The organism is Streptomonospora nanhaiensis (genome assembly GCF_026642255.1).
Classification (GTDB): Bacteria; Actinomycetota; Actinomycetes; order Streptosporangiales; family Streptosporangiaceae; genus Nocardiopsis; species Nocardiopsis tropica.
This window is the reverse complement of sequence record NZ_CP113264.1, coordinates 3,489,693-3,544,045: the sequence shown is the minus strand read 5'-3', so window position 1 is coordinate 3,544,045 and position 54,353 is coordinate 3,489,693. Positions and strand designations below refer to the sequence as shown.

Here is a 54,353-nt window from a genome sequence, read left to right as displayed (position 1 = left end):
TGTCGCGGTGCCAGCGGCGGAAGTAGTCGGCGCCGTGGCGCAGGTCCAGCAGCCACTCGAAGTGCACCGAGCCCACCTCGCCGATGACCCCGGAGGCGATGAGGTCGCGCAGCTGGCGGTGGACGGGGTTGTAGCGGTAGTTGAAGCCGACGGTCACCCGGCCCCCGGTGCGGGCCTGGGCCTCGTTGATGCGCCGCAGACCTTCCAGGTCCGCGGTCATGGGCTTCTCGGTGATGGCGTCGAGGCCGGCGTCCAGCGCGGCGACGACGTAGTCGGCGTGGGTGCGGTCGACGGTGCACACGATGACCTCGTCGACCCGCTCCTCCTTCAGCATGCGGGTGAAGTCGGAGGGGGAGTAGGTCGGCACGGGGTCGAGACCGGCCTCGGTCACGATGCTGTTGTGCACGGCCATCCGGGTGGCGTTGGTGTCGCAGAGGGCGACCAGTCGTCCCTGGTCCCGGTGGGTGCCGGTCAGCGCCCGTGTGTACATCCGGGCCCGGGAACCGGTGCCGACGATCGCGTACCTGCGTGGAGTGGTGTCGTTCACATGCTGCATGGTAAACGCTTTCCAGAAAAAACGACAGGGGTGTCCTGCGACGAACTGGTCAAATCCGCGTCCCAAACCGATCACACTCACACGTGTTCGCGTGGCTACCTGGAGTGGCGTTTGGCGCGCGAAGATCCCGGGAAGCGCGTTCACCGGCTCGTTCCCGCGCCGTGAGGGGGGCGCGAACGGTAACGATCTGGGGTGTGGATCACACTTGTGGGGAAACGAATCGTTGACACCCATGTAACCCGGTGCTAGAAACTGAACATCCTAATACTTGGATAGCGCTTACCAGGGCTACTCAGCCCGGTTCTCCCCGTGTTCTCGCACACACAGCGCCCGTGCCCTCCGAGTGAGATTGGCTCCCCATGAACCCAGGACCGAACGCCACCGGTCGCCGCCTTCCGTCGGCCCTCCGGGACGGCGGCGCGCCGTGAGCGCCCTGCTCCAGCGGGGGAGGGCGGCGGCTCAGGACCAGGCCGCGCCCGCGTCGCGCCCCCGCAGCGGAAAGAGCGCGGCCCCCCGCGCCAAGCGCGAGAACCTCGCCGCCTACGGCTTCCTGGCCCCGTGGTTCATCGGCCTGGTGTTCATCACCGCGGGTCCCCTCCTGGCCTCCCTGTACTTCTCCTTCACCGACTACAACCTCATCGGTGACCACGAGTGGGTCGGCGCCGAGAACTACGAGCGGATGTTCACCGACGCCCGGCTGCACAGCGCGCTGAGGGTCACGTTCGTCTACGTGTTCGTGTCGGTGCCGCTCCAGCTCGCGCTCGCCCTCGCCCTGGCGATGGTCCTGGACCGCGGTGTGCGGGGGCTGCCCCTGTACCGGTCGGTCTACTACCTGCCCTCCCTGCTGGGCGGCAGCGTCGCCATCGCCATCCTGTGGCGCCAGGTGTTCGGCGCCGAGGGCCTGATCAACCAGGTCCTGGGGTTCTTCGGGATCCAGGGCGAGGGGTGGGTCTCCCATCCCGACTACGCGCTGGGCACGCTGATCGTGCTCAACGTGTGGACGTTCGGCGCGCCCATGGTGATCTTCCTGGCCGGCCTGCGGCAGATCCCCGCCATGTACTACGAGGCGGCCTCCGTGGACGGGGCGGGACCGGTGAGCCGGTTCTGGAACATCACCGTTCCCATGCTCACGCCGATCATCTTCTTCAACCTGGTGCTCCAGATCATCAACGCCTTCCAGACCTTCACCCAGGCGTTCATCGTCAGCGGCGGCACCGGGGGCCCCTCGGACTCCACCCTCTTCTTCACGCTCTACCTCTACCAGCGCGGCTTCGGCGCCTTCGACATGGGCTACGCCTCGGCGATGGCCTGGCTGCTGCTGATGATCATCGGAGGGTTCACCGCGGTGAACTTCCTGGCCTCCAAGTACTGGGTCTTCTATGGCGACTGAGACAACGGCCCCCGCGACCTCCACCAGGCGCCTCGGGGCCCGACGCACACGACGGCTGCTCGTCCACATCGGGCTCATCGGGTTCGGGCTGATCATGCTCTACCCGCTGCTGTGGATGCTCTCCAGCTCCTTCAAGCCGACCGCGGAGATCTTCCGCGCCCCCGGGCTCATCCCGGAGACCTTCACCCCGGGCAACTACACCGAGGGGTGGACGGCGCTCCAGTTCCCGTTCCACCACTACCTGCTCAACTCTGCGGTCGTGGTGGCCGGATCCATCATCGGCAACCTCGTCGGCTGCTCGATGGCGGCCTACGCCTTCGCCCGCCTGGAGTTCCGCGGCAAGCGGCTCTTCTTCGCGGTCATGCTCGCCACGATCATGCTGCCGATCCACGTCGTGATCGTGCCGCAGTACATCCTGTTCGCCGAGCTGGGCTGGATCAACACGTTCCTTCCGCTGATCGTGCCCAAGCTCCTGGCGACGGACGGCTTCTTCATCTTCCTGATGGTGCAGTTCATCCGCGGACTGCCCAAGGACCTGGACGAGGCGGCGCGCATCGACGGCTGCGGTCACGTGAGGATCTTCTTCCAGATCATCATGCCGCTGTCGCTGCCGGCGCTGGCCACCACCGCGATCTTCACGTTCATCTGGACCTGGAACGACTTCTTCAGCCAGCTGATCTTCCTCACCAGCCCGGACATGTACACCGTCCCGGTCGCCCTTCGCACCTTCGTCGACTCCAGCTCCCAGACGTCCTGGGGGCCGCTGTTCGCGATGTCCGTCGTGGCACTCGGCCCGGTCTTCGGATTCTTCCTGGCCGGCCAGCGATACCTGGTCAAGGGCATCGCCACCACCGGAATCAAGTAGTCGAAAGGAAATCGACCCATGTACACACCCCCTGGCGTCGGGCGCCCCCGGGCCCGCCGTCGCAGTACCCTCCTCCCCCTGGCGGCCGCGGCGACCGCGCTCGTGATGGCCGTCACGGCCTGCGGAGGAGACTCCGGCTCCGGGGACGGCGTCGTCGAACTCCGCTTCTCCTGGTGGGGCGCCGACGACCGCCACTCCACGATGCAGCAGGTCATCGACGTCTTCGAGGCCGAGAACCCCGACATCCGGATCGTCGGGGACTACACCGACTGGAGCTCCTACTGGGACCGGCTGGCCACGAGCACCGCGGCCAACGACGCTCCCGACATCCTCATGCAGGAGGAGCGGTACCTGCGCGAGTACGGTGACCGGGGTGCGCTGGCCGACCTCACCGAGTTCAGCGATGTGCTGGACCTGTCGAAGATCGACCCGCTGGTGGCCGAGAGCGGCGACCTGGACGGCCAGACCTTCGGCGCCGCCAGCGGCGTGAACGCATACGCGATCCTCGCCGACCCGCAGGCGTTCGAGGACGCGGGCGTGGAGATGCCCGACGACGAGACGTGGACGTGGGACGACTACGTCGAGATCTCGGCGCAGATCAGCGAGGCGACCGACGGCGAGACCGTGGGCACGCAGAGCATGTCCTACAACGAGTCCGGGTTCCAGATCTTCGCCCGTCAGCGGGGCGAGAACCTGTACGCCGAGGACGGCTCGCTCGGTTTCTCCCAGGAGACCATGGCGGAGTGGTTCAGCATCACCGAGCAGCTGCTGGAGAACGGCGGCCAGCCGGGGGCGGCCGAGAGCGTGGAGATCGAGGGCGGCGGTCCCGACCAGTCGGTCCTGTCCACGAACCAGGGCGCGATGGCGCACTTCTGGACCAACCAGCTCGGCGGCATCAGCGAGTCCTCCGGCCGGGAGATCGAGCTGCTGCGCTACCCGGGCGAGTCCGAGGGGGAGCGCACGGGGATGTACTTCAAGCCCGCGATGTTCTACTCCGTCGCGGCGTCCTCCGAGCACCCGGAGGAGGCGGCCCGGTTCGTGGACTTCATGCTCAACGAGAACGCGGCGGCCGAGCTGATCCTGGCCGACCTGGGCCTGCCCGCGAACGTGGACGTGCGCGCGCACATCCTCAACTCGCTGCCGGAGGCGGACGCGCGCAGTGCCGTGTTCCTGTCCGACATCGAGGGCACGATCGTGGACGGCAACCCGCCGCCCCCGATCGGCGCCGGCCAGGTCGTGGAGATCACCAAGCGGGTCACCGACGACCTGGCGTTCGGGAACCTGACGCCCGAGGAGGCCGCGGAGCAGTTCATGTCCGAGGTGGAGGCGGCGACCGGGGGCGCCTGACCCGGATCGGTGCGAGTGGTGGCCGGGCCCGGCGGGAGATCTCTCTCCCGCCGGGCCCGGCGCCGTGTGCGGTCCTGCACGGCCCCGCAGACCGGTGCGGGCGGGGTCTCAGGGGGAGGCGGTGGCGTCGGCGCGCCGGACGTCCGACGGGGGCGCCGGTGCGCCGGGGACGGCGGTCTGGGCGATGAACGCGCCGGTGACGATGACCGCGGCGCCCAGGATCTGGACCGGGGTCAGCGCCTCGCCGAGGAGCACCCACGCCAGCACGATCGCGGTCACGACCTCCAGGTAGGCGACGGCCCCGGCGACCTGCGGGGACAGGCGCCGGATCGCGGAGACGCCGGCGAAGTAGGCGACGGCGGTGCACACCAGCCCCAGCCACAGGGCCGGGGCCCAGCCGGGCACGTGGAGACCGCCCAGGGGGACCGGGTCGGCGAGCAGGCCCCACGGGATCGTCCACGGGCGGGCGAGGGCCCCCAGGAGGACCGTGGCGACCAGGGAGCCGAAGGCGATGACGGCGAGCGGGTCGGTGTCCTCCCCCATGCTGTCGCCCAGGAGGAAGAACGTCGCCTGCGCGGCGGCGGCGCCCAGGGCCAGGGCCACGCCGATCGCGTCCAGGCGCATGCCGGCCCAGACCTCCAGCAGCAGTCCGAGCCCGGCCACGGCCAGGACGACCCCGACGACGGCGGCGGGGGAGACCCGGGTGCGGCGCACCACCCTCAGCCACAGCAGGACCAGGACCGGGCCGAGGAACTCGGTGAGCAGGGCGATGCCGACGGGGATGCGGGCGACCGCGGCGAAGTACAGGGCCTGGACCCCCGCCATGGGGAAGACGCCGTAGGCCAGCACGAGCAGGGGCCGGCGGCGGGCGACCCGCCAGTGGGCGGCGGCGACGGGAAGGAGGAGGAGCGCCGCTCCGGCGACCCGCAGCCACGTGACGTGCAGGGAGTCCATCCCCGCGTCGAGGAGGGGGCGGGCGAACACGCCCGAGCCGCCGAAGGCGAGCGCTGAGCCGAGCGCGAACGCCAGCCCGGAGGGGCGGTGGCGTGCGGAGGGGGCGGACACGTGGCTGCTCCAGGGGATTCATGGGGAGATGGGACCTGGGCAGAGCATACGGTCGGCGCGTCGGCCCCGGCGGGAGGGGGCGGCGGCGCGAGGGTTTGCCGGTCCCGGCGGGAGCATGCGGGTCCCCGCCGGGCGGGCGCTGCGCGAGGGGCGTCGTCCCCCGCTGTGGCGGGGCCGACGCGCCGGGTCTCCCGCCCCCGGTGCTCCGGACGGGTCGGCGGGCCTGCGGGAGACGGATGGCGGGCTCGGGCCGGCTCGAAGGTCGAGGGCCCTCGGGGAAGCCGCCGCGCCTCCTCGCGGTCAGTGCCGGGGGGCGAGGGCGGTCAGGTCGAGTTGGGCCCAGGCCACGTCGTGCCAGGCGTCGTGCTTCCAGCCCACGCGCGACATGACGCCGACGTCCTCGAAACCCAGGGCGCGGTGCAGTCCGAGGCTCGCGTCGTTGGGCAGGGTCATGCAGGCGACCGCGACCCGCATGCCGCGCTCGGCCAGGCGGGGCAGGAGGGCGCCGTACAGGGCCCGGCCCGCTCCGGTGCGGCGGCGGCCCTGCTCGAGGTAGACGCTGACCTCGCACGTGCGCCGGTAGGCGGCGCGGGTGCGGAACGTGCCGCCGTAGGCGTAGCCGAGGACACCGTCGGCGTCCTCCATGACGATCCAGGCGTGCTCGCGCTGGGCGGCGGCGATCCGCGCCGCCATCTCCTGCGCACCGGGAGGGTCGAGCTCGAAGGTGATCGCGGTGTCGGTGACGTAGGGCGCGTAGATCGCGGCGCAGACCTCGGCGTCCGCGGGGGTCGCGTCGCGGACGGTGAGGGTGGGCATCGAAGTCATGTTCATTATAGTAATCCGGGGCTGTCACTATAGTGAACACATGAGCGACGAACTGGGTTCTGCCCTCGCCCTGACCCTCAAGGAACTCCGAGGCTCCCGCGGTTTGAGCGCCTCGGCGCTGTCCGAACTCTCCGGCGTCTCACGCACCATGGTCAGCCGTATCGAGAACGGCGACGTCCAGCCCACGGCCTCCCTCCTCGGGCGCCTGTCCGCGGCGCTCGGCATCACCCTCTCCGAGCTGATCTCCCGTGCCGAACAGGGCGACAGGCGCCTGGCCCGCTCCCACGAGCAGCCCACCTGGACCGACCCCGACACCGGCTACGTGCGCCGGGCGGTCTCCCCGACCTCCGGCGGCCCGATCGAGCTGGTCGAGGTGGAGCTCCCGGCGGGCGCGAGGGTCGCCTTCCCCGTGGAGGCCTATGTCTTCACGCACCACCAGATCTGGGTCCTGGACGGCACGCTCGCCTTCCGCGAGGGCTCCGTCGGGCACCTCCTGGAGGCGGGGGACTGCCTCCAGCTGGGTCCGCCCGAGCCGTGCGAGTTCCACAATCCGGGCCGGTCCCCCTGCCGCTACCTGGTGGTCATCGCCCGGCGCGGCGCCTGAGGGACCGCCCGGGGGCACGGGCCGTGCGGTGACGGCCCCCGTCCCTTCGACCGGTCGGCGCCGATCGGGGTCTTCGGGCGTGGCGCGGCACGGAGGGCGCGGGCCCGGTGCGTAGGGTGCGAGACGGCCTGGTGAGCCTCCGGGCCGAGTCGTGCTCCCGCCGCCCCCGGGGCCGGACACCCAGATCCGAAGGAAGAACCATGCGTGCTGTGAGCTTCTCCGACTACGGCGACCCGTCCGTCCTGACCGTCGTGGAGTCCGAGGTCCCCGAACCCGGCCCCGGTCAGGTGAGGGTGGCCGTCCGCGCCGCGGGCGTCAACCCGTTCGACGTCAAGGCGCGTTCGGGGCTGATGGCGCAGGGCAGGCCGCTGCCCGCACCGCGCGTGCCGGGCCTGGAGGCCGCCGGGGTGGTGGACGCGGTCGGTGAGGGCGTCACGGGCACGGCCGTCGGCGACGCCGTCGCCGGATGGACCGCAGGCGGCGGCGGATACGCCGAGTACGCCGTGCTGTCCACCTTCGCGGCCAAGCCGGAGGCGCTGACCTGGCAGGAGGCGGCGGCTCTCCCGGTGGCGGGGGAGGCCGCGGTCCGCGCGCTGCGCGTCCTGGACCCCCGGCGCGGGGAGACGCTGCTGGTCAACGGCGCCTCGGGCAGTGTCGGAGGGATCGCCGTCCAGCTCATGGTCGAGGTCGGGATCACGGTGATCGGGACGGCAGGCGGCGCGAACCTGGACCGGGTGCGCGCGCTCGGAGCGCTCGCCATCCCCTACGGGGAGGGGCTCGCCCAGCGCGTGCGGGCGCTGGCACCCCGGGGCGTGGACGCCGTCCTGGACGCGGCCGGGCACGGAGCGCTCCCCGACGCGATCGCCCTGCGCGGCGGTACGGACCGGATCGTCACCCTCGCCGACCCGGCCGCCTTCGACCTGGGCGTCCTCTTCCTCTCCAAGCCGGAGGACCAGACCGCGCAGACCCTGGAAACGCTGCTGGGGGCCGCGGCCGAGGGGCGGATCACCCCGCCCGCGTCCCGCGCGATGGGGCTGGAGGAGGCCGCGCAGGCCCACCGGGAGTGGGAGCGGAAGTCCTCCGGCAAGATCGTCCTGGTTCCCTGACGCGTCCGCTCAGGGGCGTGTCCGCCCACCTGTGACAGGGCTCCGACCCGGTGACGCACCGGGCCACGCGGCGTCGTCGATCGCGAGCCACGGAGCGACGGCCACGGCCGTGGGAGTGCACCCGGTGAAGGACTTGACCTCGCGGTGCAGGTGGGACTGGTCGACGTAGCCGCTCTCGGCGGCGACACCGGCGGCGGAGTGGCCCGCGGCGAGAAGGCGGGCGGCGTGGTCGAACCGCACCAGTCGGGCGGCGCGTTTGGGCGTGATGCCGAGCTGGGCCCGGAAGCGGGCCGACAGGCGCTTGCGGCTCCAGCCGACCTCGTCCGCGAGGCCGTCGACCCGCGCCCGCCCCCGGCTGGAGCGCACCTGCCGCCAGGCGAAGGCGACCTCCGGGTCGACCGCTGGGCGGGCGTGCAGCCGCCGGCCGAGGATCTCCCCCGCGATCGTGAACCGTTCGTCCCACGACGCGGCGGCGCGCAGCCTGTCCTCTGCCCGTCCGGCGTCGCGGCCCCAGACGTCCGCGAGGGACACCACGGACCCGGTGAGCCCGGTCGCCGTGCCGAGCACCGCACCCGCTGCGGCCGGATCCAGCCGGATCTGGAGGCACTCGCCCCTCAAGCCACCGGTCCGGAGGTCGCCGGGGACGAGTCCGACCACGACACTGCCGCGCCTGGATCGTCCACGGGTGCGGTAGACGGGGCCCTCCCCCTCGCTCAGGTCGATGAACAGGCTGACGGAGGGGTGCGCGACCATGGCGACGTCCGTGAACACGGAGGCACGGTAGCGGAACCCGGCCATGCTGCTGCCCGGCAGCCGATCCGACGGGAGCGGGACGGCGATGTCCGCGAGCCCCCAGCCGGGTGGCGCCCCTGTCTGCGGCATGGGAAGATCCTAGGCCTCGTCGGGGACGGCGTGCCGGCGCTCTGCCGCGGTGAACTCGAGGAGCAGCTCGCCGGTCGCCTCGGGCGCTTCGAGCACGGGCATGTGTCCGACGCCGGACAACCGCTCGACCCTTGCGTTCGGCACCGCGTCGTACCGGTGCGCCGACAACGGCTCCCAACGGGGATCGGCGGCGCCGAAGACCACCAGCACTGGAACGCCGAGGGCAGCCAGGCGCTCGGGCACGCTCCGCTCGGCGATGTACTCCGTGTTCCGGCGCAGCACCGTCCTGAACGTGCGGTACGCGGTCCCCCGCGCCTCGGCGACCATGTCGTCCGGGACATCCACCGGACGGACAGCGGTCGCCCTGATCCCCTTGCGGATCATCGCGTCCGAGCGCCTCGACCACAGGAGCGGACCGAGAGGCGGGCCCAGCAGGGCCCGGAGGAGGAGCGGCTGCGGAAGGAGCGCGTCGACGCTCGGACCGCAGCTGATCAGGGCGATCGAGCCGACCAGGTCGGGACGCCGTTCGGCGAGCGCGGTGGCGACATAGCCGCCGCTGGAGTGTCCGGCCACGGTGACGGAACGGAGGCCGAGGCCGTCGAGGAGCTCCGCCACCCGGCCTGCCTGCACGGACACGTCATAGGACGCCGCAGGCGGTGATTGGCCGCAGCCCGGGAGGTCGATCCGGAGGACGTGGTGGTGTTCGGCGAGGGCCGGGACCATCCTGCTCCAGGAGCCGCCCGAGGCTCCCGATCCGTGGATGAGCAGCAGCGGCGCCCCCTGCCGGGGGCCGTCGTGGACCACATGCATTCCGTGCGCGGGCTCGGCGTCGTACTCGGTCATGCGCCCGATGGTGCACGGGCCGGCAGGCACCGGTCTTGTACGAATGTCGTCGTGGAGCCGACCGTCTCCCCTCGGATCGGTGGAGGACCCGGCGCGGGCCGCGCCCGCGTCAGTCGAGGAGGGCCCGGGTGAACACCGGGCGCTGCTCGGCGAGCCAGGTCTGGCGGCGGTCCCAGCGGTCCCAGCCCCCGGACCGCTCCAGGGCGCGGACGAACGCCTCCTCGCCGCCGTCCGCGCGTGCCGCCACGAACGTCCGGGCCACGGCCGCGTACTGCTCGATCACGCCGGGGAGGGCGGCGCGGTCCCCGCGGGCGAGGCCGTAGGCGTCGGCGGCCGATCGGAGCCGGCGGGGCACGTCCGCGCCCTCGCTCCAGGTCCCGGCGGCGGAGACCGGGTCGAGGGCGGGGACCAGGTAGTAGGCCAGGGCGGCCACGTCCCACACCGGTCTTCCGGGCGCGGCGAGGTCGAAGTCGATCAGGGCCTCGGCGCGTCCGTCGCGGAAGACGAGGTTCTCCGCGCAGGGGTCGTTGTGGCACAGGATCGGCCCGCCCTCGGGATCGGCCAGTCCGGCCGCCCCCGAGGCCCACGGCGCGGTGGCGTCCACGCCGACACGGGACGCGGCCTCGTGGTAGCGGCGCAGCAGCGCCGCGGCCGAGCGCAGGGCCGGCTCGGTGCGCACCCAGTCGGGGAAGGGCGGCAGGGCCACGTCGCCCTCCACGAAGGTCAGCTCCTCGCGGCCGTCCCCGCGCAGCCGGAGGGGGAGCGGGGCGCCCCGGTAGCCGGTGTCGGCCAGGGCCCGCAGGTGGGTGTGGAGGGCGGGGGACGCGGGGGTGGCGGTGCGCACGACGCGGCCGCCGTCCCGGAAGACCGTGTTCATCATCCCGCCGTCGAGCCGGTGCGCGTCTTCGCGGGCGTCGTCGTCGGGGCCGGCAGCAGCGGGCATCGCTCTCCTCGGGGTGCACGGAAAACCTGTGGCGGCGGGGATGCGTCGAACCTACAGTCGGGGTCGGTGGAGGGGGAGGGCTCGTGCCGCGTCGAAGGTCACCGCGGGAGAAGAAGGCCCTGAGCTACGCCAGGGACCGCCGCAACAACTACGGCGAGAACGACAAGAGTTCGCGCCGCAACATCCCCCTGTCCAAGCGCATCGCCAGGAGGGCCGACCGGCGGGTCGCGGCGACCGCGCTGGCCGCCGGACGCGGGGGCGCGGACGCAGACTCGGGCGCGGCGGCGCAGGAGCGGGCCGAACGCAGGAGGCCCGGGGTGTGGCGCAAGTGGCCGGACGGGCCGCTGGGCGTGCACGTCGAGTGCAGCCTGGAGCGCCGTGCCCGGGCCGAGGGCTGGAAGGGCCGCAACGCCGACCGCCTGGGGAGACTCCGCGCGCGGTTGCGCCGACCGGGCCGCTGACCCGGTCCCGGGCGGAGAGCTCCGGGACGTGCGAAGGAAGGCCGGGAGGGTTTTCCACAGCCGCACCCGAACCCGTGTTCGCTCCACTACTCTGGGTCCCGAAAGCAGTCGAGCCCGACATCGGTGTTGGTAGCACCTGCCGGGCTCTGACCCCCAACCTGGTCTCATCAGGAAGGCGGCTAGTGGTGGAGTGTATCCAACTCGGCCCCGATGTCACGGCCATATCCCGCATGTCGTCTCCTTCGGACACGGCGACGCAGGCGTCGCAGCCCCCGCCGGGGCCCGTCGGTCCGCGCCGGCGCACCCCGGGCGCCATGCGCGGTATCGGCTTCATGCCCTCGCTCTGGATCACCGACGCCCTCAGGGCGGGCCTGCTGCCCAGCACCCGCGCGCACACCGTCGCGGCGATCATCGCCGACGCCGCCGACGCGGACGGGCGCTGGTGCTACCTGTACCTCGACACGATCGCGGAGCGCTCCGGCGGGACGATGAGCGCCTCCACCGTCAAACGGGCGCTCCACGACCTCGTCGGCGCGGGCCTGGTGCGCAGGCTCGGCCCGTCGCAGGCGCGCCTGTTCTTCCGCGCCGACATCGCCGCCGGGCGCCGGTGGCCCGACCGGCTCCCGCCGGTGCTGGAGCTGCTGATCCCCGCGCAGGCGTACACCGCCCAGGCGCTGGAGGAGGTCAACCGCGTGCGCCGGGTGCTGGGGGAGGAGCCGTTGTCCCCGGCCTCCCGCCCCTGTCCTCCGGTGCGAACGACCGTTCATCCTGATCCGGCCGACAGGTCAGAACGACCTGTAGACCTTTCCCCTGCAGACCCCTCCCCGATCCGGCGCTCCGTCCGCGGGAGCGCCACCACAGGGCGGGTGGCCGCCCGGGCGTACGCGCGAGGGGTCCGTCCCCTGCCGGTGCCGGTGCAAGCGCCCGTGGTCGGCCCGGAACGGGTCCCCGGACCCGCACCGGACCCGGGGACTCCCGGCGCGCCGACGCGAGGCGGTCCTCAGGAGCGGATACCGGACCCCGCACCGGAAAGGGTGACCGCCCCGGGGCCGCGAGGGCTCGCCCGGAGCCTCCTCGCCCGGATACCGGACTCGGTGCTGCGCCGCCCCGGCCCGGACCGCGAGGCCCTGGCCGGTGCCCTCGACCGGCTCGCCGGACAGGGGATGCGCACGGCCGAGCTGGGCGCGCTGCTGGAGGGCGCGGAGACCCTGCGCAGCCCGTTCCCGGCGCTCATGCGCCGCCTGGGCGGCGTGGAGGACGCGCGCGGGTTCCTGAACGGCCGCCTCGGCGCGGGCGTGCGGCGCGGCGGCGGAGGCGCCCCGGCCCCGCCGTGGGCTCCCGCGCCGCGCACGGCCCGGCTCGCGCAGGGGGTACCCGATCCCCGGCGTCCGGACCCCGGGGACGCGTTCGCCGAGCCGCCCGGGTTCGCCGTCGGCCCCGACGGCGCGGCGCCGCGCACCTGCCCCGACCACCCGGGCGTGCGCAACGTCCCGGGCGGGAGCTGCCGTGTGTGCGGCGGGGCCTGCCGGAGCGTGCCCGGCGAGATCATCCACCCGCGCCGGGACCCCGGTGCGGGGACGGCCCGCACGGGCGGTGATCCGCCCGGGAGTCCCGCCCGGCCCGCCCGGCCCGAGGGGCCCGTGCGGGCCGCGGAGGACCCGGCCGGGGCCCCGCTGGACGGTCCTGGCACCGGCGGCGCCGGGGAGGCCGGGGAGACGGATCCCGCGGTCCTCGCGCTCATGCGCGCCTCCCTCGCCGGGGACCGCCGCGAACCGGCGCTCCCACCCGTGCGCAACGGCCGCGCGCCCACGCCCGCGGCCCGTGCCGCGGCCGACTCCGTGCGCCGCCGACTGGACCTCCTCCGCGGACGGGCCGCCGGGTGAGGGCGACGGGGAGGGCGACGGCGCGGCGGGCCCGCGGGCCGTCCGGGCGGGACCGTCCGGTGCGCCGGAAGGCACGGCGTCCCCGGGGACGGGGCTCACGTGTCGCGCGGCGCCGCCCCCGGCGCTCGCGGGCGCGGCTCAGACCTGCGGCACGGGGACCGGGCGGGACCCCTGGGCCAGCGACTCCGCACCGGCCACACCCACCAGGGAGGCCGCCACGGCGTCGCGCACCGGCACCAGGGGCGGTGCGCCGTGCAGGACCGTGTCGCGAAAGCCCCGCAGCAGCAGGACCGTTCCCTCGGTCCCGCGCTCCAGGGGCTCGCCGTCCAGGGTCACCGGAGGCGGGACGCGCTCCTCCTCGCGCGTCACGCCGTCCTCCTGAGTCCAGCCCTCCTGGCGGACCCGCACCGACCAGGCCCGGTCGCCCCCGGCGCGCACCGACTCGGCCAGGCCCCGGGTTCCGCGCACCGACACCCAGCTCCAGTGGCTGTCGGACTCGCCCTGGAGGAACCCGTTGCGGGTGATGGCCAGCGCCCCCGTGGACAGGCGCACCACCATGGTGGAGGCCTCGCGCGGAGAGGACTCGTCCACGCCGAAGGCGGTGACCTCGACGGGACGCGCCCCGGTGATCGCCAGGATCGGGGACAGCGAGTGGGTGCAGTACGCGGTCGGGGGGATCCGGCCGCGCCAGTGCGCGGGGTCGCCGATCAGCGCCGTCCGTGCCTCGGGCGACATCCCGTGCAGGTAGTCGGCCTCCACCAGGCTGATCCGGCCGACCTCTCCCGCCTCCACCGCCTCGCGCAGGAGCCGCACGTGCGGGTGGAGCACGTAGTTCTCGGCGAAGGAGTAGGTGGCTCGGGAGCGGTCGGCGGCCTCGACCAGGGCCCGGCCCTCCTCGGCACTCGCGCAGGCGGCGGACTCGGAGAGCACGTGGACGCCGTGTTCGAGGAAGGCGGTCGCCAGCGGGGCGTGGGCGTCGAAGTCGTTGGCGAGCACCACCCCGTCCAGGCGGTGGCCGGGGTCCAGCAGGTCCTGCCAGCGGTCGACGGCGACCGCGCCGGGCAGCAGCTCGCGCGCCCGCCGCCGCGGTTCGGCCTCGCGGTCGCAGACCGCGACCACGTCGATGCCCGCTCTGGCGGCCCACACCGCCAGGTGCAGCCCCATCCCCAGTCCCACCACTCCCATGCGCATGGGGGGCATCCTCCCGGAAGTCACCGGGGCGGACAACGGGTTTTCCCGGAGGCGCTCCCGGGCGTGCCTCCGCCCGCGCCTCCTCGGCCGAACGCAGAGGTCGGGAAGCACCGATGCCCCCAAAAGTATGTTTACGTCAAGGCAATACACTGGCAACACCACGGGTGGACAGGGCCTGTATGAGCCCATGGCCCCGTCTCCTCGAACCGATTCCTCCGACGATCGAGGTTCCCGGCACAACGGCGTGCGGGGTGCCCGTTCCAGCAGTGAGAAGGGAACGCACTCGCATGCCGTTTTCCGATGGTGCCCGCAGCGGGCACCACCCGGGGGTCCGAAGCGCGTACGAGCACGTGGTGCGGCGCAACCCCGACGAGCCCGAGTTCCAGCAGGCCGTCCTGGAGGTGCTCGACAGCCTCTCGCCCGCCCTCTCCCGCCACTCCGAATACGCCGACCAGCGCATCCTGGAGCGCCTCTGCGAACCCGAACGCCAGGTCATCTTCCGGGTGCCGTGGCGCGACGACCAGGGCAACGTGCACGTCAACCGTGGTTTCCGGGTGGAGTTCAACAGCGCGTTGGGCCCCTACAAGGGCGGGCTGCGCTTCCACCCCAGCGTGAACCTCGGGGTGATCAAGTTCCTGGGCTTCGAGCAGATCTTCAAGAACGCCCTCACCGGCATGAGCATCGGCGGCGGCAAGGGCGGCAGCGACTTCGACCCCAAGGGGCGCTCCGACAACGAGATCGAGCGGTTCTGCCAGTCGTTCATGACCGAGCTCCACCGCCACCTGGGCGAGCACACCGACGTCCCGGCCGGGGACATCGGGGTGGGCGGCCGCGAGATCGGCTACCTGTTCGGCCAGTACCGGCGCCTCGCCAACCGGTGGGAGGCCGGGGTCATCACCGGCAAGGGCCTGGAGTGGGGTGGTTCGCGCGTCCGTACCGAGGCCACGGGGTACGGGAACGTGCTGTTCACCCAGCGGATGCTGGAGCGCTCGGGCAGGAGCCTGGACGGCCGGCGCGTGGTGGTGTCCGGTTCGGGCAACGTGGCGATCTACTCGGTGGAGAAGGCCCAGCAGCTGGGCGCCACCGTGGTCGCCTGCTCCGACTCCGGCGGCTACGTCGTGGACGAGAAGGGCATCGACCTCGACCTGCTCAAGCAGATCAAGGAGGTGGAGCGGGCCCGGATCTCCGAGTACGCCGAGCGGCGCGGCGACGCCCGCTACGTGGAGGGCGGCAACGTGTGGGACGTGCCCTGCGACGTGGCACTGCCCTCCGCCACCCAGAACGAGCTGGACGCGGCATCGGCGCGCACCCTGGTCCGCAACGGCGTCCTGGCGGTGGCCGAGGGCGCGAACATGCCCACCACCCCCGAGGCCGTCCAGGTGCTGCGCGAGGCCGGTGTGCTGTTCGCGCCGGGCAAGGCCGCCAACGCCGGCGGCGTGGCGACCAGCGTCCTGGAGATGCGGCAGAACGCGCGGCGCACGTCGTGGTCGTTCGAGCACGCCGAGGCCGAGCTGGCCGAGGTGATGACGGGGATCCACGACCGGTGCGAGGAGGCCGCCGAGAGGTACGGCGCCCCGGGCGACTACGTGCTCGGCGCGAACGTGGCCGGGTTCGAGCGTGTGGCGGGCGCGATGCTCGCCCAGGGCCTGATCTAGGCACCGCCTCCGTCCGGGGCCTGGGAAAGGCCCCAGGACGGAGGCGGCGGCCCTCCTTCTCCGGTCGGGCGGCGAACCCACCGGAGCAGGAGGACCCGCTCCCGTGCCGACCGGTCGGGCGGACCGGGGAGACGGCCGGGCACGGAAGAGCGCGCGACCGCCCCCGGGACCGTGCCGGGGACGCGGGCAGGTCTCAGGCCGCGGACCGCTGGTCGGCCGGGCGCCTGCGCAGTTCCGGGCGGATGACGGCGGGCGGGTCGTAGGAGACGTCGAGGGGGCCGATGTCGGTCCCGGGCGGGACGATGTCGTCGATCCTGTCGAGGACGCCGTCGCCGAGTACGGCGCCGGCGCCAGCCAGCAGGTCCTCCAGCTGTTCCATGGTGCGGGGGCCGATGATGGCGGAGCTGACGTCGGGGTGGGCGGCGACGAAGGCCATCGCCAGGTGGGCCAGGGACATCCCGGCCTCCTCGGCCACCACGATGAGCTGTTCGACGGCGTCGAGCTTGCGCTCGTCGGTCAGGTGCTCGGGCATCCAGTGCATCCTGGCGTTCTCCACGGGGGAGGCGCCCTTGCGGTAGCGGCCGGTCAGCAGGCCCGAGGACAGCGGCCCCCAGGTCAGCACGCCCAGGCCGTAGCGGCGGCAGAGCGGCAGGACCTCCCTCTCGATCCCGCGGTTGAGGATGGAGTACGTGGGCTGCTCGGTGCGCAGCCGCTGGAGTGCGCGCCGCTCGGCCACCCACTGCGCCTCCACGATCTCCGAGGGCGGCAGGTTCGAGGAGCCGACGACGCGGACCTTGCCGCTGCGCACCAGGTCGGTCAGCGCCGAGAGCGTCTCCTCGATGTCGGTCCGGGGGTCGGGGTGGTGGAGCTGGTAGAGGTCGATGTAGTCGGTGCGGAGGCGCCGCAGCGAGTGCTCGACCTCGGCGATGATCCAGCGCCGGGAGCTGCCGTGCCGGTTGGGGCCCTCACCCATCCGGCCGTTGACCTTGGTGGCCAGCACGACCTCGTCGCGTCGGCCCTTGAGGGCCTTGCCGACGATCTCCTCGGTCTCGCTGTAGCCGTACACGTCGGCGGTGTCGACGAAGTTGACGCCGGCGTCCAGTGCCCGGTGGGTCATACGGATGCATTCGTCGTGGTCGGGGTTGCCCACCCGGCCGAACATCATGGTGCCCAGGCAGTAGGCACTGACCTCGATGCCGGTGCGCCCCAGCTCGCGCGTTCTCACAGTGATCCGGTTCCTCTTCCTTTCCGGCAGCCGCACGGCACACGCCTGCGGCGGCGACGCTCCCGTGCCCGCTCCGGGCGGGCACGGGGGCCGGGGCGGCGGGGCGCTCAGCCCGCCCCGCCGCCCCGGCACACGGAGGTCAGCCGTTGTACGGAGCCGCGACGTCCAGGACCCAGACGATGCCGAAGCGGTCCTTGAGCATCCCGTAGAGCGGCGCCCACGGGGAGGCCTCCAGCGGCTGCACGACGGTCGAGCCGACGGCAAGCTTCTCCCAGAGGGCGGTGATCTCCTCGGTGCCGTCCCCGCGCACGGAGACGAAGACGGCGTTCTCGCCCCGGTCCCACGGCATCGGGGAGGGCACGTCGTAGGCCATGACGTGGAAGCCGTTGTCCGCGATCACCTGGCCCCACGTCACCCAGTCCGCCTCGTCCGGGTTCTGCACGTTGCCCGTGTCCTTGTAGGTGACGACGGCGATGTCCCCGCCGAAGACGGAGTGGTAGAAGTCGAGCGCCGCGCGGGCCTCGCCTCGGAAGTTCAGGTGGGTCGTGGTCGTGATGGACATGGTGGCTCCCGGTCTTCGTCTGCTCGGGTGAGCTTTGTACGGCTGGTGTCGGTGGCAGTCGACCGTGTGCCGCCGCGGCGGTGCACGGCCGGGTGTCGGGGGCGGTGGACGGCCGCGCCCCTCGGCGGCGGACACGAAAACGTCCGCCGCCGAGGGGTCGTGACCTGCGATGACCGCGTTTGCGCCCGCCCCTTCGCTGCCTGCGGCCCTACATTCGCAGGCTCACAGGACAGGGTGTGTCCTCTATGTCGAGCAGGATGGGTCCATGGTGAAAACGTCCGCCCGCCTGCTCGCGCTCCTGTCCGTGCTCCAGACCCGCCGGGACTGGTCGGGTGACGAGCTGGCCGAGCGGCTCGACGTCAGTGCGCGCACGGTCCGCCGCGACGTGGACCGCCTCCGCGAACTCGGCTACCCGATCACGGCCTTCAAGGGGCGCGACGGCGGCTACCGGCTCGACGCGGGCTCGCAGATGCCCCCGCTGCTGTTCGACGACGAACAGGCGGTGGCGCTGGCGGTGGCGCTCCAGGCGGCCACCGCGACCGGCGCCGGGATCGGGGAGGCCGCGGAACGCGCGCTCAACACCATCCGCCAGGTCATGCCCGCACGCCTGCGCCAGCGGATCCGCCCGATCCGGGTCGAAGCGGTCGTGCCGCCCGACGCCGTTCCCGCCCGGGCCGACGGCAGCCTGCTCATGGCGCTCAGCGCCGCCGTCCACGCCCGCGAGGAACTGCGCCTCGACTACGCCCCCGCCTTCCGGTCAGCCTCGGAGCCGGGCGACACCGCGGTGGTCCGGCGCCGGGTGCAGCCCCACCACCTGGTCACCTGGCGGGGGCGCTGGTACCTCCTGGCGTGGGAGGAGGAGCGCGGCGACTGGCAGACCCTCCGCGTGGACCGCATCTCGCCGCGCACCCCCAACGGTCCGCGCTTCACCCCGCGCGAGGTGCCCGGCGGAGACGTGGCCGCCTTCGTCACCGGCAGGTTCCGGGGCTCGGGCGGACCGGCCGACTGGCCCTGCCGGGGGGAGGTCGTCCTCGACCTGCCCGCCGCGTCCGTCGTCCCCTTCGCCTACGACGGGCTGGTCGAGGAACTGGGGCCGGAGCGCTGCCGGCTGGTGCTCGGTTCGTGGTCATGGGTCGGCCTGGCCTCCGCCGTCGGGCGGTTCGACGCCGACTTCGAGGTCGTCGGACCGCCCGAGCTCGAGGACGCGTTCGAGCGCCTGGCCCGCCGCTTCGGAGACGCCGGCCGCAAGGCCCGCCTCCCCGAGGGCTGACCGGGCGCGCCGTTCCCGGCCGCCGCCCTCCGCGGCCGGGAGCGCCGGGGCATCCCCGGCCGCCACGGCCCCCTGTCGGACGCGGGGCCGTGGCGGTCTCCCGTCAGCCCGCGGGGTTCTCGCCGGTCACCACAGGTGGTGGACGTGGGGCCGGACGAGCTCGTCGTAGACCTCGCCGATCCGGGCGTGGACCTCGGGGGAGAGGGGAGCCAGGTCCGCGGCGGCGGCGTTGCCGCGCGCCTGGTCGGCGTTGCGGGCCCCGGGGATGACGACGCTCACGCCGTCCTGGTCCAGGATCCAGCGCAGCGCGAACTGGGCCATCGTCATCCCCTCGGGGACGAGCGGGCGGATACGCTCCACGGCCTCCAGCCCGGTGGCGTAGGGGACGCCGGAGAACGTCTCCCCCTTGTCGAATGCCTGCCCCTCGCGGTTGAAGGCGCGGTGGTCGTCGTCGGCGAAGGAGGTGTCGGCGGTGAACCTGCCCGAGAGCAGGCCGCTGGCCAGCGGGACGCGGGCGATGACACCGACCCCGGCCTCGCGCGCGGCGGGCAGGAACCGCTCCAGGGGCTTGTGACGGAAGGCGTTGAGGATGATCTGGACGGTGGCCACGTGGGGGCGGGCGATGGCGGCCAGGGCTTCGTCCACGGTCTCGACCGAGACGCCGTAGGCGCGCATCCTCCCCTCCTCGACCATGGCGTCCAGGTCGTCGAAGACGGCGTCGGTGGAGATGACGGCGGAGGGCGGGCAGTGCAGCTGGACGAGGTCGACGGTGTCCACGCCCAGGTTGCGGCGGGAGTCGTCGTTCCAGGCCCGGAAGTTGGCGGGGTTGTAGTTCGCGGCGAGCTGCTCCTGGCGCCGGCCCATCTTGGTGGCCACGGTGATGTGGGGGAGTTCCTTGAGCAGGCGTCCCACGAGCCGTTCGCTGCGGCCGTCGCCGTAGACGTCGGCGGTGTCGAAGAAGGTGACGCCCTCCTCGGCCGCGGTGTGCAGGGCGGCGGTGGCGTCGGCCTCGCTGACCTCGCCCCAGGAGGCTCCGATCTGCCAGGCGCCGAAACCGACGACGCCGACGTCCTTGCGGGTGCGACCCAGTACACGTGTTTCCATGCGGCCGATCCTAGACCTCTGGAAGCGCTCCCAGGCGAGGAGGGCCGTGGTCTCCGACGGTCCGGCGGCCGCGCGACCGGCCCGCCCCGTGAGAACGGGAGCCGGGACCGCGCGGTCAGGCGCGGGCCGGGGACCGGCCGCCTTCCCGGGCCGGGGGACGCGGACCGAACCGCTCCCGGTACCGGGCCGGGCCGACCCCGGTGTGCGCCCGAACGCTCGCCCGCAGGTTGGCGGTACTGCCCAGGCCGCTGGCCCGCGCCACCGCCTCGAAGCCCATGCCTCCGGCCTCGATCAGGCGGCAGGCCAGCAGCACGCGCTCGGAGCGCAGCCAGGCCAGCGGGGTCGTGCCCAGTTCGGCCCGGAACCGGCGGTGCAGGGTCGCCGGGCTGACCGACGCCCGAGAGGCCAGGTCGGCGACGGCGATCGGTTCGTCCAGGTGCTCTCGGGCCCAGGCCAGGACCGGGGCCAGGGAGGTGTCGGCGGTCTCGGGGAGCGGCCTGCGGACGAACTGGCGCTGCCCTCCCTCCCGGTGGGCGGCGAACACCAGCCGTCGGCTGACCGTGTTGGCGGTCTCCGCGCCGTGGTCGCGGCGGATCAGGTGCAGTCCCAGGTCCAGGGCGGCGGCGCTGCCCGCCGCGGTGAGCACGTCGCCCTCGTCCACGAACAGCACGTCGCGTTCGAGGCGGACCCCCGGGTGCATCCGGGCGAACAGTTCCTCGAACCTCCAGTGCGTGGCGGCCCTCCGCCCGTCCAGGACCCCGGCGGCGGCCAGGGTGAACGCACCGCTGCAGAAGCTGACCAGCCGGGCTCCCCGCCGGGCCGCCCGGCGCACGGACGCGACCACCTCCGGCCTGGGCGGCACCCACGGGTCGGGGCGGTTGGGCACGATGACCGTGTCGGCCTCCTCCACCGCCTCCAGCCCGGCCAGGTCGGTGATGGTGAACAGCCCCAGGTGGACGCGCACGTCAGGGACCGCCGAGCACACGGTGAGGTCGTACCAGGGGTGGTCGAGCTCGGGACGGCGCAGTCCGAAGAGCTCGGTGGCCACGCTCATCTCGAAGGGGTTCGAGCCCTCGTCGACGACCAGTGCGACTCGGTGCGAGGATTCTTGCGGCATGTGCGATTCCTAGCACTTCCCCGGTCGGGGCGCCATGGCCAGGATGGCCCTATGAGCGAACGACCGATCAACCTGCGGGACGCGCTGGCCTCCTTCGACGAGCTGTGGAGTCCGCGCATCGTCACCCGGGTCAACGACTACGACGTGCGCGTGGCCAAGGTCCGCGGCGAGTACGTGTGGCACGCCCACGACGGCACCGACGAGTTCTTCCTCCTCCTGGACGGGGACCTGCGCATCCGGCTGCGCGAGCGCGAGGGCGCCCCGGAGCGGGTCGTCACCCTGGAGAGGGGATCGGTGTTCGTGGTCCCGCGCGGCGCCGAGCACCGGCCCGAGTCGGACGGGGGCGCGTCGATCCTCCTCTTCGAGCCCACCGGCACCCTGACGGTCGGCGACCGCCACGAGGAGGTGCCCGACCACGTGGACGCCACCACCGGGCACGTCCTGGACGGCTGAGGCCCCGCGGCCCGTCGCACCCCGCCCCCGGTTCAGCCGCCGAGGACGCCCTCGGCCACCGCGGCCACCGCGGCGGGGCTGCCGCCCATGATGAGGGCGGCGTGCTCGGTGATCGCCTCGACGGGCCAGTCCCACCACCGGGCCGCGAGCAGGCGGGCGACGTCGTCCTCGTCGAAGCGGCTGCGGATGTGCCGCGCCGGGTTTCCGCCGACCAGCGCGTAGGGGGCGACGTCCTTGGTCACGACACTGTGCGCGGCCACGACGGCGCCGTCGCCGATCGCCACCCCCGGCATGAGCGTGGCGCCCCGGCCGATCCACACGTCGTTGCCGATCCTGGTGTCGGGCGGGGCGGGGATCGACAGGTAGGTGTCCATGGTGCGCTCGGACCACTCGCCGCCGAACATCGTGAACAGGTAGGTGGAGGGGCCCACGGTGGGGTGGTTCCCGGCGGGCATGAGGATGGTGGCGCCCGGCGCGATGGCGCTGAACCGGCCGATCACCAGGCGCTGGGGGCCGTAGTTGTAGAGCACGCACGCCTGCTCGAAGGGGACTCCGCTGCCCTCGTCGTCGTAGTAGGTGTACTCGCCCACCTCGATGAGGTCGGAGGTGACCTGTGCCTTCAGGAAGACGACGTTGGTCAGGTCCGGCCGGGTCGTGGGGTGCAACCGGTCCGGGTCGGGTGCGGGCATGGGTCTCCCCGTTCTCCTCTCCCGGGGCCGGGCGGCGCCGGGCTCGTCGGGGACGAGGCTAGCGAACCGGGGCCCGCCCCGGCCCGCGGCGCCCCCCGGCCGCGGCCGGCCCGCGCCCCTCCGCGGGCGGAGGGGCGCGGGCCGGGAAATCCGGGTGCGGGCGCGGGGCCGGTCCACCACACTGGCCGCATGGTCGACAACGTCTTCTCCGATGCTGCGATGGCCGAACTCTACGACGTCTTCCACCCCTGGGGCCTGGCCCCCGACGACGCCTTCTACATCGACCTGGTCATGTCCGCGCGGTCGGTCCTGGACGTGGGCTGCGGCACCGGGCTGCTCCAGCGGGAGGCCAGGAGGCGGGGCCACACGGGGCGGCTGGTGGGGCTCGATCCCGCCGACGCGATGCTGGAGGTCGGCCGACGCGACCGCGGGGACGTCGAGTGGGTCCTCGGAGACCTGGCGACGACGTCCTTCGAGAACGAGTTCGACCTCGTCGTGATGACCGGGCACGCGTTCCAGGTGCTCACCACGGACGAGGAGCTCCGGTCGGCCCTGGCGGCCGTGCGGCGGGCCCTGGCGGAGGACGGCCGGTTCGTGTTCGAGACGCGCAACCCCGCGGCGCGGGGCTGGGAGGCGTGGCGGCCCTCGCGCACGCGCACGGTGACCGGTCCGGACGGGGCCGAGGCGACCTCCGTGCACCGGTTGGAGGGTGTGGAGGGCGACCTGGTCACCTTCACCACCGCCTACTCCAGTACCGCGTGGGGCGGAGAGGTCCGGCACAGCCGCAGCACGCTGCGCTTCCCGGACTCCGGCGCGCTCGACGCGCTCCTGGCCGGGGCCGGCCTGGAGGTACGGGCCCGGTACGGCGACTGGGCCCGCGGTCCGCTCACGGACGCCTCCGAGGAGATCATCACGTGCGCGGTTCCGGGCGGGTCCGCGCGCTGAGCTTGCCCCGCACCCCGTCGAGCAGGGCGTTCAGACCGAACTGGAAGGTCTCCCACGCCTCCTGCTCCAGGTAGGGCTCGCTCTCGTCCTCGTTGGAGAACGCGCCCGCCTCGGACATGCGGGCGAGGGTGGGGAAGCGCTCGGCGAAGTCGGGCACGAGCTCGTCCAGCTGCGCGGACCGGGCGAACCACCACTCGTCCTCGGGCGCTCCCGTCACGGCCTCGGCGCGGCGGGCCTCCGCGGCCGTCCGCACGGAGCCGCGCACGAGGGAGAAGAGGTTGCCGTAGGTGCTGCGGATCCCGGCGGCGTCCAGACCCGCACGGTGCAGCACGAGGGCCATGGACTCGAACAGCCGGTACTCGTTGGGGCCCAGCACCGGCCTGGCCTGGGACACCTCCAGCGCCCAGGGGTGGCGGAGGTAGAACTCCCACAGCCGGGTCGCCCAGTTCGTCGTAGCCTTGCGCCAGTCCGGTTCGCCATCGGCTTCGGCTGCTTCGGCGAGCTCCCCGAACGCGTGGTCGTACATCAGCTCGATGAGCTCGTTCTTGCTGGCCACGTAGGTGTACAGCGACATGGCGGTGCGCCCGAGCCGCTGTCCCACCGCGCGCATCGACAGCGCGTCCATGCCCTCTTCGTCGGCGACGCCGATGGCGGTCTCCACGACCAGGTCCACGCTGAGTTCGGGCTTGGGGCCGGGGACGGCACGCGCGGACGGGTCCGCGGGGGCGCGCCACAGCAGGCCCATGGAGCGACGAGCGTCACCCTGCCCGGCGTAGATGACCACTTGCATCTCCTTATGCCATAAACTAACGTTCGCAGGCCGCCAGTTTACCGCATAAGGATTTCTGAGGAGCAGCGTGTCTTCCGAACCCACCTCCATGGCCGACAGCCACGACACCATCCAGGTCAGGGGCGCAAGGGAGAACAACCTCGCCAACGTCTCGGTGGACATCCCCAAGCGGAGGCTGAGCGTGTTCACCGGCCTGTCCGGGTCGGGAAAGTCCTCCCTCGTGTTCGGCACGATCGCCGCCGAGTCGCAAAGACTCATCAACGAGACCTACACGACGTTCGTCCAGTCGTTCATGCCCAGCCAGGGCAGACCCGACGTGGACACCCTGCGCAACCTGAGCGCCGCCATCATCGTCGACCAGGAGCGGATGGGCGCCAACTCCCGCTCCACCGTCGGCACCGCCACCGACGCCGCGGCCATGCTGCGGATCGTCTTCAGCCGGGTCGGCACCCCGCGCCTGGAGCCGTCGAGCGTGTTCAGCTTCAACAACTCCGAGGGCATGTGCCCCGAGTGCGAGGGGCTGGGCCGCACCAACCAGGTCGACCTGGAGGAGCTCTACGACCGGGACCTGTCGCTGAACGAGGGCGCCATCACCGTCCCCGGGTTCGCGGTGGACTCCTGGTACTGGCAGGTCATGGCCAACTCCGGGTTCCTCGACCCGGACCGCAAGCTGCGCGACTACACCCCCGAGGAGTGGGAGACCTTCCTCCACGGTCCCGCCACCCGCGTCAAGGTGGGCGGCAACTCCTTCTCCTACGAGGGGCTGGTGGTCAAGCTCAAGCGCACCTACCTGGCCAAGGACCGCGACTCCATGCAGCCCGGGATCCGTGCCTTCGTGGACCGCGCCGTCACCTACTCCACGTGCCCCGAGTGCGAGGGCACGCGGCTCAACGCCGAGGCCCGCTCGGTCAAGGTCGCCGGACGCACCATCACCGAGTGCTCGTCCATGCAGATCAACGAGCTCGCCGATTTCATCGGCTCCCTGGACGAGCCCTCGGTGAAGCCGCTGCTGGACAACCTCGGCCACACCCTCGACTCCCTGGTCGAGGTCGGCCTGGGCTACCTCAGCCTGGACCGGGAGTCGGGCACGCTGTCCGGCGGCGAGGCCCAGCGCGTCAAGATGGTCCGCCACCTGGGCTCCAGCCTCAGCGACGTCACCTACGTCTTCGACGAGCCCACCGTGGGCCTGCACCCGCACGACATCGAGCGGATGAACAACCTGCTGGTGAGCCTGCGCGACAAGGGCAACACCGTGCTGGTGGTCGAGCACAAGCCCGAGACGATCGCGATCGCCGACCACGTGGTGGACCTGGGGCCGGGCGCCGGACCGTCCGGCGGGCGGATCACCTACACCGGGGACGTGGCCGGACTGCGCGCCTCGGGCACCCTCACCGGCGACCACCTGGACCACCGCGCCACCCTGCGGGCCGAGGTCCGCCGCCCCACCGGGGCCATCTCCATCACCGGGGCCGACAGCCACAACCTCAAGAACGTCAGCGTGGACGTCCCCCTGGGGGTGCTCACCGTGGTCACCGGGGTCGCGGGATCGGGCAAGAGCTCGCTCATCCACGGCGCCCTCCCCGGAAGGGAGGGCGTGGTGGTGGTCGACCAGTCACCGATCCGCGGGTCGCGCCGCTCCAACCCGGCCACCTACACCGGCCTGCTCGACCCGATCCGCACCGCCTTCGCCCGCGCCAACAAGGTCAAGTCCTCCCTGTTCAGCGCGAACTCCGAGGGGGCCTGCCCCGAGTGCAAGGGCGCGGGGGTCATCTACACCGACCTGGCGATGATGGCCGGAGTCGCCTCCACCTGCGAGCAGTGCGAGGGCAAGCGGTTCCGGCCCGAGGTGCTCACCCACGAACTGCGCGGCAGGAACATCAGCGAGGTGCTCTCCATGTCGGTGGTGGAGGCCCGGGAGTTCTTCACCACCGGCAACGCCCGCACCATCCTGGACCGGCTCTACGACGTCGGCCTGGGCTACCTGGGCCTGGGCCAGCCGCTGACCACCCTGTCGGGCGGTGAGCGCCAGCGCCTGAAGCTGGCGATCAGCATGGCCAAGGAGGGGGCGGTGTACGTGATGGACGAGCCCACCACCGGCCTGCACCTGGCCGACGTGGACCGGCTCCTCGCCCTGCTGGACCGTCTGGTCGACGACGGCAACACGGTGGTGGTGATCGAGCACCACCAGGCGGTCATGGCGCACGCCGACCACCTCATCGACCTGGGGCCGGGCGCCGGGCACGACGGCGGCCGCGTGGTCTTCGAGGGCAGTCCCGCCGAGCTGGTGGCCGAGGGCGACACCCTCACCGCCCGCCACCTGCGCGCCTACCTGGAGCGCTAGGCCGTGGGCCGCCCCGCCGTCCGGGCGGGGCGGCCCACGCGCTCGGACCGGGGAGGGCGCCCCCGCCCCCGACGGCCGTGAAGGACGGCGTGCCGGGGGCGGGCAGCCCCGGGGTCCGGGAACGGCTCGGGTCCCGCAGGGCTCAGGGGCGGTCCCCGTGCCCCTCCAGCACGACCTTGAGCTGCCCCAGCCGGTGCCTCCAGAACGCCTTCGTCTCGGCGGCGGTCTCCGCGTCCGCCAACTTGGTGTGCTCGAAGGCGACCGTGCTCCTGCCACCGTCCTTGGCGGTGAAGTTGGCGCTGATCCGTGTGGACCGGTCGAAGTCGGCGGTCAGGCGCCGGGGCTCGGTGGAGGTGCGCACCGACAGGTCGTGGCCGGGCAGCCACCTCCCGCGCTCGCCCTCCTCGACGAAGGCGGCGAAGAGGCGCTCGACCGGCGCGTGGACGGTCTTGCTGACGCTGACCGCGAACCCGTCCTTCTTCTGGCCCGCGACCCGCATCCCGCGCTCCTGCTCGTAGGCGACCGTGACGGTCTGCGCCCACCAAGCGGGGACGCCCTGCTCCCGGCCCAGCCATGCCGCCAGCTCGGTGTGGGTGCGGGCGGTGCCGTTCCAGCCGTCCAGCAGGGCGAACCATCCGGCGTAGTCGCGGCCGGTGTGCTCCCGCACGGAGTCGTCGGTGACGCGGCCGCGCATCGTCCCCGTGGTGCGCCGGTCGGCCGCTGACGGGGCGGATGCGCCGGTGGGACCGGCGGAGCCGGCCGGGGCCCCGTTCGTGGGAGGGGCGTCGGCGGACACGGTGTGCTCCCCGCCGGGCGGGGGCTGGACGGCGGGTGAGCGGTCGGCGGCGGTTCTCCCGGGCCCGACGGCGGGCTCGGAGGACGCGCGGTCGGACCGGGGTGCGGTTCCGGTGCGGCCGATCAGGTGCGCGCGGGCGGCGGTGTAGCTCTCGCCGGTCTTGTCCATGCGGGCGCGCACGCGCTGCTTGAAGGCCTTGTGGCTGGTCATGACGGCTCCTCGGCGACAGCGTCGGAACTCGCGCTCCCTCCGCCCCGCCGGTGGGGCACATCGGACCGGCGTCCCGAGGACCCTGAGTCCCCTTTGCCCCCTCACAGCCGGTGGCGCGAGCACCGGGACCGGGGGTTGGGCGCGGGACCGCGCCTACGGACAACGGTACCCCTGTCCCCGTGGATTCTCCAGGGCCTGTGGACGAGGGCCGGGGAACCCGGGCCGCGGCCGGTCCGGGAGGCGAGGAGTTCCGGCCGGCGTCCGATCGCGGCGTCCGGGAGGGAGCCTGCCCGCCCCCGCCCGTGTCGGCCGAGGAGCGCCCGGGTGGGGGCGGGCCCGTCCAGGCCGCTCCCGCCCCCGCTCCCCGGCGATCGGCCTCCAGGGGCCGACCGGCCGGGCCGGTGGGCGCCTCCGGTCGGGGACCTCGGCTCGGCCGCCGGGGGACGGGACCGTGCCGTCCCGGGGTTTCCACCCCCGGCCCGACGGGGGCGGACCAGGGGCGGTTCAGGGACATCCCCCATGGATTCCTGGCCTCCTGTGTTAGATTCTGGCCATGCGGTCAGAAAATAATCCAGCCGGTCAGAAAAGGTCCTTCATCGAGGAGGCCCGCAGGGCGCAGATCGTCGCCGCGGCGATCGACACCATCGCCGAGGTGGGCTATCCCAACGCCTCACTGGCGCGGATCGCCGAGGAGGCGGGCGTGAGCAAGGGCGTGATCTCGTATCACTTCGCGGGAAAGGACGAGTTGATGGACCAGCTGGTGACGGGCGTCTACACGGAGATCGCCGAGTCCGTCGTCCCGCGGCTCCTCGCCCAGGACAACGCCGCCGACATGCTCCGCGCACACGTGCGGGGTGTGGCCGCCTACGCGCTGGAGCACCGGAGCCGCATGGCGGCCCTGGCGCAGATCTTCATCCACGCGCTCAGGCCGGACGGCTCCCCCCGGTACGGGGCCGGCGAGTCCGAACCCCTCTACGAGTCCCTGGAGGGGCTCTACCGGGAGGGGCAGAGGAGCGGCGAGTTCCGCGACTTCGACGTGCGGGCGATGGCCGTGACCCAGCAGTCCGCCACCGACGGGATGTTCGAGTACTGGCGCGTCCACCCCGACCACGACCTCATGGCGCACGCCGCCGAACTCGGCGAACAGCTCGTCCGCGCCACCCGCGCCGACTGACCGGCGCACACCCCCATCACGAGGACCCCATGACACAGCAACCCGCGCCCGCCCTGAGCCCGGAGGCGGCGCCACCGCCCCCGAGACGCCTGCACTACGTCGACAACCTGCGCGTGGCGATGACCGTCCTGGTCGTGCTGCACCATGTCGCACTCACCTACGGCAACATCCCGGTCTGGTTCTACACCGAGCCCGCGCAGGACCCCACGGGCGGGCTGCTCGACCTCCTGGTCGTCGTCGACCAGACCTACTTCATGGGCCTGTTCTTCCTGCTCGCGGGCTACTTCGTGCCCGGAGCGAGGGACCGGAGGGGGCGGCGGGGGTTCGTCCGCGAGCGCCTGGTGCGCCTGGGCGTCCCCCTGCTGCTGTTCGCCCTGCTCGTACGGCCGCTGCTCACGACCGGCACCTACCGGATGTTCGCGGAAGGAGCCGCCGCCGAGGGCGCGGAGATGCCCTACTGGCTCTTCTACGTGATCACCTTCGACCCCGGCCCCATGTGGTTCGTCGAGGTCCTGCTCGTCCTCAGCCTCACCTACGTCATGGTGCGCGGCTTCCGCGAGCGCCGCGCCGAGCGCCGGGGCACGGCGGTCCTCCCCGCCTCCCGCCCGGAGGACACGGCCCCGCTGCGCTGGCTCGGTCCGGTCGTCGCCTTCACCGTGGCCCTGGCCCTGGTGTCGTTCGTCTGGCGCTGGGTGAACCCCGCCCCCTACTGGCCGTTCGTGGGGCTGCCCAGCCCCGACTACCTGCCCCAGTACGCGGCCCTCTTCACGGTGGGCGTGCTGGCCTACCGCCGCAACTGGTTCACCCGCCTGCCCGGCCGGGCCGGCTGGTACGGGGGCGCGACGGCCGTCCTCGGCCTGGCCGCGTTCCTGGGAGGGGGGCTCGTCCTCGGGCCGGAGAACGCCCCCGGGACCGCTCCGGCGCTGTTCCACATGGTGGCGGAGACGTTCTTCGCGGTCGGCGTGACCCTCGCGCTGATGGTGTCCTTCCGCCGCTTCCTCGACCGGCGGACCCGCCCCTCCGCGTTCCTGGCCGACAACGCCTTCGCCGTGTACTTCCTGCACCCGCTGGTGCTGGTCGGGCTCGGAACGGCGCTGAGCGGTTGGGAGGCACCCGCCGCGGTGAAGTTCCTGGGCATGGCCGCCCTCGCGGTCCCCGCCTGCTGGGCGCTCGCCGCCGCGGTCCGCGCGATCCCCGGGGCCCGTCGGATCCTCTGACGCGCCCTTCCGCGGGGCCGCCCCGGCGAAGAGCCGGAGGCGGCCCCGCCCCTGCTTCCCGCGGGGCGGCCCCGCCGGTCACCGCGCTGGCCGACGCCGTCCCCGCCCTCCGGAACCCGTGCGTCCCACGGCGCCGGGCGAGTGCGCACCGGTACAACGGTGGGTCGATGGGCGCGACCCACGGCGCCGGGGGCGGAACCCCGGCAGACCTCACCCCAGGGCGTCCAGGGCCGCCCGCATCGCCGGTGACACGTAACCGGTGCCGACGCGCACCCCGCCGAGCCACGCGGTCAGCCGCTCCGCCTCCTCGTCGAGGGCACGCCGCGTCGGGGCCGGGACCGGCTCCAGCAGGTGCACCCGGACGGCCCCGGCGCCGTCCTGCACCCATGTACCGACAGTGCGGCCGTCGGCCCAGGCCGTGGTGCCGGCGTTGCCGCGCCGCTCGAAGAGCTGCTCGCGGTGCGGCCCCAGGTAGAAGTCCCGGTCGCGCCAGCCCATCACGGTCGGGTCGAGCACCGGCAGAAGCGCGACCCACCCGCCCGGGTCCTCCACCGGTCCCACGTCGTCGGGCAGGAGCCAGCCCGTGGCGCCGTTGTCCAGGGACACCGCGACGGCGTCCAGGTCGGCCAGCGCGCCGCGCACGATCGCCTTGGTGGCGCCCAGCCACCAGACGATGTCGTCCTCGGTCCCCGGGCCGAAGCGGAGGAGCCAGCGGCGGACCAGTTCGCGATACCCCTCACCCGGACTCCACAGGTCGGGGACGCCGTCCAACCAGTGCGAGGCCAGGGTCCAGCGGGGCCGTGAGACGGGGAAGCGGCCGGCGTCGGCGCCGCGGACGATGTCGCCGGCTGCCCCGAGGAGGGTGAGCACCCGGGGCGCCGACCACAGCTCGCCCGGCGACCCCTCTACCTTCACGTCGAGCATCGGCACCGCCCGGCGCACGTCGATGGCGGCGAGGCCCTCCGGCGCGTCGGCGAGCACGGCGAGGATCTCGGCCCGGGCCCGGTCGAGCCAGGCGCCTCCGTCGTCGGTGAGGCCCGCCCTGACGAGGTCCTTGGCCATGCGGGCGCGCTCCGCCGCGGCGACACGGGCGGAGGCGCTCGGCCACACGCCCGGCAGCATCTCGCGCGGGAACACGAAGAGGGTGCGCCGCATCGCCAGCTGCTTCACGAGCAGGCGCTCCCGGTGGAGCGCCCCGTCGACGTCGGCGACCGTCAGTGAGGAGACGCGGGCCCAACAGGAGAGGTGGACCGTGGCCGGCTCGGTCGCGTGCAGCGCGACGACGGCACGGGTGGCCGCTTCGGGGGAGTCGGCGCGGGCGCCGGGCGCCAGTGCGTGCCGCACGGCCATTCGGGCCCGGCGTTCGCCGTCGGTGACATGGTGCATCGGGTCATCGTGCCACATCGGACGGACCATTCGATACAGTGTCGTTCCGGAACAGATGTGTATCGCTTTCGGGGTCGAAGAGACGAGGAGGCGGCTGCCATGGCGCGAGACGGCGAGACCCGGGAACCCGCGGAGGGTCCCGTGCGCCCCGGCCGCAAGCGGGACCCCTCCCGGGACGGCGCCATCCTCGACGCGGCGCTGGAGGTCCTGGCCGACGTCGGCTACTCCCGGCTGTCCATGGACCTGGTCGCCGCGCGGGCCGGGGCCGGGAAGGCCACGCTCTACCGCCGCTGGCCCTCGAAGGCCGAACTGGTCGTCGACGCCGTGGCGCGCATGAAGCGCGCCCAGGTCGACCTGGAGCACCTGCCCGACACCGGGGACCTCCGGGGCGACCTCCTCGGTCTGTTCAGGCCGCAGACGGTCGAGGAGGCCGAGCGCCGGCTCGAGGTCATGGCGGGGCTCGCGTCGATGCTCGTCCAGGACCGGGCCCTGGCCGACGCGGGCACCGCCGCCATCGTCCAGCCGTGGGCCGAGGCCCACCACGCCCTCATGCGGCGTGCCGTCGACCGGGGCGAGATCCCGCCCACGGCCGACATCGAGGCGCTGTCGCAGCTCATCCCCTCGATGGCCGCCTTCCGCGCACTCGTCCGGGGCAAGCCGTTCGACCGGGACTTCCTCGTGTCGATGGTCGACGGCGTCCTGCTCCCGGCCCTGCGCCACCCGCCGGAGGCCCCCGCGGAGCCCGACCGCGGGCCCGCCTCCTGAGGCGGGCGCCACCGGTCTCCGCCCGACGGCCCCACCGTTGGCCGGGACGCCCGGAGGGCGGGCCGCCGGGGAGGGGCGCCGGACGCGGGGGCCCGCTTCGGGGGAGACACGCCCGGGGCTAGGGTCGGGGGCGAATCATGATCGAAGGGACCCCGTGTGACCACTCAGAAGGACCGCATGCTCGCCGGTGAGCTCTACCTCGCCGACGACCCCGAGCTGCAGGCCGACCTCTTCCTCGCCGAGAAGCGGACGGAGGCGTTCAACTCGTCGACGATCGACGACCTGGAGGCGCGGCACGCGGCGCTGGCCGAACTGGTGGGCGAGCTGGGGGAGGGCAGCGTGATCCGGCCCCCGCTGCGGGTCGACTACGGCTATCAGATCAGCGTCGGTCCCCGTACGTTCGTCAACTGCGGCGCGGTCATGCTGGACGTGGCCCCGATCCGGATCGGGGCGGACGTGCAGATCGGCCCGAACGTCCAGCTGCTCACCCCCACCCACCCGGTCGACCCCGAACTGCGGCGCGCCAAGTGGGAGGCGGGCGAGCCGATCACCATCGGCGACAACGTGTGGCTGGGCGGAGGGGTCATCGTCTGCCCCGGCGTGACGATCGGTGAGAACACCGTGGTGGGCGCGGGCTCCGTGGTCGTCAAGGACCTGCCCGCGAACGTGGTGGCGGTCGGCAACCCGGCCCGCGTCGTCCGCGAGATCGGCGCCTCCTAGGTGTACTGACCACGGAGGTTGGTAACACCCACCCCGCCTGAGACGAGCGAAGAGGGCCTCCGGCAACGGTGCGGATCGCGACATCCACCACCGGACCGGAAGGCCCTCGACGCCCCACACCACCCACGCCGGCGCCACCCTCACACCCGCCGGACGCCTCGCGCCGGCCCGCTGCGTCGTCGACCGGCGCCGGCCCCTGCGACGGGCCGCTCCTACCCCCGGGCCCGGTCCTGGAGGCGCTCCTCGGCTTCTTCGAGGCCTCCGCGACCAGAGCGTCGCGGCCCTGTACGAACTGCTCAGGAAGCCCGCGCCCGCGGCGTGAAAAGGGTCCGTCCCCCGGTGTGGCGCCACCGGGGGACGGGGTCCGCTGGGCCGCTATCCGGCCGCGGCGGTCGCCCCGGGGTCTTCGGCGGCGAACTGGGTGCGGTACAGCTCCGCGTAGCGGCCGTCCCGTGCCAGCAGCTCGGCGTGGGTGCCGCGTTCGGCGATCCGCCCCTCCTCGACGACGAGGATGGCGTCGGCCGCCCGGACCGTGGAGAGCCGGTGGGCGATGACCAGGGCCGTCCGCCCCCTCAGCGCCTCGGTGAGGGCCGCCTGGACCGCGGCCTCGGAGGTGGAGTCCAGAGCGGAGGTCGCCTCGTCCAGGATGACCACCTCGGGTCCGGCCAGCAGCAGGCGCGCGATGGTCAGGCGCTGGCGCTCGCCGCCGGAGAACCGGTAGCCGCGCTCGCCCACGACGGTGTCCAGCCCGTCGGGCAGTGCGGCCACGAGGGTGTCCAGCCTGGCCCGGCGCAGCGCGTCCCACAACTGCTCGTCGGTGGCCCCGGGTGAGGCCAGGGTCAGGTTGGAGCGGATGGACTCGTGGAAGAGGTGCCCGTCCTGGGTGACCATCCCCAGGGTGGCGCGGATGGAGTCGAAGGTCAGGTCGCGCACGTCCGTTCCGCCCAGGCGCACGGCGCCGGAGTCCACGTCGTACAGGCGGGGGACGAGCTGGGCGATGGTGGACTTGCCCGCGCCGGAGGAGCCGACCAGGGCGACCATCTGCCCGGGTTCGACGCGGAAGGACACCCCGTGCAGGACGTCCCCGTTGTCCTGGACGTCGAGGGCGGCGACCTCCTCCAGGGAGGCCAGGGACACCTTGTCGGCGCTGGGGTAGGCGAAGGTGACGTCGTCGAACTCCAGTGACACCGCTCCGTCGGGGACGGTCCGGGCGCCGGGCTTCTCGTCCACGATCGGTTTCAGGTCGAGGATCTCGAAGACCCGGCTGAAGCTGACCAGGGCGCTCATGACCTCCACCCGGGCGCCGGCGAGGGAGGTGAGCGGCGCGTAGAGGCGGGTGAGCAGCATGCCCATGGACACGACGGTGCCCGCGTCGAGCTGCCCGCGCAGGGCGTAGAAGCCGCCGAGGCCGTAGACCAGCGCCAGGGCGAGCGCGGACACCAGGGTGAGGGCGGTGAAGAAGACCTCCTGGACCATCGCTGTGCGCACGCCGATGTCGCGCACCCGGCTCGCCCTGCGGGCGAACTCGGCCGACTCCTCGTCCGGGCGGCCGAAGAGCTTGACGAGGGTGGCTCCGGGAGCGGAGAACCGCTCGGTCATCTGGGTGCCCATCGCCGCGTTGTGGACGGCGCGCTCGCGCTCGATCCGCGCCAGGCGGGCGCCCATGCGGCGGGCCGGCACGACGAACACCGGCAGCAGCAGGAGCGAGAGCAGGGTGATCTGCCAGGACAGGGTGAGCATCACGGCCAGGGCGAGGACGAGGGTGACCAGGTTGCTCACCACCCCGGAGAGCACGTCGCTGAACGCGCGCTGGGCCCCGATGACGTCGTTGTTGAGGCGGCTGACCAGGGCGCCTGTGCGGGTGCGCGTGAAGAAGGCGACCGGCATGCGCTGGACGTGGTCGTAGACGGTGGTGCGCAGGTCGAGGATGAGCCCCTCGCCGACCCGGGCCGACAGCTGTCGCACGACCAGCCCCAGGGCCGCCTCGGTGACGGCGACGGCGGCGATGAGCCCGGCCAGGACGAGCACGGGGCGCAGTGGGCCGCCGTCGACGATCGCGTTGACGACCCGTCCGGCGAGGAGGGGGGAGGCCACGGCCAGGGCCGCCGTGGCCACGCTCAGGAGGAGGAACCAGGAGAGGTGGCGGGAGTGGGGGCGGGCGAAGGAGGAGATCCGGCGCAGGACCGGCAGGGAGAAGGGGCGCTGGTCCTCCTTCGCGTGCATCGCGTGGTACACGGAGTTCCACGCGGCCATTTCCATGCTCATGTTCGACCACCGGGTGTGTTGGGGCTGTTGGCAAGAACCGTAGAACCTCAACTAATGTTCTGGTCAAGTCGGAGGGCGACCCGGGGGTCCGCGCCCGTCCGGGCGCCCGGAGGTGCACCGCCCCCGGACGCGCCTCACCCCTCGGCGGCGCGTGTCCGCCGCCCCGCGCGGCCCGCCGCCAGGGCGCTGGCGGCGTTCGCCGCCACGATGGCCGCCACGGCCGCCCAGTCGACCCACTCCAGCGCCTGCCCCAGCACCGCCAGCCCCACGAGGGCCGCCATCACCGGGTGCACGCTCATGAACAGGCCGAAGTAGCGGGCGGGAACCCGCCTCAGGGCGAACAGGTCGCCCAGGAACGGCACGATCGAGGACAGCACGCCCGCCGCCGCCGCGCACGCCAGGGCGGCGGGGGTCGGCGGGTGGGCGATGAGCACCAGCGCGCCGACGGGCGCGAAGACCAGCGCGGAGACGCCGGCCGCGGCGGCCGAGCCCCCGATGCCCGGCACCCGCCGCCCCACGGTCCGGTTGAGCAAAATGTAGGCGGCCCAGCAGGCGGCGGCCACCAGTGCCAGCGCGATGCCCGCGTGGTCGGTGCTGGCCTGGGGGCGCATCAGCACCGCGACCGCTCCACCCGCCACCAGCGCGCACACCAGGTCCACCCACCGGCGCGAGGCGGCCAGGGCCACGGCCAGCGGGCCGAGGAACTCCAGGGTCACCGCGAGCCCCAGCCCGATCCTGTCGACGGCCGAGTACAGGGTGAGGTTCATGGTCCCGAAGACCAGGGCCATGGACAGCACCGGCCACCACTGGGACCACGTGAACGCGCCCAGTCTGGGCCGACCGACCGCCAGCAGGACCGCGCCGGCGACCCATTGCCGTACGGCCACCACCCCGACCGGGCCGATCACAGGGAAGGCCAGGGCGCCCAGGGACGCGCCGAGCTGGTTGGACAGGCCGCCGCCGAGCATCACGGCCGTCCCCGCCAACCGCGCCCGCCCGTCCGGTTCGGCCGAGGGGGAGGCGGCGGCGGTTCCCGCCCCCGGCGTGTTCACCGATGTCTCCATGGGGGCGAGCATGCTGCCCACGCCCGCATACGCAAAATGCATGTGGGCGACCGTCTATACGCTGTGCGCATGGATATGCGTCCGAACGACCTGGAGCTGCGGCACCTGCGCTGCCTGGTCGCGATCATCGACACCGGGAGCTTCACCGACGCCGCCCTCGACCTGGGCGTCTCGCAGGCCGCGGTCTCCCGCAACCTCGGAGCCCTGGAGAGTGCGCTGGGGGTGCGGTTGCTGCACCGCACCAGCCGCAACGTCACCCCGACCACGGCGGGGGTCCAGGTCCTGGCCAGGGCCAGGGTCGTGCTGGCCGAGGTCGACAACCTCGTACGCGAGGCCGTCGACGGGCACACGCGGCTGCGCCTGGGACACGCGTGGTCGGCGGTGGGGCGCCACACCGGGGAGTTCCAACGGCGCTGGGCCGACCTGTACCCCGGCACCGAACTGCACCTGGTCCGCACCAACTCGCCCACCGGGGGCCTGGCCGAGGGCCTGTGCGACCTCTCGGTCGTGCGGGCGGCCTTCGACGGGCGCAGGTTCGAGAGCGCCGTCGTGGGCAGGGAGCGCCGGTACTGCGCGATGGCCGCCGACGACCCCTGGGCCCGTCGGCGGTCGCTGCGGCTGTCCGAGATCGCCGGACGGCACCTGATCTTCGACCGGCGCACCGGGACCACCACCGCCGACCTGTGGCCCGAGGAGACCAGGCCGGTGATGGAGCACGTCAACGACATCGAGGACTGGTTCGCCGAGATCGCCACCGGGCGCAGCGTCGGCATCACCCCGGAGAGCACGGTGGCCCAGCACCGGCGCCCCGGGATCGTCTACCGTCCGGTGCGCGACGCGTCCACGATCCCGGTCCGCGTGGTGTGGCGGCGGCACGACCCCCATCCGGCCACCCACGCGGCCGTCGCCCTGCTGACGGAGCTGTACCGGGGTCGGTGAGGACCCCGGCCCGCGGGGAGCCGGCCGGGTCAGACGTCCGAGGGGACGCGCTGCCCGGCGGGCGGTGCGGCGTGCGGCGGGGCGTGTCGGCGGGCGCCCTCGTCCGGGACGCCGCCGGGGTGGGCGGTGTACACCCGAACCCCCGCGTCCTCGGGGGCCAGCAGCAGGGCGCGGCCCACCGTGGACCGGGCGTGGGCGCAGCCGCGCACGACCATCGGCAGGCTCAGCGCGAACAGCGCCCCGGTGGCCATGTGGATCACGGTGGTGGCCACGACGGGGTTGTCCGGGACGACGTAGGTCCCCAGGTCGGTGTAGCCGGGGACGGTGTACAGGGACCACCCCCACAGGGGGTGGAGCAGGCCGGCCGCGGCCCCGGCCCACCAGGTGACGGTGACGCAGAAGCCGACCACGGCGACCGGCAGTCCCACGGCGGCGTGCAGCGCGTCCAGCCAGCTCTGCCTGCAGGCGAGGGCGCCGAGAGCCCGGCGCAGGGGGCCCGTGCCGGGAGCGGGGGAGCGGTAGGGGCGGCGCACCACCGGTCGGCCGTGGAGGTCGGCCAGGCGGATCCGCTCGACGTGGGCGAGTCCTCTGGCGGCGTGCAGGGTGCCCGCGGCCAGGAACAGCCCGGCCCCGACCACTGCGGTGCCCGCTCCCGCGGCCAGACCTACCACGACGAGCACGAAGGAGACGAGGGCGAGGGGGAACCCCCACAGGTTGTAGCGGGAGTCGGCGACGACCTGGGCGAAGACGGACTTGGGCCTGTTCATGGCACCGAAACTACGCCCGGAGGGGCCGTCCGTCAGGGTCGCACGCATGCGCATCGGTGGTGGTGCGGCCCCCACCGCGCGTTGGCGCCGGGACACGCCTTCCCGGCTCACAGGCCGTTGAGGAAGGTGATGACCCCGACCCCCTCCAGGGCCGCGACGGCCCCCGTCTGGGCGAGGCCGTTGATCAGGAGGAGGAAGCCGACCAGGCCGATGATCCACCCCATCGCCTCCCGGGAGCCGGACTCGACCCTGGTGCGCCAGCGCTCCAGCCGGGGACGCAGCCGCTCGCCCAGGGCCCGGTGGCCCAGGTAGAGCAGGACCGGGGGGAGCACCATCACCGCGTTGTAGGCGGCGAGCAGGGGGAGCCAGGTCGCGGCGGGCAGCTCGGCGGTGGTCATGATGCCGATCGCACCGAAGTAGGGGAAGGCCGTGCCGCCCTCCAACAGGCCGGTGGCCAGGCCCAGGCCGACCATCGCGACCGTGCGGAAGGAGGCGGGTCTGCGCGGCTCGCGCGGCTTGGTCGGCATGAGGAAGCTGTAGACCAGCAGGCCGCCGCCCAGGACGACCATCGCCCAGCCGACGAGGGCGCTGTCGGCCAGACCGCCGAGGGTCTCCAGCAGGACGCCGAGGCCGAGCACGAGCGCGCAGCCGAGCACGAAGTAGAAGAGGGCGACGGTGCCCAGGAAGGTGAACAGGGGACGGGCCACCGAGCGCGCGCCGCTCAGCAGCACGTACAGGGAGATGCCGAGGGTGGCCGGGCTGAGCGTGTCCAGCAGGGCCAGTCCGGCGACGGGCAGCAGTACTTCCCAGGGGGGCATGGAGGACTCCTCGCAGTTTTTATCGCACGACTGTGTGAAATAAAATAACACAGATGTGTTAGAAAGATGGCGTGCCAAAGATCGTCGATCACGAACAGCGCCGCCGGGAACTGGCCGAGGCCCTGTGGCGGGTCATCGCCGCCTCCGGCCCCGCCGCCGTGTCCATCCGCTCCGTGGCGGCCGAGGCGGGCTGGTCCCCGGGAGCACTGCGCCACTACTTCCAGACGCGCGAGGAACTCCTGGTCTTCGCCATGAACCTGTCCGAGGACCGCGCCACGGAGCGGATCAGGGGCCTGTCCGCGCGGCAGCCCGCCGACATGCCGCTGACCGACCGCGTGGCCGAGTACGCCGAACAGCTCCTGCCCCTGGACGAGACGCGCCGGGCCGAGTACCGGGCCTGGGAGTCCGCCCGGATCCTGGGCGAGCACGACAAGGACCGGGCCCAGCGCTGGAACCTCCAGCGCAGGCTCTACCGGCAGCTGGTCGCCTCGCTCGTCGGAACCCCGGTCGGGGACCCCTTCCAGCCCCATGCCGACCCCTGGGTGGAGGAGTGGGCCGGCTACCTCCACACCCAGGTGGACGGGCTCTCCCTCGAACTGATGGTCACCCCGGGGATGCTCGACGCGGACGACGCCCGGCGTCGCCTGCGGAGCTTCCTGGTGCGGACCGGGGAGGCGTGGCGGCACCGGGCGGACCCCTGACCTGGGGGTGCGTGAGGTGCCGGTTTTCGCGCTGGGGGTCCGTATTTGCCCGACTTCGCGGTAGTCGATACTGGGTGGTGTCAGTGACCGCAAGCGACGGGGGAGACACGCGTGACCACCAGCCAGACCAGCGAGACGGCAGCCGGCGGGCCGCTCAGTCCGACCTACCGGCACGCCGTCCCCGCGGACGTCCCGGCCCTCGTCGAACTGGTCAACGCCTGTTACCGGGGCGACTCCTCCGCAGGGGGCTGGACCACGGAGGCCCACCTGCTCGACGGCCAGCGCGTGGACGCCGAGGGCATGTCCGAGCTGCTGGGGCGCACCAACACGATCGTCCTCGTCGCCGAGGCCGACGGCCTCCTCGTGGCCTGCTGCGAACTCCAGCGGGGCGTCAACGGCGCCTACTTCGGGATGTTCTCCGTCCGTCCCGCCATCCAGGGCGGCGGGCTGGGACGGCAGGTGCTGGCCGAGGCCGAGCGCACCGCCGTCACGGAGTGGGGCTGCCGCCTGATGCGGATGAAGGTCCTCAAGCAGCGCCCCGAGCTGATCGCGTGGTACGAGCGGCGCGGCTACACCGGTACCGGCAAGACCGAGCCCTTCCCCTACGGGGACGAGACCTTCGGCCTCCCCAGGCGCGCCGACCTGGCGTTCGTCGAGCTCACCCGGGAGCTGCCCGCCCCGTGACCCGGGGCGTCCGGCCCCTCAGTCCTGTTCGAGGTTGGCCGACATCCGCTCCAGGACGTCGACGGCCACGCGGTACTCCTCGTCGCCGATCCCCCGCGTGAGCCGTGCCCTGGCCTCCTTGACCCGGGAGAGGAGCTTGTCGTGCTCGGCCTCGCCCCGGGGCGTGAGCGCGAGGGCGACCAGGCCCTCGACCCACCCCAGTTCGCGCAGGCGGTCGACGGCGGGGGCGACCGTGGACTCGTCCTCCTCCAGGAAAGGGGCCAGTCTGCGGTCGAGGTCGGCGGTCGTGCCGGGCTCGGTGTGCAGGGAGTTGAGCACCTGCCAGTGGCGGCGTCCCAGCGACTCCGAGGCGAGAACCCGGTCGAAGTCGTTCTCGATGAGCCGGTCCAGGTGCTTGAGCCAGTAGCCGATGGGCAGGTCGGACATGCTTCCTCCAGCGGGCCGCGTACATGCGTACACTGCCGCGCGTGCGCGGCAGGTCGACGATATGCCGCCCGACCGCGGCTTGTCAGGGGCTCGCGACGGTGTCGCGCCGGCAGGCTCCCCGGGGCCGCCCGTGGCCGAGGCGGAGGAAGGCCCCCGGCGGCCCGCTGTCCCGGGACGCCTTGTCACCACCGACCGCTAGCGTTCGGCCATGCCCACCGAGACCCTCCCGCCCGGACTGCGGATCATCCGCGGCGACGCCACGAGTCCCCGGGCCGCGGGGCCCAAGATCATTGCCCACGTGTGCAACGACCGGGGCGGCTGGGGCAAGGGGTTCGTGCTCGCCGTCTCCCGGCGGTGGCCCGGACCCGAACGCGACTACCGTGCCTGGCACCGCGAACGTGCCCGCAACGACTTCGCCCTGGGCGCCGTACGCCTGACCGCGGTCGGGTCCGAGACCTGGGTGGCCAACATGGTGGCCCAGCACGGCACGGGGCGGGGCAGCGGCGGGCCGCCCATCCGCTACGACGCGGTCGCCGCCTGCCTGCGCGCACTCGCCGCGCACGCCCTCGACCTCCGCGCGACCGTGCACATGCCCCGTATCGGCTGCGGGCTCGCCGGCGGGAAGTGGTCACGCGTCCAGCCCCTGGTCGAGAGCGAACTCCTCGACCGGGGGATCGGGGTCACCGTCTACGACGTCGACTGAGCCGTGCGCTTGGGGCTGCAGAGGGCCCCGGGACGACAGCCGGTGCTGCGGAGGCCGTCGTCCCCGGGTCCGCGGCACGCGTACCGCGGACCCGGGGCGCGCTGCCGCCTGTCAGGCGCGGCCGGCCCTGCGGGCGAACAGGGCGACGCCCGCGGTGGCGACGAGGACGCCCGCGGTCGCCCAGGTGAAGGCGGTCCTGTACCCCTCGACGGCCGCGTCGATGTCGCCGGACGCGCCCGCGGCGACCGCCGCGCCGACCAGGACGGCCATGCCGGTGGCGCCGCCGAGCTGGTCCACCGAGCGCTGGACGCCCGAGGCGACCCCCGCGTCGTCCTCGGTCACCCCGTGCAGGGCCGCGTTCTGCAGGGCGATCAGGCCGACGCCCATGCCGACGCCGACCAGGACCATGCCGGGCATGGCGTCGGTCCACAGGTCGCCGTCGACCGGCAGTCTCGACAGCCAGGCGGTTCCGGCGGCGGTCGCCAGCAGGCCGGCGATCGCCGCCCCGGAGAGTCCGAGCGCGCCGATGACGCGGCCGACCACGGTCGCCGAGGCCAGGATCGCCGCGCAGAACGGCACGTACGCCAGCCCCGCCTGGAGCGGGCTCATCCCCAGCACCTGCTGGAGGTAGAGCGTCACCAGGAGGAACGAGGTCGACAGCGCCGCGCTGAGCAGCACCGTCGCCGCGTTGGCCACCGTCCTGGTCCTGTTCGCGAAGAACGACAGCGGCACCAGCGGGTTGGCCGACTTCGCCTCGACCAGGACGAACAGCCCCAGCGCCGCGACCCCCGCGGCGAGCGGACCGAACACCTGCGGGTCGCCCCAGGGGGCCTCCGCCGCCCGCAGCACCCCGTAGACCAGGGCGAGGGGGCCGGCGGTCAGCAGCACCGCGCCCGTGACGTCGGGGCGGCGCCGCACGGGTGCGGACGCGTCGGCGGGCGCCGTGTCCCCGGACCCGCCCGCCGCACGGCGGGCGCCGTCGGGAGCGACCAGGAGCGGGACGGCGACCAGGACCACCGCCACCACGGGGAGGTTGACGAGGAAGATCCACCGCCAGTCGAGCAGTTCGGTGATCACTCCGGACAGCAGCACCCCGCCGACCAGCCCGGAACTGGAGATCGCCCCCCAGATGCCGAGCGCCCTGGCGCGCTCCCGGGGAGCGGGGAACAGCATGGCGATGAGCGACATCGCCGCCGGGGAGGCCAGGGCCTCACCCGCCCCCTGCCCGAAGCGCGCGGCCAGGAGCCACGGCAGGTCGGGGGCCGCACCGGCCACGAGCGAGGCCGCGCCGAACAGGGCGGCGCCCAGCAGCAGCATGCGGCGTCGGCCGAGCAGGTCGCAGATCCTCCCGCCGAGGAGCAGCAGGCCGCCGCCGACGAGCGTGTACCCGGCGACGACCCAGGTCAGGCCCTGGGGTCCGGCGCCGAGGTCCGCCCCGATGGAGGGCAGGGCGATGTTGACGACCGTGACGTCCACGGCGATGAGGAACTGCAGCATCGAGACCGCAGCCAGGGCCCACCAGCGGCGGGTACGGGTGAAGCGCTCCTGGCGGCCGGAGCGCGCGCCAGGAGTTCGGAACGAGGTCATGTGTGATGGCCGATCGGGTCGGGCCCGCCCGGAGGCGGGCCGAGAACGGAAAGAGAGAACAACCGTTCCGCCCGCGCGGCACGCCGAACGGGCCCCGCCGGTCCTCCCAGGACACGGCGCGGCGCGCGGCGGGCGCGGACGCCCGCCTACTCCGTGACTGCGACTGCCATCATGGACGGCATTCTAGGAGCCCCGTGCCGCCCGGCGCACCCGGTTTTCCCGGCCGCCCGCCCCGGGAGGGGAGCGAACCGGGTGAGCCGGAAAGGGGCGACGGACGGTTGACCGCGCCTGCGGGCGGGAGGGAGCCGCGTGCGCACCCGGCGGCCCCGCTCACTCTGGCCTAGTCTCGGTCGGTAATATAGTTCGTATATGAACGTTCATGAGCGAACTAATCAGTGGTCGAGTGAGACCGTTGCGGCGAGCCCGATGCTCGCGGTGATCGCCGCGGCGCGTGTGCTGGAGTCCCAGGTGAATGAGGCGCTGTCCTCGGTGACGTTGTCGTTGGCGCGGTTGGCGCTGCTGCACCGACTCGCGGACAGTACGAAGCCGGTGGGCCTGAAGGATTTGGCCGAGGCGCTGGGGTGCTCGAAGTCGAACGCGAGTGTGCTGGCGGATCGGATGCTTCGGGAGGGGTACCTCACGCGCGAGACGGACCCGGCGGACCGGCGCGGTGTCCTGCTTTCCTTGACTCCGGCGGGTGCGGCCGCGCATGCGGCGGGGTTCGAGGTGGTGGCCCGTCAACAGGACGAGGTGTTCGCGGACGTGGCGCCGCGGGACTGCGACACACTGCTACAGGTCCTCGGGCAGGTCACGCGGTGAGCGCACCCTGGAGCCGCACACCCGTCCCGGGGCGGGTGCGGAGCGCGGCGGACGTGGCGCCGGACGGGGCTGGGGCGCTCGCCATCCGGATTCGGCGGCCCCGAGGCGTGTCCGTCGTGTTCTCCTGCGCCGTGGGCCCTGCCGCCCTCGGGTGGAACCAGCCGGACCGCAGCCGCATCGAGCCCGTGACCGGGACGCCGCCGAGGAACGGAACAGGACAGAACCTGACATGAACCAGCCCCGAGACGGCAAACCGCAGACCCGGCGCATCCTGGACACACCTCTCCGCCTGCGCAGCGGCCTGGTCCTGCGCAACCGCGTCGTCAAAGCCGCGATGGAGGAACAGCTCGCAGGGCCGCGACGGCAGCCCGATCACCGCCTCGTCACCCTCTACCGGCGACTCGCCGACGGTGGCGCCGGGCTGCTCATCACCGGCCACGTCATGATCGAACGCCGGGCCGTCGCCCAACCGGGCGACATCGTTCTCGATGAGGCCAGCGACCTCGACGCGTTTCGCCGCTGGTCGGCGGCCGCGGGCACGCTCCCGGTGTTCATGCAGTTGAACCATCCCGGGCGGGTCGTGCGCCGCGACACCGGCTCCATCGCCTACGCCCCCTCCCCGGTCCCCGTCCAGGCCGGCGGGTTGTCCGGACTCTTCGCACCCCCGGTGGAGATGACCGCATCGGACATCACCCGCACGATCGGCCAGTTCGCCGCCTCGGCCCGCCTCGCCCGGGAGTCGGGTTTCGCGGGTGTCGAGATCCACGCCGCCCACGGATACCTGCTGTCGCAGTTCCTCTCCCCACTCGTCAACAACCGTACCGACGAATGGGGCGGGGCTCTGCGGCAACGGGCCCGACTGCTTCTCCGGGTCGTGGACGCGGTGCGCGACAGCGTGCCGGACTCGTTCCCCGTCGCGGTGAAACTCAACTCCGCCGACTTCCAGCGCGGCGGCTTCGACATCGACGACGCCGCTGAGGTCATCGACTGGCTGTCTCCCGCCGTCGACCTGGTCGAACTCTCGGGAGGCAGCATCGAGTCGCTCGCAACAGCGGGGCATCCCGCCGACAACCGCACCCTCGCCCGCGAGTCCTACTTCCTCGACCTCGCCACCCGCCTCGTCGGACGGACCGCTACCCCGCTCATGCTCACCGGCGGCATTCGCCGCGGCCACGTAGCGGAGAACGTCCTACGGCAGGGTTTCGCGCTCGCCGGGGTCGGCACCGCCTACGCGCAGAACCCCCGTGCGGTACGGCAATGGCTCGACGGACACGATGCCCCCGTCGCCCCGCCCACGACGTGGATCCGCTCGAAGGCCCTGCGCGCCGCCGCCGTCCAGGCCGCCGTCACGGACCGCCTCCACACCGGCGCCTGTGACCGGCGCCGCCCCCGAATGCCGACCGGCGCGGCCCTCCTCGCCGACCAGATCCGCCGGGCCCGGCAGCTCCGGCACTACCGGAAGGAGCAGGACGAGGCGGTCTGAGGCTCCGGCCGACGAGGCGTTCCCGCGGTACCGGCGGAAAAGGACGGGACGGGTTCCGAGCCGGGAACCGGTGGGTCCGGCCGGAGCCCGTTCCGGGCGGAGCAGGTGTGCGCGGATGAGTGGTCGGAGAGCCTGCGGAACTTCTCGGAGATCGGTCGGGAGGAACCGGCCAGGTTCTCCTCCCCGGTCCCGGCCGGTCCGGGAACCGCGGGGGCGGCGCGGTCAGGCACGGCACAGGATCGCGCCGTGCGGGACCACGAACACCCCGTCGGGGTCCCGGCTCCAGGCCGTCCACCCGCGCGAGATGCGCTCCAGCTCCTCCCGGGTGGCGTCGCCCTCGGCGACGGCCTGCCGCCCCAGGTCGGACTCCAGGATGCGCCGGGCCCACATGCCGCCCCACCAGGCGCGGCTGTCGGGGTCGGAGTGGCTCCACACCTCGGCCACGTAGGTGACGTCGGTGAACCCGGCCTCGCGGGCCCAGGCCGCCAACCTGCGGCCCGCGTCGGGCTCGCCGCCGTTCCCGCGCGCGACCCGCTGGTAGAGGTCCATCCAGGAGTCCAGCTCGGGCAGGCGCGGATACCAGTACATGCCGGAGTAGTCTGCGTCGCGGGCGGCGACGGTCCCGCCGGGACGGGCCACCCGGCGCATCTCGGCCAGCGCCCGGACCGGGTCCGCGACGTGCTGGAGGACCTGGTGGGCGTGGACGACGTCGAAGGAGTCGTCGGGCAGGTCCAGGCGGTGCACGTCCGCGACCCGGAACCCGATGTTCTCGACCCCCGCCGCGGCCGCGGTCGCGCGGGCGAGGTCGACCGCCTCGGGGGAGGAGTCCACCGCGGTGACCGGCCCCGGGGCGACCCGCCGGGCGAGGTCGACGGTGATGCTGCCCGGGCCGCAGCCCACGTCCAGCAGGGAGCGGCCCGGGGCCAGCCGGTCGAGCGCGTAGGCGGCGGAGTTCTCCGCGTCGCGCCGGCGGTAGGAGTCGGTGACGGCCGGGTGGTGGCCGTGGGTGTAACGCGTCATGGATCGCCCTCTCACCGGGTCGCGAGGCCTGCCGACACGTTCGACCCTACACCCGGCGTCTCTTACAGTGAGATATCTTTCTCGCCATATGAGACAGGATGAACGTCGGACGGGGCCAGGCGCTCCCGGAGCGCGTCCATGTCGGGGACGAACCACAGGCCGCGGCCGCGGTTGGCCTCCCTGACCAGGTCCCGCAGGGCGGTGCTCGCCGCCACGTGCGCGGAGACGTCCCCCACGACGGCCAGCCCCATCCCGTAGGTGACGAACTTCTGCGTCACGGCCCCCGCCACGCCGGTGCGCAGCGAGAAGAAGTCCCCGTCGATCCGTTCGACCGGCAGGACCACCCACGAGGCGCCCCCGTAGGAGGCCTCGCCGATGAGGTCGATCGCCTCGGCCTCACCGCGCAGGGGCGGGCCGTCTGCCGCGCACACCATGACCCGGACGCCGCCCAGGTTCCGCAGGACATCGGTCATCGGACCGCTCACCCTCTTTCCTCGTTCACCATGACGTCGATGAGCTCCAGGACCGCCGCGGTCGCGGAGAGGTCACCCAGGACGACGACCTTCAGGCTCGCGCGCTCCCTGTCGTGGACGGCCTGGACGTGGACCTTCGCCGCGCCGCCCGGCGCCCCGAAGAGGGAGGACGTGACCAGGGTGGTCAGGCGCGAGGCGTCGTCGGGGCCGATCCCGTCCACCCGTACGACCGTGGAGGCCTCCGCGGTGCGCCCGCTGCCCGCGGCAGGCGCCTCCGGTCGGGGGAGCGGGCCGCCGGTGAACTCCTCCAGGTCCTGGCGCCGGACCCGGTACTGCTTGCCGATCCGGGTCGCCCTGAGCCGCCCGTCGCGGATGTAGGCCCGCACCGTCTTGACGTGCAGGTCCAGGAGCTCGGCCACCTGGTCCACCGAGTAGTACTGCTGATCCAACGCACTCTCCCCATCGGGGCGCTTGAAACTTCTCTATACATCCCTGACATTACCTTACTAAAGAGGAGTTTAAAGCCATATGGGACTTCCTGGATGTGGAGAGAGAAAAACCGCGACCGCCCGATGAGTCGCGCCGTCCGGCCCGGTCGGTACGTGTAGGAAGGACGCGGGGAACCGCGCCTGTGTCGAGAGGACGACCGATGAGCACGCTGAACAAGATCACGCCCTGCCTGTGGTTCGACACCCGCGCGGAGGAGGCCGCGAACTTCTACGTCGGACTGTTCGAGAACTCCCGCATCCTCAGGGTCCGCCGCTTCGGTCCCGGGGGTCCCCGCCCCGCGGACATGGTGCTCACCGTGGACTTCGAGATCGACGGCCAGCAGATCACCGCCCTCAACGGCGGCCCCGAGTTCACGTTCTCCGAGGCCGTCTCGCTCCAGGTGATCTGCGACAGCCAGGAGGAGTCCGACCGCTTCTGGGCCGCGCTCGGCGAGGGCGGCCAGGAGAGCCGGTGCGGATGGCTCAAGGACAGGTTCGGCTTCTCGTGGCAGGTCTTCCCGGCCGAGCTGGACGACCTCCTCGACGACCCCGACCCGGCACGCGCCGAGCGCGCCATGCGGTCGATGCTCTCGATGACCCGCATCGACCTGCCCGAGGTCCGCCGGGCCATGGACCGGGCCTGAGCGGCGGCGGCACGGTCCTACGCCCCCCGGCGCCGGACCGTGCGAGCCGGCGCGGCCCGGAGCTCACCGGCCGTCCCTTCCGGCTCCGCGTCGGAAGCGGCGGGGAACCGTGCCCGGCCGCCCGTGGCGCAGGGCCCCGACCGTCCCGCGGAAGAGGACGGGCCCGGAGCGGCCGCGGGAAGCGGCCACGGCCCACCCCCGGTCGGAGTCCCTGATCGGTGTCCGCACCGGGGCGCCCTCCCGGGCCGGGAGGGCGCCCGGGACGTACGGTCCCGGTCGGCGGGAACGGGTCAGCGGTGGAGCGCTCCGTCCTCGGCGTCGTGGTCCAGCCCCAGCACCGCCAGCAGCTGGGCCAGGTCCTCGGGGTCCGCCGCGTGGGTGTAGACCGCGCGCCGGGCGTGGTCGGCCTCGCCCTCGCCGGTCGCGAAGCGCCGGGCGTTCATCCCCTCGGCCGTCACGAACCGGCCCTCGGGGCTGTCCGGGGTCACCCACTGGCGCTGCTCGGCGACGGTCCAGGTCTGCCAGAGGTGTTCTCCGGTGATGACCCTGCCGGTGGCGTCGGCCGAGTTCAGGAGCTTGAGGAGCGCGGGGTTCATGAATTCTCCAGTGGTGTGAGAGCGGGTTCGATGATGTGGCCGCGGACTGCCTCGAAAGGGCTCGCCGTCACCGGTGGGCCGGTGGGATGGTGCGGTTGCTCGCTGCGTGGGATGCTCCGGGTTCGATGGTTCCGCCCGCGGGTCCCGGCAAGGGGCGGCCGCGTGGTGGTGTGCTCGGGGTCCTTCTCCCCCAGTATCGCACTTCGGCCCCGCCATCACCGCCCCTGGACGGGGCGGATGTCGCGCGGTTCCGCCCCGATCACGGAAACGGCCCCGTCCGGCGCCGCGGGGCGGTCGCGTGGGTTCCGGCGGTCCCCGCGAATCCCCGGGGTCCGGGGAGTCGCGGGGACCGTGGGTTCCGAGGGGGGAGGGCGAGGTTCTTCGAGGCGCCGGACCGGGAGGCGGCCGTGCCCCGGGGGCTGCCCGGGCGGTCGGCGACGAGCCCTGACACGGCGGCTGACCGGCCGCGGAAGGCAGGTGCGCGCGACCGCGGGAAGACGGGCACGAGCCGCCTGGGGCGGGGCGGACGCCCCCTACACCCGGATGAGGGTCAGGTAGGCGAAGCCGAGCGTCTCCCGGGTGCCGCGGACCCGGAACTCGCGGTGCCGGTCGGCCCGGGCGCGGACCTCCTCGGCGTCGGGGGAGTCCGGGTTCTCCAGGAGCCAGTCCTCCCACCCCTGGGCGTGCCGGGACTCGAAGTCGTCCCATTCCTCCAGGGTCGCCTGGGACAGCGCCCGGAGCCGGAACCCGTGGGAGAGGGCGAGGTCGACCAGGTCGGGCACCGATCCGTACTGGGCGAGCGGGATGTCCCGCATGACGCCCAGCTCCTCCGGGGTGGGCTCGCGCAGCCAGAAGCCCTCGCCGAACAGGAGCCGTCCACCGGGCGCGAGCAGCTCGCTCGCCGCCGCCAGGGCGTTGCCGGTGTGCGTCACCGGATCACCGCCCCACACGTGGGACGCCCCGTTGTTGACCACGACGTCCGCCTCGGTCCCCGCCCATTCCCCGACGTCGCCGACCACCAGTTCGACGCGGTCGTCCAGCCCCCGTGCCGCGGCGAGTTCGCGCCCGTGCCGGACGTGGTCCCCGTTCCGGTCGATGCCGAAGCCGGTCGCGGTCGGCTCGGACTCCAGGGTGCGCAGGAGGAACTCGGCCCAGCCGCAGCCGACGTCGACGATCCGGCGCCCCTCCAGGGGCCCGAGGGTCCGGATCAGCCGCGCCGCGTGCGCGTCGGAGAGCGGGCCGTTGAAGTCGGAGTCGCGGTACAGGGGAGGTATCTCGGGAGTGACCATCAGGGCAGGATCGCGCAGGGGGCCGATCGAGTCCAGGGATTTTCGTTCGGCGCCCCGGCCGTCCGTGCGCATCCTTCGCGCCAGCGCACGTCAGGGCCTCAGCGCGCAGTCCCCGCAGTAGCCCCCGCCGGGCAGCCGGTAGTACAGGCAGCACGTCGTGCGCCGGAACACCCCCGCACCGCCGGCGTCCGTCCCCGCGTACCCGCCGGTGCCCTTCAGGGCCGTCCGCCCCAGCAGGTCGCCGACCAGGGCCTCGGCCTCCACGCGCCGCTCGGGCCGGGCCGCGCCCAGCGAGCGGGCGGCCCCCGCCAGGGCCGAGGCCGTGTTGCCCCGCAGCAGCCCCGGGGCCACCCGGCCCGTTCCGGACAGGCTCCGGGCGACCCCCGTCAGCACGCCGCGGAGCACCGCCGCCTCGATCCGGTCGGCGGTCCGCCGGGGACCGCCGACCACCGCCTCGGCCGTCTCCTGGGAGGTGCGCAGCACCAGAGGCCCCTCCCTGTGCGGATCCCACCGGAACCGCGCCGCGTCCAGCAGCACACCGTGGCACAGGGCCGCCGCCAGCACCGGGGAGAGGATCCGCGTGGCCAGCCCCTGCTGGAAGAGCGACGCCGCCACCCTCCACTCCACCTCCTCGCCGGTGTGCCCGGCCGGTGGGCCCGACCGCGCGCGCACCCGCTCCACCTCGGCCGCGAGGACCTGTCGGCCGGCCCCTCCCGGGGAGACCCAGCCGGGCCCCGGGGGCTCCTCCTCCAGCGCGAACAGCGCGTTGATCCGGCCGACCTCCTCCAGGACCGGCCGCACCGGGACGCGGACACCTCCCATGCGCACCCCTTCCTCCGGCGGGTAGTGCCAGCACCACCCGTGCTCCACGTGCTGACGGCCTCGTGCCGCCGTACCGCGGTTCCCTAGATTGGTGGCGTGACCGGTCTGAGCAGTCGTGGCGGCGGACGGGGCGGCGGAAGGGACCTGCTGCCCGTCCTCGCCGGGCTGCCCCGCGTCGCAGAAGCCTACGGGCCGTCCTGGCGGGTCCGCATGGTGGAGCTCCTCCACCTGGTCACGTCACTGGCCCTGGCCCTGTTCTACCTGGTGCCCGCGTGCCTGCTCGTGGTCTCCGCCACCTGGGTCGGTTTCGCGGTCACCCTGCCCTGGCTGCCGGACACCCCCGAGCGGGGCGTCGGCGGGTTCGCCGTGGACGCGCTCCTGATGCTGGTGGCCTCCCCGGTCGCCGCCTCGCTGCTGGCACGCCTGGCCTGCCGGGTCCAGCGCGAGCGCCTGGGCGCGGTGTTCGGGATCGTGGAGACCAGCCCGCCCGACCCCCTCCCGGGCGACGGTCCGGTGGTCCGCGCCTGGCGGTTCGTGTTCGGGCGCGACGCCTGGTCGATGATCGTCTACAGCACCGTCGCCGGGCTCCACGGCCTCGTCGCCGGAGGCCTCGTGATGTTCCTCGTGGTGTGCGGCGGCGCGGCGGCCGTCGGGGCCCTGTTCGGGATCATGTTCGTCCTGGCCCAGGGCGCCCCCGAGGACATCGCCGGGCCGCTCGCCCTGGTCGCCGTCGGTCCGCTGCTGGCGCTCGTCGGGCTGCGACTGACCCCCTCCCTGGTCGCCACCGAGGTCCTCCTGCACCGGATGCTCCTCTTCGAGGCCCCGGAGCTGCGCATCCGACGGCGCCTCGTCCACGTCCAGGACAGCCGCCTGCGCATGGTCGACGCCGCGGAGGCCGAGCGGCGCCGGATCGAACGCGACCTGCACGACGGGGCCCAGCAGCGCCTGCTCGCCCTCACCATGACCCTCACACGGGCCCGCTCCCGTGTCACCGCGGACCCGCAGAAGGCCCTGGAGCTCATCACCGAGGCCCAGCGGGAGTCCCGCGAGGTGATGGACGAACTGCGTCAGGTCGCGCGGGGCCTGCACCCCCGGGTCCTCACCGACCACGGCCTGGGCGCGGCCCTCCCGGTCGCCGCGGGGCGCGCCCCCGTCCCCGTGCGTGTGGACGTGGACCTGCCGGAGCGCCCCTCGCAGCGTGCCGAGGGGGTCGCCTACTACGTGGCGTGCGAGGCGCTGAACAACGTCGCCAAGCACGCCGGGGCCGCACGTGTCACCGTGTCCGCCGAGCTGGTGGCCGGCGGGGCCCGCGGGTCCGCCGACCGGCTCCGTCTCACCGTCACCGACGACGGGGTCGGCGGGGCCGACCCCGAGGCCGGCACGGGCCTGTACGGACTGTGGGACCGCGTCGACGCGGTCGACGGCGTCCTGACGGTCCACAGTCCGGCCGGCGGGGGAACCGTCCTGACCGCCGACATCCCATGGGAGGCATGACCGTGTACAGCGGTGCGAACGCGGCGACGGAACCGGAGCCCGAGAAGGGGCCGAGGGTGATCATCGCCGAGGACTCGGTCCTGCTGCGCAGCGGCATGGCCCGGCTGCTGGAGGACGCGGGCGTGGAGATCGTCGACCAGGTCGGCGACGCCGACGCCCTCCTGAGGTCGGTGGAGGAGCATCCCGACGTGGACCTGTGCCTGGTCGACATCCGCATGCCGCCCACCTTCTCCGAGGAGGGCATCCGGGCGGGCGTCGCGATCCGGCGGTCCCATCCGGAGGTGGCGGTGCTGCTGCTGTCCCAGCACGTGGTGAGCCGCTATGCCGCCGACCTGCTGGGCGGCGGGTCCAGCAAGGTCGGCTACCTGCTCAAGGACCGGGTCGCCGACATCGACGAGTTCCTGGCGGTGCTGCGCAGGGTCGCCGGCGGCGGCGCCGCCATCGACCCCGAGGTGGTGTCACAACTGCTCAGCCGACACAGGGACAGCGCCATGGACCGCTTGACCCCCCGCGAGAGCGAGGTGCTGGAGGTGATGGCCCAGGGGCTGAACAACGCGGGGATCGCGTTGCGTCTGAGCGTCACCGAACGCGCGGTGGAGAAGCACATCCGCTCCATCTTCACCAAGCTCGACCTCGGCCAGGACGACCACGACCACCGCAGGGTCCAGGCCGTCCTGCACTACCTGCGCGGCGCCGACCGCACCTGACCGCACCGACATCCGGAGGGCGGGAGTCCTCCAGGAAGGGAAGACAGTGACATTCAAGGCACGGGGACTGTACGCCTCGTCGAGCAAGGAGCCCCGCCGCAGGTTCCGCGTGGGCCCCTGGCTCGTCATCGGCGGCGTGCTGGTGGTGATCATGGTGGCGGCGACCTCGTTCTCCGTGCTGGGCAGCGTGGGCGTGGACAGGGGCGACCGCAGCGACTCCTTCGACGGGATCCGGACCCTGGAGGTCGACAACCGCACGGGCGGCGACGTCGTCCTCGCCGGCGGCGGCGACGAGGTCGTGGTGGAGCGCACCCTGCGCGGCACGCCCCTCACCGAGCCGAGGGAAGGGGCCGAGGCCGACGGGGACGGCCTCGAGGTGGAGGCCGTCTGCCAGGGCGTCCCCTTCTTCGGGGGGTGCGCGGTCAACTACGAGATCACCGTCCCGGAGGGGACCGAGGTGACCGTGGAGACCGTCAGCGGCCGGATCAGCGCGGAGAACGTCAACGGCGCGCTGGAGCTGTCCACCACCAGCGGTCCGGTCGAGGTGTCCGACAACGTCGGCGACGTGACCGTGGACACCACCAGCGGGCAGGTGTCGCTGGCCGGGGTGGAGGGTTCGGTGGGGATCGACACCACCAGCGGCGAGGTCAGCGCCGCGGGCTCGGGCGAGAGGCTGGAGGCGTCCTCCACGTCCGGGCGGGTGGACGTGTCCGGGTTCGAGGCCGAGTCGGTCAGGGCCGAGTCCACCAGCGGCGACGTGGCCGTGGGCGGGGGCTTCACCACGGCGGAGGCCTCGACGGTCTCCGGTCGGATCGAGGTCGCCACCGGGGACGCCTTCGACACGCTGACCCTGGACACCACCAGCGGCAGCATCGACGTGCGGGTCCCCAGGGGCGCCTACGACGTCACCGGTGACTCCACCTCCGGGCAGCGGGACGTGGGCGTGGACGTCGAGGACGGGGCGGCGTCGCGCATCGACGCCAACACCGTCAGCGGCTCCCTCAGCGTCGAGCCGGGCTGACCGAGGCGGGGCTTCCTCAGCTCCGCTCGAAGCGCAGCGCCGCCCAGTCCGAGTCGATCGGCTCCTGGGCGGCGCGGCGCCAACCGGCGTCCACGAGCACGTCCCAGCCCTTGTCCGCGGTCAGGTCGGTGATGATGGTGCCGCCGCGCTGGGGGAAGCACACCCAGAGCCTGGTCCCCGGGCCCACGGAGGCGAGGGCGCGGGGGGCCTCGCGGTCCACGGTCCCCTTGTCCAGGGCGAACATGTGGACGTCGTCGTAGTCGGCGCCCTCGATGGGGCCCAGGTCGATGTGGATGTCGAGCGGTGGCTCCAGGAGCCGCAGGTAGCGCTCGGGGGCGTTGAGGACGAGCAGCCGGTCCCCGGGCCGTACCCCCAGCCTCCGTGCGAGCGTCTCCGACATGTCCTCCTCCGTTCGTGGTCCGGCGGGCGAGCTCGTCCGCCTCACTGGCCCCCACCGTACGGTTCCCGGGCGCCGAATCCGAGGACCTTCCCCGCCTCGCCCCCGAGATGACCCTGTTTTTAGGATGAGCCCATGACAGATGACAACGGTGGGCTGCGCTGGGGCGTGGTCGGAACCGGCGGTATCGCACACTCCTTCCTCGAAGGGCTCCGGGCCGTCCCCTCGGCCACGGTCACGGCGGTCGGTTCCCGCACGCGGGACCGGGCGGACGAGTTCGCGGACGCGTGGGGCGTCCCGGAGCGCCACGGCAGCTACGAAGAGCTGGCCCAGAGCCCGAACGTGGACGCCGTCTACGTGGCCACCCCCCACCCCTGGCACCACCCCAACACTCTGACCTGCCTGAACGCGGGCAAGCACGTCCTGGTCGAGAAGCCCATGGCGATGAACGCCCTCCAGGTGTCGGAGATGGTCGCGGCGGCGCGCGCCAACGACCGCTTCCTGATGGAGGCGATGTGGACGCGCTACCTGCCGGTCTCCCGCCTGGTCCGCGAGCTGGTGGACGACGGCGCGATCGGGGAGGTCTGCTGGCTGTCCGCGGAGTTCGGCGCCAACGTCCCCTACGACCCCGACCACCGGATCTTCAACGCCGACCTGGGCGGGGGCGCCCTGCTCGACCTGGGGATCTACCCGCTCGCCTTCGCCTCCCGCCACCTGGGCGAGCTGACGGTCGTGGGCGCCACCCGCCAGCTGTCGCCCGACCGCA

At 73.3% G+C, this 54,353-nt stretch carries 55 protein-coding genes (2 of these 55 cut by a window edge); 27 read left to right on the top strand and 28 right to left on the bottom strand.

Going from position 1 to position 54,353, the window contains the following annotated elements; genetic code table 11:
* A protein-coding gene (locus OUQ99_RS15305) for a Gfo/Idh/MocA family oxidoreductase (RefSeq protein ID WP_267950130.1) crosses the window boundary here: on the bottom strand, positions 1 to 556 show its 5' portion. 764 nt of this gene lie to the left of the window's left edge; the window shows 556 of its 1,320 coding nt (coding positions 1-556); the start codon lies at positions 554 to 556; its stop codon lies beyond the left edge, outside the window.
* Positions 557 to 980: 424 nt separating this feature from the next.
* Between OUQ99_RS15305 and OUQ99_RS15300 the strand changes: the two genes are divergently transcribed.
* From OUQ99_RS15300 to OUQ99_RS15290, 3 genes are read left to right on the top strand one after another with little or no spacing between them, the layout of a single operon-like run.
* A complete protein-coding gene (locus OUQ99_RS15300; protein WP_267950129.1) occupies positions 981 to 1,946 on the top strand; it encodes a carbohydrate ABC transporter permease in 966 nt (321 codons plus the stop codon).
* A complete protein-coding gene (locus tag OUQ99_RS15295) occupies positions 1,936 to 2,811 on the top strand; it encodes a carbohydrate ABC transporter permease (RefSeq protein WP_267950128.1) in 876 nt (291 codons plus the stop codon). The genes OUQ99_RS15300 and OUQ99_RS15295 overlap by 11 nt, the downstream gene beginning before the upstream one ends.
* An 18-nt stretch (positions 2,812 to 2,829) precedes the next feature.
* Positions 2,830 to 4,158 carry an ABC transporter substrate-binding protein gene (locus tag OUQ99_RS15290; RefSeq protein WP_267950127.1) on the top strand — a complete coding sequence of 443 codons (1,329 nt, stop codon included), beginning with the start codon at positions 2,830 to 2,832 and terminating at the stop codon, positions 4,156 to 4,158.
* 108 nt (positions 4,159 to 4,266) lie between these two features.
* Here the strand turns inward: OUQ99_RS15290 and OUQ99_RS15285 are convergent, their stop codons facing one another.
* Positions 4,267 to 5,223: an EamA family transporter gene (locus tag OUQ99_RS15285; protein ID WP_267950126.1), complete on the bottom strand. Its 957-nt coding sequence runs from the start codon at positions 5,221 to 5,223 to the stop codon at positions 4,267 to 4,269.
* A 300-nt stretch (positions 5,224 to 5,523) separates the two neighbouring features.
* Positions 5,524 to 6,048 carry a GNAT family N-acetyltransferase gene (locus tag OUQ99_RS15280; protein ID WP_267950125.1) on the bottom strand — a complete coding sequence of 175 codons (525 nt, stop codon included), beginning with the start codon at positions 6,046 to 6,048 and terminating at the stop codon, positions 5,524 to 5,526.
* A gap of 40 nt (positions 6,049 to 6,088) precedes the next feature.
* Between OUQ99_RS15280 and OUQ99_RS15275 the strand changes: the two genes are divergently transcribed.
* Positions 6,089 to 6,652 carry a helix-turn-helix domain-containing protein gene (locus tag OUQ99_RS15275; RefSeq protein WP_267950124.1) on the top strand — a complete coding sequence of 188 codons (564 nt, stop codon included), beginning with the start codon at positions 6,089 to 6,091 and terminating at the stop codon, positions 6,650 to 6,652.
* Positions 6,653 to 6,852: 200 nt separating this feature from the next.
* Complete coding sequence (locus OUQ99_RS15270; protein WP_267950123.1) at positions 6,853 to 7,758, top strand: NADP-dependent oxidoreductase; 906 nt, start codon at positions 6,853 to 6,855, stop codon at positions 7,756 to 7,758.
* 9 nt (positions 7,759 to 7,767) lie between these two features.
* Here the strand turns inward: OUQ99_RS15270 and OUQ99_RS15265 are convergent, their stop codons facing one another.
* From OUQ99_RS15265 to OUQ99_RS15255, 3 genes are all read right to left on the bottom strand, one after another.
* The gene (locus OUQ99_RS15265) at positions 7,768 to 8,640 is read right to left on the bottom strand and encodes a helix-turn-helix domain-containing protein (protein ID WP_267950122.1); all 873 of its coding nucleotides are present in this window, start codon (positions 8,638 to 8,640) and stop codon (positions 7,768 to 7,770) included.
* A gap of 9 nt (positions 8,641 to 8,649) precedes the next feature.
* Entirely contained in the window at positions 8,650 to 9,483 is an 834-nt protein-coding gene (locus OUQ99_RS15260; protein ID WP_267950121.1) for an alpha/beta fold hydrolase, read from the bottom strand.
* Between the two features lie 109 nt (positions 9,484 to 9,592).
* Complete coding sequence (locus OUQ99_RS15255; protein WP_267950120.1) at positions 9,593 to 10,426, bottom strand: phosphotransferase; 834 nt, start codon at positions 10,424 to 10,426, stop codon at positions 9,593 to 9,595.
* An 83-nt stretch (positions 10,427 to 10,509) separates the two neighbouring features.
* On the opposite strand from OUQ99_RS15255, the gene OUQ99_RS15250 reads away from it, so the two are divergent.
* On the top strand, positions 10,510 to 10,887 hold the full coding sequence (locus tag OUQ99_RS15250; protein WP_267950119.1) for a hypothetical protein: 378 nt from the start codon (positions 10,510 to 10,512) through the stop codon (positions 10,885 to 10,887).
* Between the two features lie 314 nt (positions 10,888 to 11,201).
* The gene (locus OUQ99_RS15245) at positions 11,202 to 12,770 is read left to right on the top strand and encodes a hypothetical protein (RefSeq protein WP_267950118.1); all 1,569 of its coding nucleotides are present in this window, start codon (positions 11,202 to 11,204) and stop codon (positions 12,768 to 12,770) included.
* Between the two features lie 138 nt (positions 12,771 to 12,908).
* Here OUQ99_RS15245 and OUQ99_RS15240 read toward each other — a convergent pair whose 3' ends face one another.
* Entirely contained in the window at positions 12,909 to 13,961 is a 1,053-nt protein-coding gene (locus tag OUQ99_RS15240; protein ID WP_267950117.1) for a Gfo/Idh/MocA family protein, read from the bottom strand.
* 287 nt (positions 13,962 to 14,248) lie between these two features.
* On the opposite strand from OUQ99_RS15240, the gene gdhA reads away from it, so the two are divergent.
* Positions 14,249 to 15,616: an NADP-specific glutamate dehydrogenase gene (gdhA, locus tag OUQ99_RS15235; protein WP_267950116.1), complete on the top strand. Its 1,368-nt coding sequence runs from the start codon at positions 14,249 to 14,251 to the stop codon at positions 15,614 to 15,616.
* Positions 15,617 to 15,809: 193 nt separating this feature from the next.
* Here gdhA and OUQ99_RS15230 read toward each other — a convergent pair whose 3' ends face one another.
* Complete coding sequence (locus tag OUQ99_RS15230) at positions 15,810 to 16,841, bottom strand: aldo/keto reductase (protein WP_267950115.1); 1,032 nt, start codon at positions 16,839 to 16,841, stop codon at positions 15,810 to 15,812.
* A 139-nt stretch (positions 16,842 to 16,980) separates the two neighbouring features.
* The gene (locus OUQ99_RS15225; protein WP_267950114.1) at positions 16,981 to 17,403 is read right to left on the bottom strand and encodes a VOC family protein; all 423 of its coding nucleotides are present in this window, start codon (positions 17,401 to 17,403) and stop codon (positions 16,981 to 16,983) included.
* Between the two features lie 265 nt (positions 17,404 to 17,668).
* Between OUQ99_RS15225 and OUQ99_RS15220 the strand changes: the two genes are divergently transcribed.
* Positions 17,669 to 18,673, top strand: coding sequence for a helix-turn-helix transcriptional regulator (locus tag OUQ99_RS15220; RefSeq protein ID WP_267950113.1), 1,005 nt, complete (start codon positions 17,669 to 17,671; stop codon positions 18,671 to 18,673).
* 126 nt (positions 18,674 to 18,799) lie between these two features.
* On the opposite strand, the gene OUQ99_RS15215 is transcribed toward OUQ99_RS15220, so the two are convergent.
* Positions 18,800 to 19,777 (bottom strand): aldo/keto reductase, encoded by a 978-nt coding sequence (locus OUQ99_RS15215; RefSeq protein WP_267950112.1) that lies wholly within the window; start codon positions 19,775 to 19,777, stop codon positions 18,800 to 18,802.
* 115 nt (positions 19,778 to 19,892) lie between these two features.
* Positions 19,893 to 20,894 (bottom strand): GlxA family transcriptional regulator, encoded by a 1,002-nt coding sequence (locus OUQ99_RS15210; RefSeq protein ID WP_267950111.1) that lies wholly within the window; start codon positions 20,892 to 20,894, stop codon positions 19,893 to 19,895.
* 51 nt (positions 20,895 to 20,945) lie between these two features.
* Between OUQ99_RS15210 and OUQ99_RS15205 the strand changes: the two genes are divergently transcribed.
* The gene (locus tag OUQ99_RS15205) at positions 20,946 to 21,347 is read left to right on the top strand and encodes a cupin domain-containing protein (RefSeq protein WP_267950110.1); all 402 of its coding nucleotides are present in this window, start codon (positions 20,946 to 20,948) and stop codon (positions 21,345 to 21,347) included.
* Between the two features lie 32 nt (positions 21,348 to 21,379).
* Here OUQ99_RS15205 and OUQ99_RS15200 read toward each other — a convergent pair whose 3' ends face one another.
* Positions 21,380 to 22,036, bottom strand: a complete 657-nt coding sequence (locus tag OUQ99_RS15200; protein WP_267950109.1) for a CatB-related O-acetyltransferase — start codon at positions 22,034 to 22,036, stop codon at positions 21,380 to 21,382.
* Between the two features lie 189 nt (positions 22,037 to 22,225).
* On the opposite strand from OUQ99_RS15200, the gene OUQ99_RS15195 reads away from it, so the two are divergent.
* Positions 22,226 to 22,981, top strand: a complete 756-nt coding sequence (locus tag OUQ99_RS15195; RefSeq protein WP_267950108.1) for a class I SAM-dependent methyltransferase — start codon at positions 22,226 to 22,228, stop codon at positions 22,979 to 22,981.
* On the opposite strand, the gene OUQ99_RS15190 is transcribed toward OUQ99_RS15195, so the two are convergent.
* Positions 22,947 to 23,765 carry a TetR/AcrR family transcriptional regulator gene (locus OUQ99_RS15190; RefSeq protein WP_267950107.1) on the bottom strand — a complete coding sequence of 273 codons (819 nt, stop codon included), beginning with the start codon at positions 23,763 to 23,765 and terminating at the stop codon, positions 22,947 to 22,949. The two genes, OUQ99_RS15195 and OUQ99_RS15190, sit on opposite strands and share 35 nt — an antisense overlap.
* Positions 23,766 to 23,838: 73 nt before the next feature.
* On the opposite strand from OUQ99_RS15190, the gene OUQ99_RS15185 reads away from it, so the two are divergent.
* On the top strand, positions 23,839 to 26,112 hold the full coding sequence (locus OUQ99_RS15185) for an excinuclease ABC subunit UvrA (protein WP_267950106.1): 2,274 nt from the start codon (positions 23,839 to 23,841) through the stop codon (positions 26,110 to 26,112).
* A 142-nt stretch (positions 26,113 to 26,254) separates the two neighbouring features.
* Here the strand turns inward: OUQ99_RS15185 and OUQ99_RS15180 are convergent, their stop codons facing one another.
* Complete coding sequence (locus OUQ99_RS15180) at positions 26,255 to 27,118, bottom strand: hypothetical protein (protein ID WP_267950105.1); 864 nt, start codon at positions 27,116 to 27,118, stop codon at positions 26,255 to 26,257.
* Positions 27,119 to 27,671: 553 nt separating this feature from the next.
* Here OUQ99_RS15180 and OUQ99_RS15175 point away from each other — a divergent pair.
* Both OUQ99_RS15175 and OUQ99_RS15170 read left to right on the top strand, forming a co-directional pair.
* On the top strand, positions 27,672 to 28,292 hold the full coding sequence (locus OUQ99_RS15175) for a TetR/AcrR family transcriptional regulator (protein WP_267950104.1): 621 nt from the start codon (positions 27,672 to 27,674) through the stop codon (positions 28,290 to 28,292).
* A gap of 29 nt (positions 28,293 to 28,321) precedes the next feature.
* Positions 28,322 to 29,509, top strand: a complete 1,188-nt coding sequence (locus OUQ99_RS15170; protein ID WP_267950103.1) for an acyltransferase family protein — start codon at positions 28,322 to 28,324, stop codon at positions 29,507 to 29,509.
* A gap of 210 nt (positions 29,510 to 29,719) precedes the next feature.
* On the opposite strand, the gene OUQ99_RS15165 is transcribed toward OUQ99_RS15170, so the two are convergent.
* A complete protein-coding gene (locus OUQ99_RS15165; protein ID WP_267950102.1) occupies positions 29,720 to 30,895 on the bottom strand; it encodes a winged helix DNA-binding domain-containing protein in 1,176 nt (391 codons plus the stop codon).
* A gap of 99 nt (positions 30,896 to 30,994) precedes the next feature.
* On the opposite strand from OUQ99_RS15165, the gene OUQ99_RS15160 reads away from it, so the two are divergent.
* The gene (locus OUQ99_RS15160; RefSeq protein ID WP_267950101.1) at positions 30,995 to 31,660 is read left to right on the top strand and encodes a TetR/AcrR family transcriptional regulator; all 666 of its coding nucleotides are present in this window, start codon (positions 30,995 to 30,997) and stop codon (positions 31,658 to 31,660) included.
* Positions 31,661 to 31,837: 177 nt separating this feature from the next.
* Positions 31,838 to 32,380, top strand: coding sequence for a sugar O-acetyltransferase (locus tag OUQ99_RS15155; protein WP_267950389.1), 543 nt, complete (start codon positions 31,838 to 31,840; stop codon positions 32,378 to 32,380).
* 375 nt (positions 32,381 to 32,755) lie between these two features.
* On the opposite strand, the gene OUQ99_RS15150 is transcribed toward OUQ99_RS15155, so the two are convergent.
* Both OUQ99_RS15150 and OUQ99_RS15145 read right to left on the bottom strand, forming a co-directional pair.
* Entirely contained in the window at positions 32,756 to 34,645 is a 1,890-nt protein-coding gene (locus tag OUQ99_RS15150) for an ABC transporter ATP-binding protein (RefSeq protein ID WP_267950100.1), read from the bottom strand.
* A 134-nt stretch (positions 34,646 to 34,779) separates the two neighbouring features.
* Positions 34,780 to 35,751, bottom strand: a complete 972-nt coding sequence (locus OUQ99_RS15145; protein WP_431061510.1) for an EamA family transporter — start codon at positions 35,749 to 35,751, stop codon at positions 34,780 to 34,782.
* Positions 35,752 to 35,784: 33 nt separating this feature from the next.
* On the opposite strand from OUQ99_RS15145, the gene OUQ99_RS15140 reads away from it, so the two are divergent.
* The gene (locus tag OUQ99_RS15140) at positions 35,785 to 36,648 is read left to right on the top strand and encodes a LysR family transcriptional regulator (RefSeq protein ID WP_267950387.1); all 864 of its coding nucleotides are present in this window, start codon (positions 35,785 to 35,787) and stop codon (positions 36,646 to 36,648) included.
* Between the two features lie 29 nt (positions 36,649 to 36,677).
* On the opposite strand, the gene OUQ99_RS15135 is transcribed toward OUQ99_RS15140, so the two are convergent.
* Positions 36,678 to 37,415: a sensor domain-containing protein gene (locus OUQ99_RS15135; RefSeq protein WP_267950099.1), complete on the bottom strand. Its 738-nt coding sequence runs from the start codon at positions 37,413 to 37,415 to the stop codon at positions 36,678 to 36,680.
* 107 nt (positions 37,416 to 37,522) lie between these two features.
* On the bottom strand, positions 37,523 to 38,233 hold the full coding sequence (locus tag OUQ99_RS15130) for a GAP family protein (protein WP_267950098.1): 711 nt from the start codon (positions 38,231 to 38,233) through the stop codon (positions 37,523 to 37,525).
* A 71-nt stretch (positions 38,234 to 38,304) separates the two neighbouring features.
* Between OUQ99_RS15130 and OUQ99_RS15125 the strand changes: the two genes are divergently transcribed.
* Both OUQ99_RS15125 and OUQ99_RS15120 read left to right on the top strand, forming a co-directional pair.
* Positions 38,305 to 38,934, top strand: a complete 630-nt coding sequence (locus OUQ99_RS15125; protein WP_267950097.1) for a TetR/AcrR family transcriptional regulator — start codon at positions 38,305 to 38,307, stop codon at positions 38,932 to 38,934.
* Between the two features lie 111 nt (positions 38,935 to 39,045).
* Positions 39,046 to 39,618, top strand: coding sequence for a GNAT family N-acetyltransferase (locus tag OUQ99_RS15120; protein WP_267950096.1), 573 nt, complete (start codon positions 39,046 to 39,048; stop codon positions 39,616 to 39,618).
* Between the two features lie 18 nt (positions 39,619 to 39,636).
* Here the strand turns inward: OUQ99_RS15120 and OUQ99_RS15115 are convergent, their stop codons facing one another.
* Positions 39,637 to 40,044: a MarR family winged helix-turn-helix transcriptional regulator gene (locus OUQ99_RS15115; RefSeq protein WP_267950095.1), complete on the bottom strand. Its 408-nt coding sequence runs from the start codon at positions 40,042 to 40,044 to the stop codon at positions 39,637 to 39,639.
* A gap of 208 nt (positions 40,045 to 40,252) precedes the next feature.
* Between OUQ99_RS15115 and OUQ99_RS15110 the strand changes: the two genes are divergently transcribed.
* Complete coding sequence (locus tag OUQ99_RS15110) at positions 40,253 to 40,747, top strand: macro domain-containing protein (RefSeq protein ID WP_267950094.1); 495 nt, start codon at positions 40,253 to 40,255, stop codon at positions 40,745 to 40,747.
* A gap of 111 nt (positions 40,748 to 40,858) precedes the next feature.
* On the opposite strand, the gene OUQ99_RS15105 is transcribed toward OUQ99_RS15110, so the two are convergent.
* Positions 40,859 to 42,334, bottom strand: a complete 1,476-nt coding sequence (locus tag OUQ99_RS15105) for an MFS transporter (protein ID WP_267950093.1) — start codon at positions 42,332 to 42,334, stop codon at positions 40,859 to 40,861.
* Positions 42,335 to 42,703: 369 nt separating this feature from the next.
* Here OUQ99_RS15105 and OUQ99_RS15100 point away from each other — a divergent pair, with 369 nt between their 5' ends.
* Together OUQ99_RS15100 and OUQ99_RS15095 are read left to right on the top strand one after the other, a co-directional pair.
* Positions 42,704 to 43,153: a MarR family winged helix-turn-helix transcriptional regulator gene (locus OUQ99_RS15100; protein ID WP_267950092.1), complete on the top strand. Its 450-nt coding sequence runs from the start codon at positions 42,704 to 42,706 to the stop codon at positions 43,151 to 43,153.
* A 229-nt stretch (positions 43,154 to 43,382) separates the two neighbouring features.
* Positions 43,383 to 44,636, top strand: a complete 1,254-nt coding sequence (locus tag OUQ99_RS15095; RefSeq protein WP_267950091.1) for a 2,4-dienoyl-CoA reductase — start codon at positions 43,383 to 43,385, stop codon at positions 44,634 to 44,636.
* Between the two features lie 222 nt (positions 44,637 to 44,858).
* Here OUQ99_RS15095 and OUQ99_RS15090 read toward each other — a convergent pair whose 3' ends face one another.
* The 3 genes from OUQ99_RS15090 to OUQ99_RS15080 form a co-directional block, all read right to left on the bottom strand.
* On the bottom strand, positions 44,859 to 45,656 hold the full coding sequence (locus OUQ99_RS15090) for a methyltransferase domain-containing protein (protein WP_267950090.1): 798 nt from the start codon (positions 45,654 to 45,656) through the stop codon (positions 44,859 to 44,861).
* Positions 45,657 to 45,718: 62 nt separating this feature from the next.
* Positions 45,719 to 46,141 carry a DUF4180 domain-containing protein gene (locus OUQ99_RS15085; RefSeq protein ID WP_267950089.1) on the bottom strand — a complete coding sequence of 141 codons (423 nt, stop codon included), beginning with the start codon at positions 46,139 to 46,141 and terminating at the stop codon, positions 45,719 to 45,721.
* A complete protein-coding gene (locus OUQ99_RS15080) occupies positions 46,138 to 46,578 on the bottom strand; it encodes a helix-turn-helix domain-containing protein (protein ID WP_267950088.1) in 441 nt (146 codons plus the stop codon). Before OUQ99_RS15080 ends, OUQ99_RS15085 begins: the two co-directional genes overlap by 4 nt.
* Before the next feature lie 200 nt (positions 46,579 to 46,778).
* Between OUQ99_RS15080 and OUQ99_RS15075 the strand changes: the two genes are divergently transcribed.
* Positions 46,779 to 47,261, top strand: coding sequence for a VOC family protein (locus OUQ99_RS15075; protein WP_267950087.1), 483 nt, complete (start codon positions 46,779 to 46,781; stop codon positions 47,259 to 47,261).
* Between the two features lie 290 nt (positions 47,262 to 47,551).
* Here OUQ99_RS15075 and OUQ99_RS15070 read toward each other — a convergent pair whose 3' ends face one another.
* From OUQ99_RS15070 to OUQ99_RS15060, 3 genes are all read right to left on the bottom strand, one after another.
* On the bottom strand, positions 47,552 to 47,857 hold the full coding sequence (locus OUQ99_RS15070; RefSeq protein ID WP_267950086.1) for a hypothetical protein: 306 nt from the start codon (positions 47,855 to 47,857) through the stop codon (positions 47,552 to 47,554).
* 533 nt (positions 47,858 to 48,390) lie between these two features.
* Positions 48,391 to 49,146, bottom strand: a complete 756-nt coding sequence (locus tag OUQ99_RS15065; protein WP_267950386.1) for an SAM-dependent methyltransferase — start codon at positions 49,144 to 49,146, stop codon at positions 48,391 to 48,393.
* 90 nt (positions 49,147 to 49,236) lie between these two features.
* Positions 49,237 to 49,968, bottom strand: a complete 732-nt coding sequence (locus tag OUQ99_RS15060) for a (2Fe-2S)-binding protein (protein WP_267950085.1) — start codon at positions 49,966 to 49,968, stop codon at positions 49,237 to 49,239.
* 210 nt (positions 49,969 to 50,178) lie between these two features.
* Between OUQ99_RS15060 and OUQ99_RS15055 the strand changes: the two genes are divergently transcribed.
* Genes OUQ99_RS15055 through OUQ99_RS15045 form a run of 3 tightly spaced genes read left to right on the top strand, consistent with a single transcriptional unit; the run spans position 50,179 to position 53,190 of the window.
* The gene (locus OUQ99_RS15055) at positions 50,179 to 51,462 is read left to right on the top strand and encodes a sensor histidine kinase (protein WP_346660252.1); all 1,284 of its coding nucleotides are present in this window, start codon (positions 50,179 to 50,181) and stop codon (positions 51,460 to 51,462) included.
* A complete protein-coding gene (locus OUQ99_RS15050; RefSeq protein WP_267950084.1) occupies positions 51,459 to 52,169 on the top strand; it encodes a response regulator transcription factor in 711 nt (236 codons plus the stop codon). The genes OUQ99_RS15055 and OUQ99_RS15050 overlap by 4 nt, the downstream gene beginning before the upstream one ends.
* Before the next feature lie 46 nt (positions 52,170 to 52,215).
* Complete coding sequence (locus tag OUQ99_RS15045; protein ID WP_267950083.1) at positions 52,216 to 53,190, top strand: DUF4097 family beta strand repeat-containing protein; 975 nt, start codon at positions 52,216 to 52,218, stop codon at positions 53,188 to 53,190.
* 16 nt (positions 53,191 to 53,206) lie between these two features.
* Here the strand turns inward: OUQ99_RS15045 and OUQ99_RS15040 are convergent, their stop codons facing one another.
* The gene (locus OUQ99_RS15040) at positions 53,207 to 53,590 is read right to left on the bottom strand and encodes a hypothetical protein (RefSeq protein ID WP_267950082.1); all 384 of its coding nucleotides are present in this window, start codon (positions 53,588 to 53,590) and stop codon (positions 53,207 to 53,209) included.
* A gap of 132 nt (positions 53,591 to 53,722) precedes the next feature.
* Between OUQ99_RS15040 and OUQ99_RS15035 the strand changes: the two genes are divergently transcribed.
* Positions 53,723 to 54,353, top strand: the 5' portion of a protein-coding gene (locus tag OUQ99_RS15035) for a Gfo/Idh/MocA family protein (RefSeq protein WP_267950081.1). The gene runs 386 nt beyond the window's last position; 631 of the gene's 1,017 nt are visible here — the first part of the coding sequence; the start codon lies at positions 53,723 to 53,725; the stop codon falls past the right edge of the window.

Bases quoted from the DNA above. Each gene is read 5' to 3' on its own strand.
- OUQ99_RS15205 (WP_267950110.1), top strand. From the start codon at position 20,946: ATGAGCGAACGACCGATCAACCTGCGGGACGCGCTGGCCTCCTTCGAC.
- OUQ99_RS15105 (WP_267950093.1), bottom strand. From the start codon at position 42,334: ATGACCTCGTTCCGAACTCCTGGCGCGCGCTCCGGCCGCCAGGAGCGC.
- OUQ99_RS15200 (WP_267950109.1), bottom strand. From the start codon at position 22,036: ATGCCCGCACCCGACCCGGACCGGTTGCACCCCACGACCCGGCCGGAC.
- OUQ99_RS15050 (WP_267950084.1), top strand. From the start codon at position 51,459: ATGACCGTGTACAGCGGTGCGAACGCGGCGACGGAACCGGAGCCCGAG.
- OUQ99_RS15145 (WP_431061510.1), bottom strand. From the start codon at position 35,751: ATGCATTTTGCGTATGCGGGCGTGGGCAGCATGCTCGCCCCCATGGAG.
- OUQ99_RS15165 (WP_267950102.1), bottom strand. From the start codon at position 30,895: ATGCACCATGTCACCGACGGCGAACGCCGGGCCCGAATGGCCGTGCGG.
- OUQ99_RS15260 (WP_267950121.1), bottom strand. From the start codon at position 9,483: ATGACCGAGTACGACGCCGAGCCCGCGCACGGAATGCATGTGGTCCAC.
- OUQ99_RS15115 (WP_267950095.1), bottom strand. From the start codon at position 40,044: ATGTCCGACCTGCCCATCGGCTACTGGCTCAAGCACCTGGACCGGCTC.
- OUQ99_RS15110 (WP_267950094.1), top strand. From the start codon at position 40,253: ATGCCCACCGAGACCCTCCCGCCCGGACTGCGGATCATCCGCGGCGAC.
- OUQ99_RS15220 (WP_267950113.1), top strand. From the start codon at position 17,669: ATGGTGAAAACGTCCGCCCGCCTGCTCGCGCTCCTGTCCGTGCTCCAG.
- OUQ99_RS15265 (WP_267950122.1), bottom strand. From the start codon at position 8,640: ATGCCGCAGACAGGGGCGCCACCCGGCTGGGGGCTCGCGGACATCGCC.
- OUQ99_RS15090 (WP_267950090.1), bottom strand. From the start codon at position 45,656: ATGACGCGTTACACCCACGGCCACCACCCGGCCGTCACCGACTCCTAC.
- gdhA (WP_267950116.1), top strand. From the start codon at position 14,249: ATGCCGTTTTCCGATGGTGCCCGCAGCGGGCACCACCCGGGGGTCCGA.
- OUQ99_RS15140 (WP_267950387.1), top strand. From the start codon at position 35,785: ATGCGTCCGAACGACCTGGAGCTGCGGCACCTGCGCTGCCTGGTCGCG.
- OUQ99_RS15210 (WP_267950111.1), bottom strand. From the start codon at position 20,894: ATGCCGCAAGAATCCTCGCACCGAGTCGCACTGGTCGTCGACGAGGGC.
- OUQ99_RS15290 (WP_267950127.1), top strand. From the start codon at position 2,830: ATGTACACACCCCCTGGCGTCGGGCGCCCCCGGGCCCGCCGTCGCAGT.
- OUQ99_RS15180 (WP_267950105.1), bottom strand. From the start codon at position 27,118: ATGACCAGCCACAAGGCCTTCAAGCAGCGCGTGCGCGCCCGCATGGAC.
- OUQ99_RS15195 (WP_267950108.1), top strand. From the start codon at position 22,226: ATGGTCGACAACGTCTTCTCCGATGCTGCGATGGCCGAACTCTACGAC.
- OUQ99_RS15075 (WP_267950087.1), top strand. From the start codon at position 46,779: ATGAGCACGCTGAACAAGATCACGCCCTGCCTGTGGTTCGACACCCGC.
- OUQ99_RS15100 (WP_267950092.1), top strand. From the start codon at position 42,704: ATGAACGTTCATGAGCGAACTAATCAGTGGTCGAGTGAGACCGTTGCG.
- OUQ99_RS15295 (WP_267950128.1), top strand. From the start codon at position 1,936: ATGGCGACTGAGACAACGGCCCCCGCGACCTCCACCAGGCGCCTCGGG.
- OUQ99_RS15245 (WP_267950118.1), top strand. From the start codon at position 11,202: ATGCGCGGTATCGGCTTCATGCCCTCGCTCTGGATCACCGACGCCCTC.
- OUQ99_RS15150 (WP_267950100.1), bottom strand. From the start codon at position 34,645: ATGAGCATGGAAATGGCCGCGTGGAACTCCGTGTACCACGCGATGCAC.
- OUQ99_RS15155 (WP_267950389.1), top strand. From the start codon at position 31,838: ATGCTCGCCGGTGAGCTCTACCTCGCCGACGACCCCGAGCTGCAGGCC.
- OUQ99_RS15240 (WP_267950117.1), bottom strand. From the start codon at position 13,961: ATGCGCATGGGAGTGGTGGGACTGGGGATGGGGCTGCACCTGGCGGTG.
- OUQ99_RS15170 (WP_267950103.1), top strand. From the start codon at position 28,322: ATGACACAGCAACCCGCGCCCGCCCTGAGCCCGGAGGCGGCGCCACCG.
- OUQ99_RS15065 (WP_267950386.1), bottom strand. From the start codon at position 49,146: ATGGTCACTCCCGAGATACCTCCCCTGTACCGCGACTCCGACTTCAAC.
- OUQ99_RS15280 (WP_267950125.1), bottom strand. From the start codon at position 6,048: ATGACTTCGATGCCCACCCTCACCGTCCGCGACGCGACCCCCGCGGAC.
- OUQ99_RS15055 (WP_346660252.1), top strand. From the start codon at position 50,179: ATGGTGGAGCTCCTCCACCTGGTCACGTCACTGGCCCTGGCCCTGTTC.
- OUQ99_RS15135 (WP_267950099.1), bottom strand. From the start codon at position 37,415: ATGAACAGGCCCAAGTCCGTCTTCGCCCAGGTCGTCGCCGACTCCCGC.
- OUQ99_RS15275 (WP_267950124.1), top strand. From the start codon at position 6,089: ATGAGCGACGAACTGGGTTCTGCCCTCGCCCTGACCCTCAAGGAACTC.
- OUQ99_RS15225 (WP_267950114.1), bottom strand. From the start codon at position 17,403: ATGTCCATCACGACCACGACCCACCTGAACTTCCGAGGCGAGGCCCGC.
- OUQ99_RS15060 (WP_267950085.1), bottom strand. From the start codon at position 49,968: ATGGGAGGTGTCCGCGTCCCGGTGCGGCCGGTCCTGGAGGAGGTCGGC.
- OUQ99_RS15160 (WP_267950101.1), top strand. From the start codon at position 30,995: ATGGCGCGAGACGGCGAGACCCGGGAACCCGCGGAGGGTCCCGTGCGC.
- OUQ99_RS15270 (WP_267950123.1), top strand. From the start codon at position 6,853: ATGCGTGCTGTGAGCTTCTCCGACTACGGCGACCCGTCCGTCCTGACC.
- OUQ99_RS15215 (WP_267950112.1), bottom strand. From the start codon at position 19,777: ATGGAAACACGTGTACTGGGTCGCACCCGCAAGGACGTCGGCGTCGTC.
- OUQ99_RS15130 (WP_267950098.1), bottom strand. From the start codon at position 38,233: ATGCCCCCCTGGGAAGTACTGCTGCCCGTCGCCGGACTGGCCCTGCTG.
- OUQ99_RS15095 (WP_267950091.1), top strand. From the start codon at position 43,383: ATGAACCAGCCCCGAGACGGCAAACCGCAGACCCGGCGCATCCTGGAC.
- OUQ99_RS15255 (WP_267950120.1), bottom strand. From the start codon at position 10,426: ATGCCCGCTGCTGCCGGCCCCGACGACGACGCCCGCGAAGACGCGCAC.
- OUQ99_RS15175 (WP_267950104.1), top strand. From the start codon at position 27,672: ATGCGGTCAGAAAATAATCCAGCCGGTCAGAAAAGGTCCTTCATCGAG.
- OUQ99_RS15040 (WP_267950082.1), bottom strand. From the start codon at position 53,590: ATGTCGGAGACGCTCGCACGGAGGCTGGGGGTACGGCCCGGGGACCGG.
- OUQ99_RS15070 (WP_267950086.1), bottom strand. From the start codon at position 47,857: ATGAACCCCGCGCTCCTCAAGCTCCTGAACTCGGCCGACGCCACCGGC.